Source organism: Streptomyces sp. NPDC031100, from assembly GCF_055570785.1.
The window spans coordinates 57,034-112,185 of the sequence record NZ_JBVIGN010000006.1 but is presented as its reverse complement, the minus strand read 5'-3'; the positions used below and the strand labels follow the sequence as shown (position 1 = coordinate 112,185).

The 55,152-nt window shown below is 70.4% G+C and carries 54 protein-coding genes and 6 pseudogenes (2 of these 60 cut by a window edge); 34 read left to right on the top strand and 26 right to left on the bottom strand.

The annotated features are described in order from the left end of the window. From ACZ5DS_RS18695 to ACZ5DS_RS18675, 5 genes and pseudogenes are all read left to right on the top strand, one after another. A protein-coding gene (locus tag ACZ5DS_RS18695) for a peptidoglycan recognition protein family protein (protein ID WP_468240333.1) crosses the window boundary here: on the top strand, positions 1-1,002 show its 3' portion. 1,299 nt of this gene lie to the left of the window's left edge; only the last 1,002 of its 2,301 coding nucleotides appear in the window; its start codon lies beyond the left edge, outside the window; the stop codon is at positions 1,000-1,002. 107 nt (positions 1,003-1,109) lie between these two features. Beyond that, positions 1,110-1,472 carry an ArsR/SmtB family transcription factor gene (locus ACZ5DS_RS18690; RefSeq protein WP_468239559.1) on the top strand — a complete coding sequence of 121 codons (363 nt, stop codon included), beginning with the start codon at positions 1,110-1,112 and terminating at the stop codon, positions 1,470-1,472. A 302-nt stretch (positions 1,473-1,774) separates the two neighbouring features. Further along, a complete protein-coding gene (locus ACZ5DS_RS18685; RefSeq protein WP_468239556.1) occupies positions 1,775-3,490 on the top strand; it encodes an LCP family protein in 1,716 nt (571 codons plus the stop codon). A gap of 765 nt (positions 3,491-4,255) precedes the next feature. Continuing rightward, entirely contained in the window at positions 4,256-4,384 is a 129-nt protein-coding gene (locus ACZ5DS_RS18680; RefSeq protein ID WP_468239554.1) for a hypothetical protein, read from the top strand. 200 nt (positions 4,385-4,584) lie between these two features. Beyond that, positions 4,585-4,752: pseudogene (locus ACZ5DS_RS18675) on the top strand (integrase core domain-containing protein); the annotation flags it as partial. Positions 4,753-4,859: 107 nt separating this feature from the next. On the opposite strand, the gene ACZ5DS_RS18670 reads toward ACZ5DS_RS18675, so the two are convergent. Beyond that, positions 4,860-5,159, bottom strand: a complete 300-nt coding sequence (locus ACZ5DS_RS18670) for a hypothetical protein (protein ID WP_468239551.1) — start codon at positions 5,157-5,159, stop codon at positions 4,860-4,862. Positions 5,160-5,380: 221 nt separating this feature from the next. Here ACZ5DS_RS18670 and ACZ5DS_RS18665 point away from each other — a divergent pair, with 221 nt between their 5' ends. The 7 genes and pseudogenes from ACZ5DS_RS18665 (at position 5,381) to ACZ5DS_RS18635 (ending at position 11,252) form a co-directional block, all read left to right on the top strand. Further along, positions 5,381-5,824, top strand: coding sequence for a nuclear transport factor 2 family protein (locus ACZ5DS_RS18665; protein WP_468239549.1), 444 nt, complete (start codon positions 5,381-5,383; stop codon positions 5,822-5,824). A 15-nt stretch (positions 5,825-5,839) separates the two neighbouring features. Continuing rightward, positions 5,840-6,271 (top strand): annotated as a pseudogene (locus tag ACZ5DS_RS18660) (transposase); the annotation flags it as partial. Positions 6,272-7,479: 1,208 nt separating this feature from the next. Further along, complete coding sequence (locus tag ACZ5DS_RS18655; protein WP_468239546.1) at positions 7,480-8,073, top strand: RICIN domain-containing protein; 594 nt, start codon at positions 7,480-7,482, stop codon at positions 8,071-8,073. 113 nt (positions 8,074-8,186) lie between these two features. Continuing rightward, the gene (locus ACZ5DS_RS18650; RefSeq protein ID WP_468239543.1) at positions 8,187-8,531 is read left to right on the top strand and encodes a hypothetical protein; all 345 of its coding nucleotides are present in this window, start codon (positions 8,187-8,189) and stop codon (positions 8,529-8,531) included. A 113-nt stretch (positions 8,532-8,644) separates the two neighbouring features. Further along, a pseudogene (locus ACZ5DS_RS18645) lies at positions 8,645-8,881 on the top strand (NF041680 family putative transposase); the annotation flags it as partial. A 586-nt stretch (positions 8,882-9,467) separates the two neighbouring features. Continuing rightward, entirely contained in the window at positions 9,468-9,845 is a 378-nt protein-coding gene (locus tag ACZ5DS_RS18640; RefSeq protein ID WP_468239541.1) for a VOC family protein, read from the top strand. A gap of 122 nt (positions 9,846-9,967) precedes the next feature. Next, a pseudogene (locus ACZ5DS_RS18635) lies at positions 9,968-11,252 on the top strand (IS701 family transposase). A 328-nt stretch (positions 11,253-11,580) separates the two neighbouring features. Here ACZ5DS_RS18635 and ACZ5DS_RS18630 read toward each other — a convergent pair. Further along, positions 11,581-12,375, bottom strand: coding sequence for a hypothetical protein (locus ACZ5DS_RS18630; protein ID WP_468239538.1), 795 nt, complete (start codon positions 12,373-12,375; stop codon positions 11,581-11,583). 130 nt (positions 12,376-12,505) lie between these two features. Here ACZ5DS_RS18630 and ACZ5DS_RS18625 point away from each other — a divergent pair, with 130 nt between their 5' ends. Next, on the top strand, positions 12,506-13,075 hold the full coding sequence (locus tag ACZ5DS_RS18625; RefSeq protein ID WP_468239536.1) for a hypothetical protein: 570 nt from the start codon (positions 12,506-12,508) through the stop codon (positions 13,073-13,075). A 192-nt stretch (positions 13,076-13,267) separates the two neighbouring features. Here ACZ5DS_RS18625 and ACZ5DS_RS18620 read toward each other — a convergent pair whose 3' ends face one another. Next, the gene (locus tag ACZ5DS_RS18620; protein ID WP_468239533.1) at positions 13,268-14,173 is read right to left on the bottom strand and encodes a S41 family peptidase; all 906 of its coding nucleotides are present in this window, start codon (positions 14,171-14,173) and stop codon (positions 13,268-13,270) included. Between the two features lie 57 nt (positions 14,174-14,230). Here ACZ5DS_RS18620 and ACZ5DS_RS18615 point away from each other — a divergent pair, with 57 nt between their 5' ends. Both ACZ5DS_RS18615 and ACZ5DS_RS18610 read left to right on the top strand, forming a co-directional pair. Beyond that, positions 14,231-14,773 carry an ArsR/SmtB family transcription factor gene (locus tag ACZ5DS_RS18615; protein ID WP_468239531.1) on the top strand — a complete coding sequence of 181 codons (543 nt, stop codon included), beginning with the start codon at positions 14,231-14,233 and terminating at the stop codon, positions 14,771-14,773. Positions 14,774-14,872: 99 nt separating this feature from the next. Further along, a complete protein-coding gene (locus ACZ5DS_RS18610) occupies positions 14,873-15,256 on the top strand; it encodes a VOC family protein (protein WP_468240330.1) in 384 nt (127 codons plus the stop codon). Positions 15,257-15,373: 117 nt separating this feature from the next. Here the strand turns inward: ACZ5DS_RS18610 and ACZ5DS_RS18605 are convergent. The 5 genes and pseudogenes from ACZ5DS_RS18605 to ACZ5DS_RS18585 form a co-directional block, all read right to left on the bottom strand. Beyond that, positions 15,374-16,467: pseudogene (locus ACZ5DS_RS18605) on the bottom strand (IS110 family RNA-guided transposase). 163 nt (positions 16,468-16,630) lie between these two features. Next, positions 16,631-16,981 (bottom strand): annotated as a pseudogene (locus ACZ5DS_RS18600) (transposase); the annotation flags it as partial. Positions 16,982-17,308: 327 nt separating this feature from the next. Further along, on the bottom strand, positions 17,309-17,473 hold the full coding sequence (locus tag ACZ5DS_RS18595; RefSeq protein ID WP_468239529.1) for a hypothetical protein: 165 nt from the start codon (positions 17,471-17,473) through the stop codon (positions 17,309-17,311). Between the two features lie 709 nt (positions 17,474-18,182). Continuing rightward, complete coding sequence (locus tag ACZ5DS_RS18590; protein WP_468239526.1) at positions 18,183-18,947, bottom strand: CAP domain-containing protein; 765 nt, start codon at positions 18,945-18,947, stop codon at positions 18,183-18,185. Between the two features lie 415 nt (positions 18,948-19,362). Further along, a complete protein-coding gene (locus ACZ5DS_RS18585; protein ID WP_468239523.1) occupies positions 19,363-20,436 on the bottom strand; it encodes an NAD(+)/NADH kinase in 1,074 nt (357 codons plus the stop codon). Positions 20,437-20,686: 250 nt separating this feature from the next. On the opposite strand from ACZ5DS_RS18585, the gene ACZ5DS_RS18580 reads away from it, so the two are divergent. Then, positions 20,687-21,388 carry a DUF4232 domain-containing protein gene (locus tag ACZ5DS_RS18580; RefSeq protein ID WP_468239521.1) on the top strand — a complete coding sequence of 234 codons (702 nt, stop codon included), beginning with the start codon at positions 20,687-20,689 and terminating at the stop codon, positions 21,386-21,388. Between the two features lie 60 nt (positions 21,389-21,448). Here ACZ5DS_RS18580 and ACZ5DS_RS18575 read toward each other — a convergent pair whose 3' ends face one another. Beyond that, on the bottom strand, positions 21,449-22,324 hold the full coding sequence (locus ACZ5DS_RS18575) for a serine hydrolase (RefSeq protein ID WP_468239518.1): 876 nt from the start codon (positions 22,322-22,324) through the stop codon (positions 21,449-21,451). Between the two features lie 235 nt (positions 22,325-22,559). Between ACZ5DS_RS18575 and ACZ5DS_RS18570 the strand changes: the two genes are divergently transcribed. Continuing rightward, complete coding sequence (locus ACZ5DS_RS18570) at positions 22,560-24,011, top strand: purine-cytosine permease family protein (RefSeq protein ID WP_468239516.1); 1,452 nt, start codon at positions 22,560-22,562, stop codon at positions 24,009-24,011. 295 nt (positions 24,012-24,306) lie between these two features. Here ACZ5DS_RS18570 and ACZ5DS_RS18565 read toward each other — a convergent pair whose 3' ends face one another. Further along, on the bottom strand, positions 24,307-25,611 hold the full coding sequence (locus ACZ5DS_RS18565; protein ID WP_468239514.1) for an MFS transporter: 1,305 nt from the start codon (positions 25,609-25,611) through the stop codon (positions 24,307-24,309). A 54-nt stretch (positions 25,612-25,665) separates the two neighbouring features. After that, positions 25,666-26,151 (bottom strand): hypothetical protein, encoded by a 486-nt coding sequence (locus tag ACZ5DS_RS18560; RefSeq protein WP_468239511.1) that lies wholly within the window; start codon positions 26,149-26,151, stop codon positions 25,666-25,668. Positions 26,152-26,311: 160 nt separating this feature from the next. Here ACZ5DS_RS18560 and ACZ5DS_RS18555 point away from each other — a divergent pair, with 160 nt between their 5' ends. From ACZ5DS_RS18555 to ACZ5DS_RS18545, 3 genes are all read left to right on the top strand, one after another. Continuing rightward, positions 26,312-26,653 (top strand): ArsR/SmtB family transcription factor, encoded by a 342-nt coding sequence (locus ACZ5DS_RS18555; protein WP_468239509.1) that lies wholly within the window; start codon positions 26,312-26,314, stop codon positions 26,651-26,653. A 198-nt stretch (positions 26,654-26,851) separates the two neighbouring features. Then, a complete protein-coding gene (locus ACZ5DS_RS18550; protein ID WP_468239506.1) occupies positions 26,852-28,492 on the top strand; it encodes a sigma-70 family RNA polymerase sigma factor in 1,641 nt (546 codons plus the stop codon). A gap of 575 nt (positions 28,493-29,067) precedes the next feature. After that, positions 29,068-29,370 carry a DUF1905 domain-containing protein gene (locus ACZ5DS_RS18545; RefSeq protein WP_468239504.1) on the top strand — a complete coding sequence of 101 codons (303 nt, stop codon included), beginning with the start codon at positions 29,068-29,070 and terminating at the stop codon, positions 29,368-29,370. Here ACZ5DS_RS18545 and ACZ5DS_RS18540 read toward each other — a convergent pair whose 3' ends face one another. Continuing rightward, the gene (locus ACZ5DS_RS18540) at positions 29,371-29,766 is read right to left on the bottom strand and encodes a response regulator (protein WP_468239502.1); all 396 of its coding nucleotides are present in this window, start codon (positions 29,764-29,766) and stop codon (positions 29,371-29,373) included. A gap of 252 nt (positions 29,767-30,018) precedes the next feature. Between ACZ5DS_RS18540 and ACZ5DS_RS18535 the strand changes: the two genes are divergently transcribed. From ACZ5DS_RS18535 to ACZ5DS_RS18520, 4 genes are all read left to right on the top strand, one after another. Further along, complete coding sequence (locus ACZ5DS_RS18535; RefSeq protein WP_468239500.1) at positions 30,019-30,426, top strand: ATP-binding protein; 408 nt, start codon at positions 30,019-30,021, stop codon at positions 30,424-30,426. A 97-nt stretch (positions 30,427-30,523) separates the two neighbouring features. Next, entirely contained in the window at positions 30,524-32,044 is a 1,521-nt protein-coding gene (locus tag ACZ5DS_RS18530) for a sensor histidine kinase (RefSeq protein WP_468239497.1), read from the top strand. Between the two features lie 150 nt (positions 32,045-32,194). After that, positions 32,195-32,647: a MarR family winged helix-turn-helix transcriptional regulator gene (locus tag ACZ5DS_RS18525; protein WP_468239495.1), complete on the top strand. Its 453-nt coding sequence runs from the start codon at positions 32,195-32,197 to the stop codon at positions 32,645-32,647. A gap of 9 nt (positions 32,648-32,656) precedes the next feature. Continuing rightward, a complete protein-coding gene (locus ACZ5DS_RS18520; protein WP_468239492.1) occupies positions 32,657-33,070 on the top strand; it encodes an SRPBCC family protein in 414 nt (137 codons plus the stop codon). 31 nt (positions 33,071-33,101) lie between these two features. On the opposite strand, the gene ACZ5DS_RS18515 is transcribed toward ACZ5DS_RS18520, so the two are convergent. Beyond that, on the bottom strand, positions 33,102-33,257 hold the full coding sequence (locus tag ACZ5DS_RS18515; protein WP_468239490.1) for a DUF6131 family protein: 156 nt from the start codon (positions 33,255-33,257) through the stop codon (positions 33,102-33,104). A 123-nt stretch (positions 33,258-33,380) separates the two neighbouring features. After that, the gene (locus ACZ5DS_RS18510) at positions 33,381-34,547 is read right to left on the bottom strand and encodes a PucR family transcriptional regulator (protein WP_468239487.1); all 1,167 of its coding nucleotides are present in this window, start codon (positions 34,545-34,547) and stop codon (positions 33,381-33,383) included. 155 nt (positions 34,548-34,702) lie between these two features. Between ACZ5DS_RS18510 and ACZ5DS_RS18505 the strand changes: the two genes are divergently transcribed. Continuing rightward, positions 34,703-36,190 (top strand): long-chain-fatty-acid--CoA ligase, encoded by a 1,488-nt coding sequence (locus ACZ5DS_RS18505; protein ID WP_468239485.1) that lies wholly within the window; start codon positions 34,703-34,705, stop codon positions 36,188-36,190. Between the two features lie 86 nt (positions 36,191-36,276). Beyond that, positions 36,277-37,386 carry a LacI family DNA-binding transcriptional regulator gene (locus tag ACZ5DS_RS18500; RefSeq protein ID WP_468239481.1) on the top strand — a complete coding sequence of 370 codons (1,110 nt, stop codon included), beginning with the start codon at positions 36,277-36,279 and terminating at the stop codon, positions 37,384-37,386. Positions 37,387-37,413: 27 nt separating this feature from the next. Here ACZ5DS_RS18500 and ACZ5DS_RS18495 read toward each other — a convergent pair whose 3' ends face one another. The 4 genes from ACZ5DS_RS18495 to ACZ5DS_RS18480 all read right to left on the bottom strand — a co-directional run bounded on the left by ACZ5DS_RS18495 (position 37,414) and on the right by ACZ5DS_RS18480 (position 41,837). Next, positions 37,414-38,124, bottom strand: a complete 711-nt coding sequence (locus ACZ5DS_RS18495; RefSeq protein ID WP_468239479.1) for a sulfite exporter TauE/SafE family protein — start codon at positions 38,122-38,124, stop codon at positions 37,414-37,416. Beyond that, entirely contained in the window at positions 38,121-39,566 is a 1,446-nt protein-coding gene (locus ACZ5DS_RS18490; RefSeq protein WP_468239476.1) for an amidohydrolase family protein, read from the bottom strand. Before ACZ5DS_RS18490 ends, ACZ5DS_RS18495 begins: the two co-directional genes overlap by 4 nt. Positions 39,567-39,613: 47 nt before the next feature. Further along, on the bottom strand, positions 39,614-40,966 hold the full coding sequence (locus ACZ5DS_RS18485) for a uracil-xanthine permease family protein (protein WP_468239473.1): 1,353 nt from the start codon (positions 40,964-40,966) through the stop codon (positions 39,614-39,616). A gap of 118 nt (positions 40,967-41,084) precedes the next feature. Continuing rightward, entirely contained in the window at positions 41,085-41,837 is a 753-nt protein-coding gene (locus ACZ5DS_RS18480) for an aquaporin (protein WP_468239471.1), read from the bottom strand. Between the two features lie 78 nt (positions 41,838-41,915). Here ACZ5DS_RS18480 and ACZ5DS_RS18475 point away from each other — a divergent pair, with 78 nt between their 5' ends. Further along, a complete protein-coding gene (locus ACZ5DS_RS18475; protein ID WP_468239469.1) occupies positions 41,916-42,086 on the top strand; it encodes a hypothetical protein in 171 nt (56 codons plus the stop codon). 19 nt (positions 42,087-42,105) lie between these two features. Here ACZ5DS_RS18475 and ACZ5DS_RS18470 read toward each other — a convergent pair whose 3' ends face one another. Next, positions 42,106-42,660, bottom strand: coding sequence for a TetR/AcrR family transcriptional regulator (locus ACZ5DS_RS18470; RefSeq protein WP_468239466.1), 555 nt, complete (start codon positions 42,658-42,660; stop codon positions 42,106-42,108). A gap of 292 nt (positions 42,661-42,952) precedes the next feature. On the opposite strand from ACZ5DS_RS18470, the gene ACZ5DS_RS18465 reads away from it, so the two are divergent. Further along, a complete protein-coding gene (locus tag ACZ5DS_RS18465) occupies positions 42,953-43,825 on the top strand; it encodes an SGNH/GDSL hydrolase family protein (RefSeq protein ID WP_468239462.1) in 873 nt (290 codons plus the stop codon). Positions 43,826-43,913: 88 nt separating this feature from the next. On the opposite strand, the gene ACZ5DS_RS18460 is transcribed toward ACZ5DS_RS18465, so the two are convergent. Continuing rightward, on the bottom strand, positions 43,914-44,705 hold the full coding sequence (locus ACZ5DS_RS18460; protein ID WP_468240328.1) for an SDR family NAD(P)-dependent oxidoreductase: 792 nt from the start codon (positions 44,703-44,705) through the stop codon (positions 43,914-43,916). A gap of 121 nt (positions 44,706-44,826) precedes the next feature. Here ACZ5DS_RS18460 and ACZ5DS_RS18455 point away from each other — a divergent pair, with 121 nt between their 5' ends. The 3 genes from ACZ5DS_RS18455 (at position 44,827) to ACZ5DS_RS18445 (ending at position 47,040) form a co-directional block, all read left to right on the top strand. Then, positions 44,827-45,420, top strand: a complete 594-nt coding sequence (locus ACZ5DS_RS18455) for a TetR/AcrR family transcriptional regulator (RefSeq protein WP_468239460.1) — start codon at positions 44,827-44,829, stop codon at positions 45,418-45,420. Between the two features lie 424 nt (positions 45,421-45,844). Further along, positions 45,845-46,339 carry a DUF3566 domain-containing protein gene (locus ACZ5DS_RS18450; RefSeq protein ID WP_468240325.1) on the top strand — a complete coding sequence of 165 codons (495 nt, stop codon included), beginning with the start codon at positions 45,845-45,847 and terminating at the stop codon, positions 46,337-46,339. Positions 46,340-46,620: 281 nt separating this feature from the next. Continuing rightward, positions 46,621-47,040: a hypothetical protein gene (locus tag ACZ5DS_RS18445; RefSeq protein WP_468240323.1), complete on the top strand. Its 420-nt coding sequence runs from the start codon at positions 46,621-46,623 to the stop codon at positions 47,038-47,040. Positions 47,041-48,106: 1,066 nt separating this feature from the next. Here ACZ5DS_RS18445 and ACZ5DS_RS18440 read toward each other — a convergent pair. Then, on the bottom strand, positions 48,107-48,472 hold the full coding sequence (locus ACZ5DS_RS18440; protein ID WP_468239458.1) for a hypothetical protein: 366 nt from the start codon (positions 48,470-48,472) through the stop codon (positions 48,107-48,109). A 175-nt stretch (positions 48,473-48,647) separates the two neighbouring features. After that, entirely contained in the window at positions 48,648-49,043 is a 396-nt protein-coding gene (locus ACZ5DS_RS18435) for a GNAT family N-acetyltransferase (protein ID WP_468239456.1), read from the bottom strand. 262 nt (positions 49,044-49,305) lie between these two features. Here ACZ5DS_RS18435 and ACZ5DS_RS18430 point away from each other — a divergent pair, with 262 nt between their 5' ends. Then, the gene (locus ACZ5DS_RS18430; protein ID WP_468239454.1) at positions 49,306-50,319 is read left to right on the top strand and encodes an NAD(P)H-dependent glycerol-3-phosphate dehydrogenase; all 1,014 of its coding nucleotides are present in this window, start codon (positions 49,306-49,308) and stop codon (positions 50,317-50,319) included. A 114-nt stretch (positions 50,320-50,433) separates the two neighbouring features. Here ACZ5DS_RS18430 and ACZ5DS_RS18425 read toward each other — a convergent pair whose 3' ends face one another. Both ACZ5DS_RS18425 and ACZ5DS_RS18420 read right to left on the bottom strand, forming a co-directional pair. Then, positions 50,434-50,736 (bottom strand): hypothetical protein, encoded by a 303-nt coding sequence (locus ACZ5DS_RS18425; RefSeq protein WP_468239451.1) that lies wholly within the window; start codon positions 50,734-50,736, stop codon positions 50,434-50,436. 244 nt (positions 50,737-50,980) lie between these two features. Next, positions 50,981-51,544 (bottom strand): RICIN domain-containing protein, encoded by a 564-nt coding sequence (locus tag ACZ5DS_RS18420; protein ID WP_468239449.1) that lies wholly within the window; start codon positions 51,542-51,544, stop codon positions 50,981-50,983. Between the two features lie 368 nt (positions 51,545-51,912). Here ACZ5DS_RS18420 and ACZ5DS_RS18415 point away from each other — a divergent pair, with 368 nt between their 5' ends. Continuing rightward, the gene (locus tag ACZ5DS_RS18415) at positions 51,913-52,260 is read left to right on the top strand and encodes a DUF1330 domain-containing protein (RefSeq protein WP_468239448.1); all 348 of its coding nucleotides are present in this window, start codon (positions 51,913-51,915) and stop codon (positions 52,258-52,260) included. Between the two features lie 97 nt (positions 52,261-52,357). On the opposite strand, the gene ACZ5DS_RS18410 is transcribed toward ACZ5DS_RS18415, so the two are convergent. Next, entirely contained in the window at positions 52,358-53,086 is a 729-nt protein-coding gene (locus tag ACZ5DS_RS18410; RefSeq protein ID WP_468239447.1) for an FAD binding domain-containing protein, read from the bottom strand. Positions 53,087-53,281: 195 nt separating this feature from the next. On the opposite strand from ACZ5DS_RS18410, the gene ACZ5DS_RS18405 reads away from it, so the two are divergent. Then, positions 53,282-54,985 carry a serine/threonine-protein kinase gene (locus tag ACZ5DS_RS18405; protein ID WP_468239446.1) on the top strand — a complete coding sequence of 568 codons (1,704 nt, stop codon included), beginning with the start codon at positions 53,282-53,284 and terminating at the stop codon, positions 54,983-54,985. 20 nt (positions 54,986-55,005) lie between these two features. On the opposite strand, the gene ACZ5DS_RS18400 is transcribed toward ACZ5DS_RS18405, so the two are convergent. Then, positions 55,006-55,152 carry the final stretch of a type 2 lanthipeptide synthetase LanM family protein gene (locus tag ACZ5DS_RS18400; RefSeq protein ID WP_468239445.1) on the bottom strand. Its footprint extends 2,676 nt past the window's final position, so the window shows 147 of its 2,823 coding nt (coding positions 2,677-2,823); its start codon lies beyond the right edge, outside the window — the gene reads right to left on this strand; the stop codon is at positions 55,006-55,008.

Below are 55,152 nucleotides of genomic sequence, written 5' to 3'. Positions count from 1 at the left end.
ATCTCCGGCCACCGCGACGGCTACAACACCCAGTGCCCGGGCGGTTCCCTCTACGCCCAGCTGCCCACCATCCGCGCCTGGGCGTCCGGCCCGGTGCAGGGCCTGAAGGTCACCTCGGTCGACAAGGCGGGTCTCTCCGGCTCGACGTACTACACCAAGGGCGCCGTCACGCTGCACTGGACGGCCACCACGCTGGCCTCGCTCATCTCCAAGTTCGAGCTGCTGGTCGACGGCAAGACGGCCGCCACCGTGTCCGGTGACGCGACCTCCGCCGGCGCCACCCTGGCCCTGGGCAGCCACACCGTCGCCGTCCGGGCCGTCCACCAGTCCGGCAAGGCCACCACGAGCGCCGCGCTGAACGTCGTCGCCGAGACGACCGCACCGACCTTCACCACCGCACCGAACCTCGCCCTGCGCACCGGCACGGTCACCACGAGCGCGGTCCCGGTCACCCTCGGCTGGAAGGCCACCGACAACACCGCACTGCGCCGAGTGGACCTGCTGTCCCCGACGAAGGCCACCTTCGGCCCGACCACGACCGGTTCCAGCCGTACGGCGGCGTCCGGCACCGCCGCCACCTGGTCCCTGCGCGCCTACGACTACGCCGGCAACTACCGCACCGCCTCACCCTCCTACACCCCGGTGATCCTGCAGGAGACCTCCGCCACCAAGTCCGGCAGCTGGACGAGCCGCTCCTCCACCAGCTACCTCGGCGGCACGTCGTACTCGAGCGGCTCCCAGGGCGCCTCCCTCACCTGGACCTTCACCGGCCGCTCCGCCTCCTGGGTGGTCTCCCGCGCCGGCACCTCCGGGCAGGCGTACGTCTACGTGGACGGCACCAAGACCGCCACCGTCGACCTGAAGTCGTCCACGACCCTGTACCGCCAGGCCGTCTGGACCAAGACCTGGTCCGGCAGCGCCCAGCACACGGTCAAGATCGTCGTGGTCGGCACCAGCGGCCGTCCCACCGTCACCACGGACGGCCTGATCTACCTCAAGTGACCCGAGTCCCCGGGGCGCCCCGACCGTACCGGGGCGCCCCGGGCGGACCCTACACTGGGCACGCGCATGTGCGCGGACTGTGAAGCGGGCGGGGACGGGAGAGGTCAGTGGCGGACGGCGGCGGTGGCTTCGAGGACCCGTCGGCCGAGGTGCTGGCCGCGGCGGCCGCCGGGTTCGGGCTGCTGGCGTCGCCGGCCCGGCTGCATCTGATGTGGGCCCTGGCGCAGGGCGAGAGCGACGTCACGCACCTCGCCGACCGGGTGGGCGGCGCGCTGCCCGCGGTCAGCCAGCACCTCGCGAAGCTGAAGCTCGCCGGGCTCGTGCGCTCCCGTCGCGAGGGCCGCCGGCAGGTCTACTACATCGACGACCCCGACATCGTGACCGTCGTACGGGTGATGGTCGGGCAGCTGACCGAGCGCTCCGAGCACGGTGCGGCCGTCGTACGGCAGTTGCGCGGCACCGGCCGCTGATCCTCGCCCGGGGCTGCCCTGATCCTCTCCCGGGCCCGGCCGTTCCGCCGGACCCGCTCGCTTCCCCTGCCCTTCGGGCGTGCGCACACCGGCTCGGCGACCGCCGAGCCGGTTCCATGAGATCCCTCACCTGTGAATTCCCTCAGGATCTGTGCTGTTCGGGCCGTGGGTTTGTTAGATTGCGCAACTACGCAACCCTGGTGGAGCCCGTACCCACGGTTCTCCCCGCTGACCGCCGCGCACGCCCGGCCGCACACCCGACGGCCCGGTCTGCCGAGCCCGACCGTTCATGGGAGTGGGAGATGAGCGACCCGTGGGACGGGCCGGGTAGCCAGACCACGCGCAGCCGTACGTCCCGGGTGCCCGGGCAGCGGACGGCCGAGCCCGACGGAGCGGGCCCGCCGGGCGGCCGCGCCGCCGCCCGGGCCGCCTCCCGCTCGCGCGGCGGCACACGGTCGAGGCGGCGCGCCCGGCCGGCGGGCCGCGGCAAGCGGATCCTGAAGATCGCCGCAGTGTGCCTGTCCCTCCTGGTGCTGGGCACGGCCGGCGTCGGCTACTGGTTCTACGAGCATCTGAACGGCAACATCCAGAGCTTCTCGCTCGACGGCAAGGGCGGCACGGAGAAGGCCGACGCGTTCGGCCGCACCCCGATCAACCTCCTGGTGATGGGCTCGGACGGCCGCACCAGCAAGGCGGACTGCAAGCTCGGCGGCGGCTGCTCCAAGACCGGTGTGCAGACCGGCAGCAACGCGGACGTGCAGATGGTCGTGCACATATCCGCCGACCGCTCGAACGCCACGGTGATGAGCATCCCCCGTGACACCATGGTCCAGGTTCCGGCCTGCAAGGACAGCGCGTCCGGCCAGTCCACGTCCGGCTACTACGGGCAGATCAACAGCGCGCTCCAGTACGGCCCGGCCTGCCAGGTGGCCACCGTCCACCAGCTCACCGGCATCCCCATCGACCACTTCGTCAAGCTCGACTTCTCCGGCGTGGTCAAGATGTCCGACGCGGTCGGCGGCGTCTCCGTGTGCGTCAACGACGACGTCTACGACACCTACTCGCACCTGAAGCTGTCCAAGGGATCCCATACCCTCAAGGGCGTCGCGGCCCTGGAGTTCGTGCGCTCCCGGCACGGCTTCGGCGACGGCAGCGACCTGGGCCGGACCGTCTCCCAGCACATCTTCCTGAGCGCGATGATCCGCAAGTTCAAGAGCGCGGGCACACTCACCGATCCCACCGCGGTGTACGACCTCGCGGACGCCGCCACCAAGGCGCTGACCGTGGACGACGGCCTGGGCACGGTGAAGAAGCTGGTCTCCCTCGCGGCCGACCTGAACAAGGTGCCCACCAAGCGGATGACCTTCACCACCATGCAGACCGGCACCGACCCGGCCGACAGCAACCGCGTGGTGGTGGGCGCGGGAGCCAAAGCCCTCTTCGCCACCATCGCCGACGACCAGGCGCTGACCACCGGCTCGGGCAAGAAGTCCAGGGCGGCCTCCGCGACCGCGAAGGCCACGGCCACCGCCTCGGCCGTACCCGCGTCCAAGATCGCCGTGACGGTCGAGAACGGCACCGAGATCACCGGCCGTGCCTCCGCCATCGCCACCGCACTCACCGACAAGGGCTTCAGCTCCGGCACCACCACGGCCAACGCCCCGAGCCCCGCGCCGACCACCACCCTCACCTACGGCACCGGCCAGAAGGCCGAGGCCCGGACGGCCGCCAAGGCGCTGGGCCTGCCCGCCTCGCATCTCAAACAGGGCACCGGCACGGGCCTGACCCTGGTGGTCGGCAGCGACTGGCCGAGTGGCACCGCCTACCCGGGCGGTACCTCCGCACCCGCACCCGCCAACACCAAGGCCGCGGTCTCAGGCGCCCACGCCCAGACCGCCGACCAGGCCAAGACCTGCGCCAAGGTCAGCCCCTACAAGACGGTGAGCCTCAACGGAGTCCCCATGACACCGGCCCAGGCGTACGCGGCGGCCCGGACCAAGCCCGACTCGGACGCCTGAGCGGGGAGGGCGCTCTCCCGGCCTTTCCGCCGTCCTCGCTGCCCTGTCCCGGACAGCTGCCAACAGCGACAACAAGCACCGTTGCAGTACCAGCGCGACGTCTCGACTGAGACCGTGGGCTGCTCCGGAGCGACGGCCCGGCGCCGGCTGCGCGAACGGACCGACCGCCTGCCGCCGTCGCACCGGACGGAGATCTCGCGGACGAACTCATCGGCGTCGCCACACAGCAGGCGGCGAAGGGCACCTGGGCGGCAGCCGCATCCGCTTCCGCGTCCGCCGCCCGGCTGTCCGCTGAAGGAAGCGTTCGAGAGCGGTGGTTGATGCGGACCGCCGCATACCGGCTGCACGCCGGCGATGTCAGACAAGCAGCCGAACTCAAGCCGACGATAAGTGAGATGGCATCGGACGCCGAACAGCAGTACGTGCTGGGACATCTCGCCCTCACCATGGGCCGCCTGGAGGAAGCACGCCTACGGCTCGCCGCCTGTTGGGAAAGCTGCGACGGGGCCACGGGAACCGAAACCCTGCGGAGTGCCGCCGAGCAGATGGCCTGGCTGTGCCTCATCCAGGGCGACGCGCCAGGCATCGTCACATGGGCGCGTCGCGGGCTCGACCTCCCGCCGGGGAAGCGGTCGTCCTTCCTGCGTGACTCCCTCGCCATCGGACTGGCGATCTCCCGCAACTACGACGCACGCATCCGCTCCCTCGCCCACCTCCGGCCCACAGGATCCCGCGACACCTCATGTCGTCACCGAAGGGGACACCATGACCTTCTACGTGGAGGGGGCCGACTCCGTCCAAGCGACATGGTCGGTGGGCTACGGGGAAGCTCTCGGCGTCAACCTCCTCTACCTCGAGGGCTACAGCTACGTCCCGGGACGCTGCAACTCCTAGGGCTCCCGGCCCAGACGACCGCCCCGGTCGGCGAGCACAACTCCACGGCTCCGGCTTGCCTTTTAAGGACCGGCTTCGGAATTGCAGCGCTGCGGCAACTCGGGCTGGCGCTTGGGCCGATGAGGGGTGGCTTCGTCGGTGCAAGGCGAGAACGGATGATGCGGAGTTCGGGCAACAGGTGTTGATCGTGTAATAGCGGGGTGAGGCCAGGGGGACGAGTGCTGCGCCGCGACACGTCCAAGGAGGCCGAGCTACTCGTGCTGCGGCACGAAAGCGCGGTGCGGCGCCGGCAGTTGAAGGGCCCGGTCCGTTACGAGCCCACGGACCGGTTCTGGTTCGCGGCTTCCGCGCTGATACCCCGGCGGTTTTGACTCACGGTCTTCCCGGTCACCCCCGGCACGTGACCATCGGGACGCCGGGGTGTGTGCCGGTGTTACGTTGCTGACTTCGGTGATGCGCCCGTGATTCAGGTGCCTTAACCGCGGCCGCCTTCCCCGACGCCGTGCTGCGTGCCCTCCGAACCGACCTCACCGGCTGAGGCCGACCGGCGCTTCCTGACCCAGGCCGCCACGGCGACGAACGCGACCGGCGCACCGACGGCCGCCTTGACCCCCAGCTTCGCCATCACCCAGCCGAAGAAGAAGTGGTGCCATCCGTCCACCCACCACGTGATGCCCGCCACCAGCCCGGCGACGGACAGACCACAGACCACCGACAATGCTATGCGAACCGCACGTCCGAGCTGCGGCTCGCCGTCTTCCTTGATCCCTTCCATGGACCCGACTATAGAAGCTGCTCGTTCGCACACCGAACGAACGAGCCAACCGAGAGGCCGACTTGCGCCAGGCGGCCGCCGCCTCGTCACGTTCCACCGCGCGGCGCACCGGGGGTGGGGTCGGGCGGGTGGGGTGCGGCTGGTCGAGACAGTCCGCAGTACGGGCCCGCAACAGGCGATAATGATCGTTAGCTGCTTGTGCGTATTACTTGGGGGGTCTTGTGAGTCTGAGTCCGCGCGAGGTGTTTCTCCGGCTTGTTCATGGGGTCGCCGACGGGAACTCAAGCGAATTGCCTGACCTGTATGGCGAGGTCACCGATGTCCGGCATCCGATGGCGACGCCGGAGTCCGAGCCGTTGACGAGTCGGCGTGCACTCCGGGAGCACTTCACGGTGCCGCCGGAAGTTCGGGAGTCCTTGCCGAAGAGGAGTGTCGTCGATGTCGTCGTCCACGAGACCGCCGATCCTGAAGTGATCGTCGCCGAGTTCGCCTACGAGTTCACGTTGCCGGACGACTCCATGGCCAAGGTGCCGTGCGTCTTCGTCATGCGTGTGCGGGACGGTCAGATCATCGAGTCACGCGATTACATCGACCCGATCCGTACGTACACGGCACGCGGGGACCTTGACCGCCTCATCGCTTCGTTGCGCAAGGGCGTTTCCTAACCCGCGCTTTCCGAGGTGGACTGTCCAAGAGTTGACCAGAAACACGACCCACGTGTCCGTGTCCAGGGTGACGGGGTGACGGCCGGCAGGTGGTCTCGCAGGCCGGTGCGGTCCTGTTGGTGGAGACGGTCCGCAAGACCGGTCTTGACCGGGCGATATCCGCGGCACTGGCGCCCCGGCAAGAGCCACGGGCCGTCCACGATCCCGGGAAGATCCTCCTGGACCTTGCGCCGACGGCCGCGTTGGGCGGGGACTGCCTGGCCGACGTCGGCATGCTGCGGGCCGAGCCGGCCGTCTTCGGCCCCGTGGCATCCGACCCGACGACCTCCCGCTTGGCCGACACTCTCGCCGCCTGCGGCGACACGGTGTTGGGACCCGATCCGCACCGCCAGGTCCGAAGTTCGCGAACCTATCTGGCGGTTGGCCGGTGAGAGAGCCCCTGGAACAGCCACATCACCGCCGCCCTCGACCGGCGCGCCCAACTTCCGAACCCCGGCTGACCAGCAGACTCCCCGTCTCAACGAGCAGCACCACCGACCCGGAGCTGTGGAACCCGGCGCCCACCCGACACGTCAGCCGGGCCACCGGCCTGCCCCTCACCTACCGGCCATCGCAAAACGTCCTGCCGACTCCGTCGACAGACCGTCACGCAAGATCGAGGCTGCTAACTGTGGTCGGGTAGCCGGATCACGGACCAGTAGGTTCGGGCGCGCTCGATTATCCGTGGGTTGGACACACCCGTTGTCGCCGTCCGCCCAGCCACGGGCGAACCGACGAAATGGCGCTCGCGGGGTGACGTAATGCGCTGGGTGGGGTCAGCGGGCCGGGCGGCCGCCGCGGGCTCGCTGGCGTCCGCGCTCTGGCGAGTTCCCAGTTTGGGAACGCTGGATCTGCTCGCGGATCTTGGGGCGCCTCCTGGAAGGTGAACACGGTCGCGAGCGCGAGGGCTCGGCGGGCTTCCTCAGTGGTGGTGGAGGGCTGACTGCGTTCCCGAGCGTGGCCATGGACGGCCGGGACGAAGCTCTCCACCCAGCCGGTGAAGCGTGCCCGCTTGGCCGCGTCATCGCGGTCGTCGAACGCCGACCAGCCCGTCCTCCGGCTGCTTCAGCTCGCCCGCCCACGTCTGCGCATGCTCCAGCACGGAACAGCTCCTCCGACGCCGGGAACCGCTCGAACGCCGGGTCCTCGCCCAACTGGTGCAGCTCCCGCAGACGGTTCACGGCCCGACCGGTGTTGACAGCCCCGAGACGGATCGGCGGACGCTTCGGACGGAGCTGGCCAGAGGCCTTCGCGGGCTCCCTCACCACACTCGAAGTCTTCGCCACCAGCCGGTTCCCAATCTGGGAACCGGCCTCGACTACACGGGAAGTCCACACGACGCGGGCCGCGTTGTCGCAGGTCAGCGAATTCCGTCTGTAGCTCGTTCATGACATACACCCAAAACCTTGTCCGGGCCGAGGCGCTGCTCTACGTACCCGACAACGCATACGTCCAGAACCGGTGTACGCGGAGGGTTGTGCGCCCCGATGTAACTCCGCGCGCCGACGTGCGCCGGTAGCAGCCTGGTACAGCACCCGGGATAGTGCCTGCGAAGGGTCCGCCGCATATGCACGGACCCTTCTGCCTGCCCGCTTCCGGTACCAGGGGGACTCGCTATGAAAACCGCCAGGCTCCGCCGTACGCTCAGCGTCTTCGGCGTCACCGCCTCCACCGTCCTGGCCGCCGTCACCTTCGCCCAGCCGGCCCACGCGGAGACCGCCTACGTTCTCATGAACACTGCGACCAGCAAGTGCGCCGACCTGCCCGGCTTCTACGCCACCCCGCCCGGCACTGAAGTCACCCAGTACGGGTGTGACTCCACCTACGGCGACAACCAGCAGTGGTTCATGCGGCCGACTCAGCCGCCCATCAACGGCAGCACCGTCGTGGAGTTCGTGAACGTGAAGAGCGGTCTGTGCATGGACCTGCCCGGCTACGGCTCTGTCGCCGCGACCACCCACGTCTCCACCTACTACTGCAACTCGGTGCCCGCCAACGACAACCAGGAATGGGTTCTCGACTACGCATCCGGCCCCAGCAACACCTACTACCACGTCGTCAACCTGAAGAGCGGTCTCTGTCTCGACGTCGCGGGCTGGGCCAGCGACGGATCCGACCTGGCGAACAACCTGCCGCTGACGGTCTACCCCTGCTACAACGCCGCCTGGGCCAACGGCGGCTACGACGACCACACCTGGCACGTCGTCTAAGCTTGTCCTTCAACCTGCCATGTCTGCTACGCCTTCAGGCGGAGCGTGGTGGGCTGGTCGGCCGTCTGGTTTGGTTCATGAGACGGCGTGCGACAGAGTGCAACGGAGCGAGCATGTGGGACGGCCCCTTTTACCGAGTCAGGCGTGACGGATACGAGATCTGCTTCGTGCCCGATGCGGGAGAGGACCTCGACGAGGTCTGCAATGTGGACATGTGGGTCATCCGCGATGACGGCGATCGCTGGTCCGGAACCGTGTTCACTCTCGATGAGGTGCACCGAATCATGGACCGCCAGCGGCAGGCAGGCGAGCCAGAAGGCGACTACTGGTGGTGCTGGGACGGCCTCATCGTCCGCGACGCGGGTCTGCCGTCGATGGTCAAGGTCATCGACGGGCTCGTCGCCGCGGGCGAGTATGAGACCGTCCTTCGCCACGTCGGACCCGAAGAGGACGCTTGATCTTGTTGACTCTGGCTTACCGAAACGATGACCCGAACGTGATCGCACGTACGGGGATTCCGAAGACGTGAACACGACCTCCGTCTGATCCTGTGCTCCGACTAAAGAGGCACTTGACGGATGTCCGGCGGGAAGCATGCGCGGTGGCGTCACACTTCGAATTCTTCGACTGCCTGCCCGTGCGCGGGGACACGCTGTTCGAGCTGACCGACGCGTTGCCGTGCGCGGACGGGCCGGTGACCATGCCGGCGGACCTCACGCTGGCGGCTGAGCACCGGCGCGGTCACAACGCGCTGAACAGCGGGAACGTCGATGTGCCGCGGCTGCGGCAGGTGCTGGCCGGGCTGCCGCGGCGGCATCTGCCGCTCGAGCGCGCCGTCGGTCTGCCAGGCCGCCAGGACCTCCTTGGCTCCCTCTACATAGACCTCCCCGGGCTGCCGCTCGCCGATGTGGTCCTGGGCGAACAGGGAGAAGTCGGGAGCGCCGCCTTGGGCGAGGATCACGTAGTAGGGGTTGCCGGCCACAAGGTGATTGGCCAGGGCCCGCACGTCGAAGTCGTCACCCGCCCTGCTCCAGGGCCCGGTGCGCCAGCCTCCTCAGAGTGCACCCCATTTAGGACGCATACGGTCCGCATTGAGAGGAGCAACGCCGTCACACTCGACCTCTGGTTTTCGGGGCAGAGTGCTGCCCGGGCGCCACGGGCCATCCCGGCGATCACTCGGCGATAAGAGCACGGATACCAAACTCAGCCCTCACACGACACAGGAGCGCACGGCGCCCACCATCACGCACCCGCCAGAATCGAACAGCAAACAACTGGTCCACTTCGGTGATCCCGTACACAGGATGACTGTTGATCTTCACCTAATACTCCGGCTGTGGATCGTGATCAGGGCTGCAGGAGTGGCCTATTGTCTCTGGTCTACGCTGCCCTTCGTGATCGCCAAACTGCAGTGTGTCGTGTTGGACTGTGCTGATGTCCTTGAGCTCGCCCGGTTCTACCAGTCGCTCCTGGGCGGCCTGGTGAACCAGCCGGACCCACGGTGGTCGCTCGGCGACGGTTGGGCGACCCTCCACGCCGACACCGGGCTCGTGCTTGCCTTCCAGCGTGTGGAAGACCATCGGCCGCCCGGGTGGCCAGACCCTGCTCGGCCACAGCAGTTCCACCTCGACCTGGGGGTCACGGACCTCGATCAGGCCCAGGAAGAGGTTCTCAAGCTGGGTGCCACGCTGCTCGATGTTGGTGACCAGAAGCGCAGTTGGCGGATCTACGCGGACCCGGCAGGTCACCCGTTCTGTCTCGTTCGGGACTGACAGGGGACGCATATGGATGCGGCCACCGGAGATCATCGCAAGTTGTGTGGACTGACGATGAAACGGTGGCCGCGGGCCACACCATAGAACCCGCCCGCTGGAAGGAAACCTTCGACAGCCTGATGAGGCGCTTGGCGGGCCGCTTCGCACGGGTCGAACCGCGGCGACGGACGGCACGGCTGGTGCTCGGACTCCTGTCGGATCTACCACGCAAGAATTGCTGGACGATCGCCGAGTGGGCCGGAGAGGCCACCCCGTACGGCATGCAGCATCTGCTGTGCCGTGCCTCCTGGGACGCGGACGCCGTCCGGGACGATGTTCGCGACTACGTCGTCGAACACCTCCACGACGACGAGACGGTCTTGGTGGTCGACGAGACCGGCGACCTGAAGAAGCGCACCTACACGGTCGGCGTTCAGCGCCAGTACACCGGCACTGCGGGGCAGAATCGAGAATTCCCAGGTCGCGGTCTACCTCGTCTACGCGGGCCGCCGAGGGCACGCGGCGGTGGACCGGGAACTCTACGTGCCCCGCTCGTGGACCGCTGATCCGGACCGCTGCCGGGCCGCCGGACTGGACGAGGACATCGCCTTCGCTACCAAGCCGGAGCTGGCCGCCCGTATGATCAGCCGGTTTTTGGACGCCGGCCACCATGCGGGCTGGGTCGCGGACGATGAGGTCTACGGCGGCAATCCGAGGTTGCGGGCCGCGCTGGAGGAGCGCGGGGCCGGCTACGTGCTCGCCGTTGCCTGCTCGTCCGAAGTCACCACGACCGGCGGGAAGTTCCGGGCGGACGCGCTGGCTGCGAAGGTCCCCCAACGGGCCTGGCAGAGGCTGTCGGCAGGGGCCGGCGCCGGTGGACACCGCTTCTACGACTGAGCCGTCATCGACCTCACCGCCCCCGGGACCGGCCACCGCCAGATATTGATCCGCCGCAGCCACACCACCGGCGAACTCGCCTACTACCACTGCTGGTCACCCGTCCCCGTGCCTCTGCCCACACTGGTGCGGGTCGCCGGATCGAGATGACGGGTCGAGGAGACCTTCCAAGCAGGAAAGGGCCTGACCGGGCTGGACGAACGTCAGGTCCGCCGCTTCACCTCCTGGTCCCGCTGGGTCACCCTCGCCATGCTCGCCCACGCCTTCCTCGCCGTGGTCCGGGCCGACGAGCACGCCCGGCACCCCGCCCCGGACGGACTGATCCCGCTCACCTGCAACGAGACCCAGCGACTGTTCACCACACTCGTCGCCCGGCGCAATCACGCTGTCATTCACCGGCTCGGCTGGGCCGGCTGGCGACGTTGCCACCAGGCACGAGCACGAGCCGGTCATTACCGGCGCCAAGCCGCATCCCGGACAGTCAGCAGAAGTCGAGCAGGACGCCCTTGTCCACGCAGTACTTCATGAATTCGATCAGCTGGCGGGTGGCATCGATGCGCCGTTGGAGGACGAGATCTGTGTTCCCGCGCGTGCATCTTGGCGGTCTCTTCAGGGCTGTTGCTGTCATCGGCGACGGCGAGGACGACACCCGATAGGAGGACGGCCGCGCCAAAAATCCACTTCCCCCCACCGTTATGAGCGGCAGAGGACAGCGATCAACTGCCGCTCTGTAGAAGAGGTCTGTGAAGGCGCCGCCCCGCTGAGCAGCTGATCGTCACTGCGGCCGGGACGGGGCCTTGTCGCCGGCCGCTCCTCTCCTGGGTCGAGGAAGGTACGTCCCAGTCGCTCCGTCCGGTTAGCAGGCGATCGGAACCCAGGTGTGCACGGGGTAGGTGAAGGTGGAGGAGTCTCGGAAGCTCGACAGGATGTCGAGTTCCGCGCCGGTGGGCGGGGCGACCAGCCTGAACGTCTGCCAGGCGTCGCCGGTGGAATCGGTGGTGCCGGACGCTCCGGAGGTATAGCCCTTCTTGCCGGGGATCCAGTAGTCGGTCCAGACCGGCACTCCCGCGAGGCCGGGCCCGTCGTGCGAGCGGTGCACGGTCACGTCCACCGCGCGGACGGAGAACGGCCATTTGCCGACGGTGGTGCACTGCTGGAAGACGGTGGTGGGGGCGAGGTCCGGCCACCACCTTTTGTCGACCTCGCTCGTGTTGTCCCGCGTGCAGTGGAGCAGGGGGCGCGTCAGCGTGTTGCTGTAGTAGGTGCCGTCGGTCCAGGCGATCTCGAAACTGATGCTCAGCGTCGAGTCGGCGGGTGGGTAGTCGATCGTGTAGTTGAAGGTGGCGTTTCCCCTGACGGGGTCGTACTGGCCGAAGAGGGTGCCGTACTTGCTGGTGCCGGGGATGGTGTAGACGACGGTGATCTTGGACCCGGCGGGGTCGTGCCCGATGGCTTCCAGGTTCAGACTGAGCCGGTCCACGGGTACGGCGATGGTCGTCCTACTGCTCCCGATGGTGTCTATGCCGCAGTGCTGGTCGATGTAGGGATCACGGGCATCTATGCCGGCGAAGGCGGGTGACGTTCCGGCGGCGGTCAGACCAATGAGTACGGCCAGACTCGCGATCAGTGCTCTCCAGGTTCTCCAGGTCATCGCGGATGCTCCCTCAGATGGTCGGTGCCGACGGTGCCGTCCACTTGCGGCGGCAGAGACGCCGCCACGGGGCACCCGGTTCCGGCTCTGAACTGCTTGTGCTGGAGCCAATCAGGCCCGGCAGCTCGGGATGACCCTCAACACGATCTTGCGTTTCTCGCGTGCCGCTACTGCGGAGGAGATGTTCACCGGGCAGTGGCAAAGCCGTGCGACCAGGCTCGATGACTACAAGCCCTACCTCGATCAGCGTTGGCAGGAAGGCTGCACCAACGCCTGGAAACTGTGGGGGGAGATCAGGGGAAAGGGCTATCTCCGCGGCTACGCCAGTGTCCGTGCCTACGTCAGCAGGACGCTTCGCGGCAAACCCCAACCGGTCGGACCCCGCCCGCCGTCAGCCCGGGCCGTTACGCGCTGGATCCTCACCCACCCCGACGCCCTACCCGAAGGTGACCGGCTCCAACTCAAAGCCGTCCTGGCCAATTGCCCCGAGCTGACGGCACTTGCCGAGCACGTGCGCTCCTTCGGGCAGATGGTCGCTCACCTCCAGGGTGACCAGTTGCCGACCTGGATCGAAGCGGCTACCTCCACCACCGAACTGCCTGGCCTCCGGAGCTTCGCCCAACACCTCGAACGCGACCTCGACGCCGTCACCGCGGCCTCACACTGCCCTGGAACTCCGGCGTCGTGGAGGGTCATGTAACCGGATCAAGATGCTCAAGCGCCAGATGTTCGGCCGCGCAGGATTCGATCTCCTGCGCAAACGACTCCTGTTGGCGTAACCGAGAGTCACGCGACCACATGAAGTGGACCAGAGCCGGTTCTCGTGAACAAAGCCACATCCAGTGTCTCGGGGGAGGCGCTGTGCGCAGTGCTGTCGATGAGCTGGACCGGGTCAGCCTGCCAGTCGGGCGAGGGCCAGCGCGTGAGCGTGGTCGAGGGAGTCAGCAGCAGCGCAAGGGATGTCCGGCTGCACACCGGTGCCCTCCCAGTTCGTGCTGGAGACGGGGTTGATGGCGCGGCCAACGGGCACGGTGGCTTCCAGGTGTGGGTGCACCGTCCAGCCCCTGCACGGGTGTGCGCCGCCGCGGGTGCGCTCGCCGACGACTACGGCACGGCCGAGCTGCTGGAGGTCGTACGCCAGCTCTTCAGCGGCAGAGAAGGTGCTGTCGCTGGACAGCACATACAACGGCTTGCTGCCGCCGAAGCGCGCGCCGGGAACGTGCGGCAGGCTCCAGGACTGCTCACTGCGCTCGCCGTTGCGCCAGTGCATGGTGTTGAGGTGGGTGCGCTCGTCGAGTAGGTAGCTGCAGACGAAGGCGACCGTGTCCGGGTCGCCGCCCCGGTTGGCGCGAAGGTCCACGATCAGCGCCTGGGCGCGGGAGGCCAGGGTGAGCGCGGCGCCCAGCGGTTCGGCGGCCCACTCCAGCGGGAACAGCATCGGTGCCAGCTCCACCACGGCGACCCCTCCGTCGAGCAACTGCACCCGGGGCGCACCGCCCAGCGAGGTGTCGAAGTCCCGGCGCATGGCGTCCCGGGTGGCCGCATCCTGCTTCGGGGAGACCGGGTCGGCGTGGTGCTTCAGCCTCAGGTGTCGGTCGCCGTTGACGGACTGCAGGTCCGCGGTGACCAGACTGGCGAGCTCCTCGGCGTCGTCGACGTCGTAGGCGCCCTCGGTGAGACGTCGTTGCAGCAGACCGGCGAGCTGCTCGGCTATCTCGGGGAAAACGTAGTGCTCGATCAGGAGCCGGGCTGTCTCGTCGATGACAGGGGCCGGCCGAAGCTTCGTTGAAGTCGTCATGGCAGGGAGTAGAGCACTGCCCTTGCTAAAGCGTCAAAGAGTTTAGACACTTTTGGTATGCCTGGTCAGCCTCCTTATCTGCCACCCCCTGAGGATGTTCTGGAGATCGTTGCGCCTGAGCAGTTCGCGGCGCTCGCCCACCCGTTGCGTCAGCGGTTGCTCTTCGCCCTGGGCCACCGGCCTGCCACCACCAGCCAGCTTGCGGCGCACCTCGACGCGAAGAAGGGCAACGTGGCCCACCACCTCAAAGTCCTCCGCGAAGCCGGGCTGGTCCACATCGCCGAGACCCGCCAGGTCCGCGGCGGCACCGAGCAGTACTACCAGCGCACGGCCCGCCACATGGTCGTCGCCGAACCCCAAGCGGCAGGCACCGCCGCGATGCTCGCCGCGGTCGCCCAGGAGCTGGACCTCTCACCCGCCGAGACCCACCTGAGACTGCGCCACCTGCGTCTGAGCCCCGCGAAGGCAAGAGAACTCGGCGAGACCCTCGCCCAACTGGTCGACGAGGCCGAGGAAAATGCCGAGGACCAGCCCCTGCACGGCGTGCTGGTGGCGCTCTATCAGCAGGCCCTGCCGACCAGCACCACCAGTTCCGCCTAGGGCGTGTATCGAAAGAGCTGCCAGGTGCCCGAACTGTACGCGCGAAGAGCGAGCGCAACTCGGTGGCGTCTGGAGCGAAAATCAGGAAGGCTCGCGCGCATGGTCTCGGTATTGCAGAACGTGGCGATTGACTGTGCAGATGCCTACGAGCTGGCCCGGTTCTGGAGCAGGGTGACCGGCCGTCCGCTGCATCCCGAGGACAAACCGGGTGATCCGGAGACCCAGGTGTTGTTGGCGGAGGGCCCAGCGCTCTACTTCAACCAGGTGCCCGAGCCCAAGACGATCAAGAACCGGATCCATCTGTGTTTGCGCCCAGAGACCTCGCGTGAACAGGAGGTGGAACGGCTGCTGGGCCTCGGTGCCACCCTTGTCGCCGATCTCCGGAATCCCGATGGCTCTGGCTGGGCGGTCCTTGCCGATCCCGAAGGCAACGAGTTCTGCGTTCTGCGCAGCGAGTCCGACCGAGCCGCCATGACTTCCTGACGCTTCCGTTTCCGTCCCAACTGGCTTCGGATGAGTGCTGGTCACAGCCACTCGTTGATGGCCGCGACGAGGACGGTCGCTTCGTATCGGACCGCGAGCTTGATGCCCCTATGGATGTCAACGCGCTGACGCCGCAGCGCACTTGGGTGGGCTGACCATCTGGTAGATCTCTCGTGCGACGTAGCGTTTGAGGCAGCGGATGGCTTCGCGGCGGGTCTTGCCCTGGGCAACACGACGCTCCACGTAGTCGCGGGTGCGGGCATCCCAGCGCAAGCGGGCCAGGACGATGGTGTAGAGCGCGGAGTTGGCCTGGCGGTCGCCGCCTCGGTTGAGCCTGCGACGCTGGGACTTACCCGAGGATGCCTCTACCGGGCTGACGCCGCAGAGTGCGGTGAAGGATGACTCGCTGCCCATCCGGTCCGGGTTGTCGCCGGCCGCTATCAGCAAGGCGGCGGCGGTGTCCGGGCCGACGCCGTAGCGGTCAGCAGCCGCGGTGCGCAGACGGTGATTGCCCTGGTGATCCGTGCGGTGAGGTCTTTGATCTCCTCGGTGAGATGCTGGATGCGCCTGGCCAGCAGCCGAAGTGTGTGGCGGGCCGCCGCTGCCGGGGCGGTGTCGTCGGCGGCCTCCAGCTCGGAGCACGTCCGGATGAGTTTGGGATTGCTCAAGCCGGTCAGTGTCTCGCGCAGGGCGGGTTCGGCGACGACCAGGATGGCCTTGAGCTGGTTGATCGCCTGCGAACGAGACTTGGTCGCGGAAACCTTGGCCAATTTGAACATACGGATGGCCTCCACCGGGCTGTCGCTGGTCTTGGCGGTGGCGGTGGCACGTCCGGAGAGCACGGCCTGGGCAGCGGCTGCGGCGTCGATCGCGTCGGTCTTGCCGCGTCGCCGCCGGGTGGCCTTGTCCGGTTGGTTGACCTCGGTAACCGTGATTCCCTCGCGGTGCAGGTAGCGCGTCAGTGCGGCGCCGTAGGAGCCGGTGCACTCCACGCCGGCCCGCTGCAGATGACCGAAGGCACATGCCCAGGCCAGCAGTTGTTGGTAGCCATCCTCGGTGGTCGGAAAGCTGCGGGTATCCAGCAGGGCTCCCGCTGTGGTGATCACTGCGGCCACGTGGATGTCCTTGTGGGTATCCACGCCGAGCACGACATCTTCGATCGGTTCGGGCGCGTGGTGACGGGGACGGGTGGGCTGAGTCATGCTGGGCACGGTTGCCTGTCTCCTGAGCGCTTCGGGAACACGGGTGGCCGACGCCGGTCCAGGTGTGGCGGTCAGGACTGTGACGGTGCCTGTCGCGAAGGCCCCTATCGGGACACGCCCACCGGTCCGGCGGCAGCACGCGCCGCCTCGAGCGGTGGTCGGCAGATCAAACTCAGGGCATCAGCGCCAGTCGTACCTCGGGCCAGACCACCGCCCGAGGCGGCACCCGATCATCCTCACAGTCGTACCTCGTAGCCACAGCCCGGTGCCGCTTGAGGCGATTGATGCCGCACTCGACCGCGTGCCGGGCCTTGTAGTCCTCCGGGTCGAACTTCGGCGGCCTGCCACCGTTCGAGCCGAGCTTCTTGCGGTTGCGGGCTTGGTCGGCCTTGTCCGGGATGGTGCAGCGGATCCGGCGCCGACGCAGGTAGGCGCGGTTCTTCCGGGAGGCGTACGCCTTGTCGGCGCGCACACGATCGGGCCGGATGCGGGGCCTGCCCGGCCCGATGCGGGGCACACGGACCTTCTCCAGGATGTCGAAGGACATCCAGCACTCCGAGACCCTGATCACCTGGCCGCCGTCACCCTCGTGGCCAGGCGCCTCGCCCGGATGGGAGCCATCCCCAGCCGGCCGAGGAATCCGGCGCAGGCCAACGGTTGACCGCACCTACATCGTCAGACATGGTCACCGAACCCCACGAACGTCTGCCCACCCGGCCCCCGTTGCACGCCCGCGTCACCATCGAACGCAGCCAACACCGGCCCGTACCCCTCACCGAACCCGCCCCGCCGCGCACCTGCCGAATCCCCCTTCCCCCTCTACGGTCCCCATGGCCCGACCCACAAGGGGTTACCTCATGCCCACACGGCGCACGCTCATCGGCAGCTCCTGGAAGAACCGCTCCAGCCGCGCCGGGTCGTCGGCGTCGAAGGCGGCGATGCTGAGCGCTTCCACCTCCGCGGCCGCGGTGCGCAGCCGTTCGGGGTCCCGTCCGGTGAGAATCCACCCTGGCACCCTCGGCACGGGCGTGCCTGGCGGTCGCCAGTCCGATGCCCGAGCTCCCGCCGATGACGACGAGGGGGCTGTCCGAGCAGCGCCGGGTCGCGGGGAGTGCTCCCCGTCGACGGCTCAACGCTCATGGATCCTCCTCTGCCGCAACGGGCCGTGCCGCCCAACGGCGTTGGCGCGGCACGTCGGCGGCTCCTGGAGCAGCCGGAAGGTCTTGACCCGGCGGAACAGTTCCGGCAGGGCGAGCTTCGCTTCGGTCCGGGCGAGCGGGGCGCCGAAGCAGGTGCGGATTCCGGTGGAGAATCTCAGGTGCTCGTTTCGACGAGGATGGCCCGGACCGGGCAAGCGCGGCCTGTTCCACCCGGTCACGAGCCCCTCATCGAAGCGAGGGGAGAACCGCAGCGCCTCATCCGCCGTGCAGGGCGAAGACGTCGGGGGCGACAAAGACGTACTGCGCGTATCCCTGGCGCCGGTTGAGATCGACGACAAGCCTCATCTGGAACCCGCTCCCTGCGCGGGCCGCGACAGCCGCGGGCTCCCAGGACCTCCCTGAAGGGAAGACCGCGAGCGGTGTCGCCGAACTCGAGCGCGCTGATGCGGCGCCGGGGCTCATGGCCGACGGATCGACGAGTGGGCACGCGTCGAGGTCAGCTGCAAACAACGCGGACACAGCCCCTGAAGCCGCCCAGCCATGAGCACAACCGCCGTTGCCGTACTAGCGGGCGGTGCCGAAGTCCTGGGTCCAGTAGCTGTTGGGCTGGGCCAGGCCGACGCCTATCTCCTTGAACGAGCAATTGAGGATGTTGGCCCGGTGGCCGGGGCTGGACATCCAGCCCGCCATGACCTGCTCGGGAGTGGTGTAGCCGTAGGCGACGTTCTCGCCGTAGGTGCTCCAGGTGTAGCCCGCGCTCGTGATCCGGTCGCCGGGGGAGGAGCCGTCGGACCCGGTGTGCGACATGTTCTGGTGGGCCGCCATGTCCTGGCTGTGGGCCTGCGCCACCTTGGTCAGGGTCGCGTTCAGGGTCAGGGCCGAGCAACCCACCTTGCTGCGCTCGGCGTTGACGAGCGCCACGATGCGCGCGACGACCCCGGACGCGGTGGCGGTGGGCTTCGGGGTGCTCGGTGAGACGGGAGCGGCGGAGGCGGGGCCGGTCGCCTTGGGGGCGCTGTGCGTCGCGGCGGGCTTCGGCTTCGGCTTGATGGTCTTGTGCGGGCTCGGAGAGGCGGTCGGAGTCTGCGACGCCGCCGGAGTCGGCCGGCCGGACGCGACGCCGTTCCAGTGGTGATCCCAGTGGTGATGGCGGTGGGCGTGGTACTGCCAGTTCTGGGCCGCGTGGTTCCCGGCGCCGCCTGCCTGGTTCTCTGCGTTGTCCGGCCAGCCGGAACAGGCCATGGCGACGGACGGTACGCCCACGGCGCCCAGGACGACAGCGGCCATGACCACTCGCCGGTAGTGCTGCTTCTTGCGATGCTTCGCCATGCGTGACCTCACCGGTAGTCGCCGAGCGCGGCCCGTCGCGGCCGCCCCGGCGCGGACTCCGCTCCTGAACTGCGGAGACTTCCTGCGGGCCGTCATTGTTAGAAGGGCTTCAAAGGGAGCGCAAAGGCCATTCATACTACCTTGCTTCGTAGACGTCGGAGGCCCTTGCCAAGGGCATGCGCGCGTGCTCGTCCCTCTTGTTGCGTCTATGGGAAGAGCTGTCGCCCCGTCAGAAACCCCATGGCTTTCGGAAAACGGGCGAAAGGCCCGACCCGGGGGAATGTCGTCACGCCGGTCGTGGAAGGTGTCCGCACCAAGACGGACAAATCCCATATGTCGCCAGGGCGGGATCTACTATCCGGCACGCCTAGTCCTCGGAGGTGGCGTGACGGATGTCACGGAACCAAACCTTCCGTTATGGAATCCGACGGGACGCGTCGGGAGCGGAGGGCAGGGCGAGGTGGGCGAGGTCGACCGGCGGGGGCGTCCGTACCGGCCACAGCGGAGCGGCGTCCCCGTCGGCGAGCGCGGCCGGCGCGTCGGTGAGGTTCATGCGCTCGCGCAGCCGGCCGTAGAAGTCCATGGGGCCCAGCCGGACCGCCTTGAGCCGGCGGGGAGCGGCGTACACGCCGATCCAGTCCCCGGGGTTGAGTACCCCGCGCACCTGTCCGTCGATGCTGACGGCGGCCTGGCCCGAGCGTTCCAGGACGCGCAGGGCGATGGGCTCGTCCGGAGCGGCCACGACCGAGCGGTTGAACGTCATGTGCGGGGCGACCGGGGTGAAGATGAGGCCTTCCGCGCGGGGCGAGACGACCGGACCGCCGGCGGCGAAGCTGTACGCGGTCGACCCCGTGGGCGTGGCCACCAGCAGCGCGTCGGCGGAGTACGACGCGAGGAGCCGCCCGGCCAGATAGACACCGACCGACACCTGCCGGTCCCTGGCCAGCTTCTCGAGGACGACGTCGTTCAGCGCGGTCACGTTCAGGGCGACGCCCCAGTCGTCTCCGGTTTCGCACTCCACGCGGACCCGGGGCGGGGGCAGCATCGGGCCCCGGCCGTACCGCATCATCGCCTCCAGGTTCTCGGGCACCTCCAGTCGGCAGGAGGCCCGCAGGGTGAGCAGCATCCGGCTCTCGACGGTGATCCGCTCCTCCCGTACGGCGTCCAGCGCCGCGCGCACCGCCGTGGCGGGCACCTCCGTCAGGAAGCCCAGCCGCCCCAGGTCGACGCCGAGGATCAGGGCGTCGTTCTCGGCAGCCAGCCGGGCACCGCGCAGGAAGGTGCCGTCGCCGCCCAGGGTGACGATCAGGTCCGGATCGCCCGCGGTGTCGAGCTCCTCCCGGGCACTGTGCCGCTCGCCCTCCTGCCACACGTCGATGTCGGTGCACGCGACGGCGTGCTCGGCGCACCACGCCCGCACGGTGCTCGCGGCGGCCACAGCCTCCGCCCGCCCGCCGTGCACGACCAGGCCGATACGGTTCACCGTCATGTCCGCCTCCCAGCGGCCGGCACAGGTAGCCCTCCCCACCACGATCCCAGCCGCCACCTCGCACGGCACGCCGCCGGCGGTTCGCCGCCGGGCCCCCGATCAGGGATTCCGTGCCGATCCGGCCCGCTTCCTGTCACTGCCATGTCACAGCCGTCCCCCAGGGGAACCCCCGGTCAGGTGGCCCTGTCTAGGTTCGTGAGCACCGGCTCGGAGCCGGTCGACCTGTGCACTTCGGACATCGGGGGATCCCATGCAGTACCGAGAGACCATCCGCGTCACCGCGACGGCGCTGGCCGCGCTCGCAGCCGCCGCGTCGCTGTCGGCGTGCCAGTCGGGCGGCGGCGAGCCGACGGCGAAGACGCCGTCGTCGTCCCCGACCACCGCGGCCGCCTCCCCCACGGCCTCCGCCCCGACGACCGCTGGGTCCTCCGGCGGCGGCACGTCCACCCCTGCCGGCGCCCCTGCGTCCCCTGCGTCCCACACGTCGGCCGGTACGTCGGCCGGCACCGCGCCGAGGTGTGCGGCCACCGCCCTGAAAGCGACGGCGTACCAGGCCGCCGACCGTCCCGACGGCACCGGCACCGGCGCGGCGATCATCGAGTTCACCAACACCTCCGGAAAGGCGTGCACCCTCAAGGGCCACCCGTCGGTGGCCGGGGCGGGCAACGGCTCGCCCGAGCACAACAAGCCGCTGACGGTGACGCCCGTGGGGTCCGCCTCGAGCGTGCGGGTCGCGCCGGGCGGCAAGGCATGGGTGAAGCTGACCTTCGTCCAGGTGCAGGGCGAGGCCGACGGCTACTGCGTGTCGGGCGCGGAGCCCGTCGCGTTCCCGACGCTGGTCGTCGGCCTGACCGGGTCCGGGGCGCACCAGGTCGCCCTGTCGGACGGTGTGTTCGCCGAGTGCGACAACAAGGTCACCGCGACCGCGGTCACGGCGATCAAGCCCGCCTGACCGGCGGTCCTGCGCCGCCCCCCGCCGAGCGCCGGGGGCGGCGCCCCGGACGCCTGCTCGTCAGCGGGCCGTCGCGGAGGAGACGGCGGCTCGGGCCGCCCGTTCCACCAGGGCGACGCCGTCCTTCATCGACGTGCTGCCGTCCGAGAGCACCGCGACGAGGTAGTGGTGCCCGCCCGTCGTGATCCGGCCGACGCTGTTGACGTCCCACAGCCCGGTCGTGTTGCGCTGCAGCCAGCCGTTCTTCAGGGCCCACCCGGAGCCGGCGGCCGCCGAGACGCCCCAGGACTGCTCGTCTGCGACACGGCTCATCAACGTGCGGATGTAGGCGCGGGACGTGTCACTGAGCCCCGGCGCGGAGGCCGTCTTCGCGGCAGGACCCGTGTCGAACACGGCCCGCAGCAGCCGTATCTGGTCACGCGCCGTGGTCCGGGTCAGCCCCCACTTCGCACCGGGACCGCCCTTGGTGGTGATCAGCCCCAGCCGCTTGTTCGCCGCCTCGAGGCCGGGAGCCAGGCCGATGCGCCGCCAGAGAGCGTTGGCCGCCGCGTTGTCGCTGTGCTCGATCATCGCCTCCGCCTTGGCGCGATCCTGCGCGGCCAGGGCGTGCCCGGAGTCCTGCGCCCGGAGCAGCACCGCGGCGAGGATGTCGACCTTGATGATGCTCGCCGTGTCGTAGGGGGCGTCGTCGCCGTACACCGCGGGCGTCCGGCCCGCGCCGTCCAGGTCGAGGACCGCGGCCGTCACCCGCGCCTTGCCCTGGGCCTGCACCGTCGTGCGGAAGTCGGCCGGTCCGGAGCCGGAGCGCGGCGACGCGGTGGCCGCGGCCGCCTGTGCCGGGTGCAGCGCACCGGCCGCGAGCAGCGTCGACACCGCGGTGGCAAGCACGCCGCAGACCGCCGCGCGGTGCGACAGGGGTCGGGTTCGGTACGCCATGGTGAGGAGCCTCGGCAGTTCGGGGGTGGGGACACAGCCCTGCGAACGTAAACAAAACGCCCGCTCTGCGAAGTGACCGCGGCCACGGCCGGGCCCTTTTGGGCATGAATTGTGAGCAGAACAACAGGAGGTGGGCGTGACCATCGCTCACGCTGTGTGATGGCCCGCCTGGCTTGCGCTCCTCACCCGCGGGGCAGAAGGTGACCAGAGAGTCGGACCGGGCTCAGGAGGCGTTATGAGCACAGCGGAGGAGCCGAGGGTGTCCGGCCTGGAGGTCCGGTCCATCGACTACGTGCCCCTGAACGAGCGGCACGGCAGGCTCTGGCATCTCGGTCCGCTCTGGTTCATGTCCAACGCGCAGATCGCCACCCTGGCGGTGGGGCTGATCAGCATCACCGAGGGCGGAAACCTCATCTGGTCGTTGCTGGCCATCGTCGCCGGCACCGTCACCGGCACCTTCTTCATGGCCTTCCACTCGGCCCAGGGCCCCCAGCTCGGCCTGCCGCAGATGATCCAGTCGCGGCCCCAGTTCGGGTACGTCGGCGCCCTCCTGGTGTGGCTCTTCGCGTATGTGCAGTACGCGGGATTCAACGTCTTCAACAGCATCCTCGCCGCCGACGCCCTGCACACCACGCTGCACGGCGGCGTCAAGCTGTGGGTGGTCGTGGTCACCGCGGTCGCGCTCGTCATCGCGCTGGTGGGCTACGACATCATCCACAAGGCCGAGCGCTTCCTGACGTACACCTTCCTCGTCATCTTCGGGATCTTCACCGTCGGCGTCCTGGTCAACCTGCACTACCCGGCAGGCTCCTTCGACCTCGGCGCCTTCAAGTGGACCCCGTTCCTGGCCCAGTTCGGCGTGGTCGCCGGCTACCAGATCAGCTGGGCCATCTACGTCTCGGACTACTCGCGCTACCTCCCGCCGGACGTGACGGTCCGCAAGACCTTCTACTGGACGTACTTCGGCTCCGCGCTCGGCGGCATCTGGCTGATGGTGCTCGGCACGCTGCTGGCCGCCTGGGCCGGCAAGGACTTCGAGACGATCGCGTCGATCAACGCCGCCGGCGACAAGATCTTCGACGGGTTCGGCGCGATCGTGCTGCTCTTCGCCGCCCTGGGGCTGGTGTCCGTGACCGCGCTGAACATGTACGGCGGTTCACTGACCCTCATCAGCGCCATCGACTCGTTCAAACGAGTACGGCCGACCCTCGGCGTACGGCTGCTCACCCTCGGTCTGACCGCGGCGCTCTCCCTGGTAGGTGCCCTGGCCGCGACCTCGAACTTCCTCACGAACTTCAACAACTTCCTGCTACTCGTGCTCTACCTGTTCATCCCGTGGACCGCGGTGAACCTCATGGACTACTACGTCGTGCGGCGCGGACACTACGCGGTCGCGGAGATCTTCAATCCGAACGGCATCTACGGCCGTTGGGGCTGGCACGGCATCATCGCCTACCTGGTCGGCTTCGCCGTCATGATCCCGTTCTTCTCGGTCGGCACCCTGTTCGTCGGCCCTGCCGCCGAGGCGCTGGGCGGAGCCGACATCTCCCTGTTCGTCGGCCTGCCCGTCTCCGCGCTGCTGTACTGGTGGCTGACCCGCTCGATCGACGTGGCGGCCGAGACCCGCGTGGCGGAGGCCGAGGCGGAAGCACTGGAACAGGCGGCACACGAGCACCGCGAACCCTGACCGTCCGCTCACCGAGGGGGCGGCGTTCGGACGGCGTCGGCGAGCAGCGCCTGCGACCGTTCCCACAGGCGCCGGGCGGCGCCGTACAAGCACGTCGCCGACCGGGAGACCCTGCCGGCCGAACCGGCCGCCAAGGGATACGAGCAGCAGCCGGCCCGCTTCGCCGACGCCGTGACGAGGAGCGAGGACCCGGCGGGGCAGCCGGCGTCACGGGCCATCGCACGGCAGCCTGCTGTGGAGTGAGCCGGTAGCAGGGTGGGGCCGGACCGGGCAGAGCGGCAGTGACGGGGGCGCATCAGGCCGGTTCGCCCCGCCAGGAGCCGTCGCGCTGGGCCCAGCGCACGGCGGGGGACACGGCGAGTCCGGCCACGGCGAAGACCACGCCGAGCACCGCCCAGCCGAGCGCGCCGTGGGCGATCGCGGTGACCGTGACCAGCGCAGGGCCCGCCATCATCCCGGCCGACATGCCGGCGCCGAACACTCCCTGGTAGACACCGTGCGCGCGGGCGTCGGCGAGTTCGTAGCCGAGGGTCCAGCCGCCGGCGGCCGACAGCACCTCCGCGAAGACCTGCACCACCGCGCCGGCGCTCAGCAACAGCACCGCCCACACGGGGGAGAGGCCCGCGGACAGGGCGTAGGTGGCGCAGGCCGCCGCCAGCAGCAGCCCCGACCAGCCCATCGCCCTTACAGCGCTGGGCACTTGGGAGGCGCGGCGGGCGACACGCACCTGAAGGAGGGCCACCAGCGCACAGTTGAGGATCATCAGCAGGGCAGCCGTCCAGCGCGGTGCCTCGGTCCGCTCCACGATCCACAGGGGCAGCCCGACCTCGGACAGCGTGTACTGCACGACCAGCACCGCGTTGAGCACGGTCACCGTGAGGAAGGGCAGGTCGCGCACCGCCCGCCAGCGGTCCGCGGCCGGGGCGTCGGCGTCCAGGACCGCGCGCTCACGCACATGCGACGCCAGCGGCAGCCGTGGCACCAGCAGCGCGGGACCCGCGAAGGACAGTGCGTTCAGCACGATCACCGTCAGGTACGCGCCCCGCGTGTCGAGTTGCAGGGCGACCGCGCCCAACGCGCCGCCGACGCCCATCGCGACGTTCGTCACCATCCGCAGATACGCCCGAGCCTCCACCCGCGTCGCCGCCGGCAGCACGTCGGCATACAGGGCGCCCTGCACTCCTCGGCTCGCCATCTGCAACGTCGTCGCGCAGACCACCGCGACGAGGAATCCGATGTAGGAGTGGACCAGGGTGTACGCGGCCGTGGCGATGCCCGTGCCGCCCCACAGCAGAGCCGCGACGCGCCGGGCGCCCCACCGGTCCGCGGCCCGCCCGGCGGGCACCCCGGCGACGACGCCCACCAGGCCCGCGGCCGTCAGCCCGACGCCGACCGCGGTCGCGTCCAGGCCGACGATGCGCGTGAAGTACAGGACGCCGAGCGGGAAGTACAGGCCGTTGCCCAGGGAGTTGACGGCGGTCAGCACGGTGGCGAGCCGCAGTACCGGGTCGGCCGGCAGCAGCCCGCCGGCACGGGTGGCGCGGTCGGCTTCGGGTCTGCCGTGCTGGTCAGGGGCGGGTGAGACGGGTGTCGTGGTCATGTCCGACAGCCAACCCCGTCTCCACCGGCGTCCGACAATGATTTAGCCTGCCACTCAATGATGGAGTTCTCCTTCGCCGTCGGCGACCTCGCCACCACCTCCTTCGCCTACTCCCCGCTGCAGGAGGCGGTGTTCTCGCTGCGCTGCCTGCACGACCCGGCCCGGTACCCGCACCACCGGCCGTGGCTGCGCCGTATCCGCCCGCACCTGGAGACGCTCGACCGCGAACTGCTCACCGCCCTGATCGCCCCCTGGCTGTGGGTGCCCGACTTCCTCACCCCGCGCCCGGGCCGTGCCCGCCCCGTCTTCGCCGAGGAACTCGACGAGGTCCGCCGCACCCCGCCGGACATCGTCGTCGCCGACTTCCACGCCACCTACCGCACCGAGGAGGCCCTTCCGCCGGTCGTCGCGCGGGGCCTGGCCGACCCGGCGGCCTTCCTCGCCCGGCTCGCCGACGCCGTGGACGCCTACTGGCGCACCTGCCTCAACGACAGCTGGTGGCCGCGCGTGCACAGCATCCTGGAGGCCGATCTCGCCCATCAGGCACGGGTGTTGGCGGAACAGGGGGCGGCGGCGCTCTTCGGCGGGCTCGACGCGCGGCTCGTGTGGACCGGCGACCAGCTGCGGCTGACCCGCCCGCCCGACACGGCCCCCCTGGCCACCGGCCGACATCCGCATCGCCGGGCGCGGCCTGGTGCTGATGCCGACGCTCTTCGCCCGCGGCGCCCAGACGGTGATCGACCCCTCGCGCCCACCGGTGCTCATCTATCCGGCCCGTGGCCGCGCGACCCTCTCCGAGGCACCGCCACCGGTCACCGACCGCGCCCTGGTACGACTCCTCGGCCGCCCCCGAGCCCGCCTGCTCAGCCTCCTCGCCGAACCCGCCTCCACGACCGAACTCGCCCACCGCCTGGACGTCACCCCCGGCGCGGTCAGCCAGCACCTGGCCGTCCTCTACGACGCGGGCCTGCTCAGCCGCACCCGCAGCGGCCGCACCGTCCGGTACGCGCGCACGGCTCTGGGGGACGAACTGTGCCGTTAGGGCCAGTTCGCCCAGGTGACCGAACTTCCGGGCGCACGCCCCGCCGTGCCCCTCCTGTGACGTTCCCCATGGCGAGGGTGAGCCCGTCGCCGCCACCCTGTCGTCGAACTAATCTCCGAAGAACTGTTATCGGGGGCTCACCGGGCGGTCTCCCAGGTATCGGACAGCACCGTTCGGCACGAGGACAGGAAGCGATTGATGAGTACACAGCACACGGTGGACACGGCGGCGTTGGTGACGGCTGCCCGTGCGGGTGACCCGCAGGCCCAGGACGCCCTGGTCAGCGCGTACCTCCCGCTGGTCTACAACATCGTGGGGCGTGCTTTGAACGGCTCGGTCGATGTCGACGACGTGGTGCAGGAGACCATGCTCCGCGCCCTGGACGCGCTGGGCGGTCTGCGGACGCCTGAGAGCTTCCGCTCCTGGCTCGTGGCGATCGCGATGAACCAGGTCCGCGCGCACTGGCAGGACCGGCAGGTCGCGCCGGGCGCCGTCGAGGAGGCCGAGGATCTCGCGGATCCGGGCGCGGACTTCGTGGACCTGACGCTGGTGCAGCTCCAGTTGTCCGGCCAGCGCCAGGAGACCGCGCGTGCCACCCGCTGGCTGGAGCCGGAGGACCGAGGACTGCTGTCGCTGTGGTGGCTGGAGTGCGCCGGTGAGCTGACCCGCGGCGAGGTCGCGGCGGCCCTCGAGCTGTCGCCGCAGCACACGGCGGTCCGGGTGCAGCGGATGAAGGCGCAACTGGAGGCGGCCCGCGTGGTGGTCCGGGCGCTCGACGCCCAGCCGCCGTGCGAGGACCTGCGCGGCGTGCTGGCCTCCTGGGACGGCCGGCCCTCGGCGCTGTGGCGCAAGCGCATAGCCCGGCACGCCCGCGGCTGCGCACGCTGCTCCGGCCTGTGGAGCGGGCTGATGCCGGCGGAGGGGCTGCTGGCCGGGCTGGCGCTGGTCTCGGTGTCGACCGCGCTGCTGGCGAGGCTGGGTCACGGCGCGGGCGGGATGGCCCTGGCCGGCTCGGCGTCCCGGCCCGACGCCTCCGCAGCCCACGCCGAAGCCGGCCCGGCGGACGGCCACCGCGCGTCGCGCGGCCGCACGCCCTCCCGGGGCGAGGCCCGCAGGCGCCGGCGGATCCGGCGCCGGGCGGTCGGCGGCGCCGTCGTCGCGGCCTGCGTCGCGGGTGGCGGCATCTGGTACCTGGGCACGGACGCCGGGACAGGGAACGCAGGGACGACCGCCGCGCAGACCGCCGGCGATCCCGTCGTCGACCTCGCCGCACCCCGCGCCGTCGAGACCTCGCCGTCGGCCTCGGCCACGGCGACACCCTCCGCATCGCCGTCCAAGAAGGCGAACAGCCCCAAGAAGACCCCCAAACCCGCGAAGAAGAGCGCGCCGGCCCCCAGCCGGACGGCTAGGGCCCCGCAGACCGCGCCCACTACACCGCAGGCGCAGTCGGCCCCCTCGGGCACGGTGGCGCAGGTGGTCGCGCTGGTGAACAAGGAGCGGTCGGCCGCCGGCTGCGGGCCGCTCACGGAGAACGCGCAGCTGGAGAAGGCCGCGCAGAACCACTCCGACGACATGGCCGCCCGGAACTTCTTCGACCACACCAACCCGGACGGCGCGGACCCCGGTCAGCGCATCACCGCCGCCGGCTACCGCTGGTCCACGTACGGGGAGAACATCGCCATGGGCCAGCAGACGCCTCAGGCCGTGATGGACTCCTGGATGAACAGCCCCGGCCACCGCGCCAACATCCTCAACTGCTCGTTCAAGGAGATCGGCGTGGGCGTGCACCGAGGGTCGGGCGGCCCGTGGTGGACACAGGACTTCGGCGCCAAGCTCTGACGCGGGTCGTACCAGGGGGCGCGGCGCGCGAACGAGGTGACCCCGAGGTCGGCTCGCTCAAGTCGTCAACTGCCGTGCCGACACGCGCCGTTCCCCCTCCCCGCAACGGTTGTACCCGGCCTTGCCCCGCGCCCTGCGCTCGGCGCATGGACCCTGTTCGACCGCCTGCCCCACGGGCAGGCGCAATGGGCTGCGACGGCCGCGACCGGCCCGGCGCTGCTCGCCCGGTTCCGCTGGCTGGACCTGTACAGCAGACAGTGCGACGCGGCGGACCGATGGGATGCGCACGCCAACAACCCACCCCCACCGTTCTGCACCCGGCCCTGGGGAAACTGGCAGCGAGGGCCCCGCAGAGCGTGTCCCGGCTGCGGGTCAGTCGGATGCGCATGTGCCCTCGCGACAGCCGCGGACGACGGCGCGGACACCCTCGACCGGCCGAACCGAGCCCGCGGCTCGGCTGACCGGCCGCAGGTGCCTTGAGCCCGCCAACTGAGTCGCGGTCAGGGCACGTTGAGGTCCGGACACCGCATGTACGCTGGGCCGACCTGCGCTCATCGAGGAACGGGACCGACCGCATGGAACTTTCCTTCACCAGCCGTGTGATCGAGTGGCGCGGGCCCTCGCCCTACTGCTTCGTCGCCGTGCCGGACGAGGAGTCCGCTGACATCCGCGAGGTCGCGGCGATGGCCACGTACGGCTGGGGCGTGATCCCGGTCGAGGCCCGGATCGGTGAGACCGCCTTCACGACGTCGCTCTTCCCGAAGGACGGCGCCTATCTCCTGCCGCTGAAGAACGCCGTGCGCAAGCCGGAGGGCCTTGCGGAGGGTGACGACGTGATCGTGGAGATGTCCGTACGCCTCCAGGCTCCGTCGCCGTGATCACCTTCCTGGAGGCCCGTTGACCGGGTCGTCCCGCCAGTCGTCGTCCGCCCCGGCGAGCAAGGTGCGGATGGCATCGCCCGACAGGCGCTCCTTGGACAGGAAGCCCACCGCGGGGCTCGCCTCGATCAGGTCGGCGTACTCCTCCTCGGCGTGGCTGGAAATCAAGATCACCGAAAGGGGTGCCGGACCGGTCTCGCGCTGCAGCCGGCCGGCCAGCTCCAGGCCGCTCTCGGCACCGAGGTCGATGTCCACCAGCGCCACGTCCGGTGTGATCTCCTCGGCCAGCCGGAGCGCGTGGGCGCTGTCCCGTGCCACACCCACGACGGCGACGTCCTGGTGCGAGAGCAGGCAGCGCGCGGCGTTCAGGAAGTAGGGGTTGTCGTCGACAACCATGCACCGCAGCATGCCTACAGGATCCCAGGGCGGCATCTGGTCGGCATTCCTGCTAGCTGTATTCGCAGCCCGTTCGGCCCTGCAGTCACCGCTCGGTCCGTGTGCTGCTGCCAACTGCAGTCCGGCCACTCCGGCTGACCGGTAGAGACATTGGGCGCTGGCCGCGAAGACGCACCCGGGTGGCGGACGCGAAGATGGGGGAATCCAGGACGGACGGCGCTCCAAGCCCCGGTACTGGAGGAGGTGATGGACGTGAGGTACGACCACCGCGCATCGACGTCCGCACATCCGTGGCCCCTGGCGCACCGTCCGGAAGCCGCCGGGCAGGCCCGCACCATGGCTCAGGCGTTGCTCACGCGGTGGGGGGTCGCCGGCGAGGTTGCGGACTCGGTCCTGCTGACCGTCTCCGAGCTCGTCGCCAATGCCGTGCGGCACGCTCAGCCGCCGCTGAGCCTGGGACTGGGCCACGACCCCGCCACCGGGCATGTGCATGTCGAGGTGGCGGACGGAGGTCCCGCGGGCCCCGACTGGGCAGCAGGCCTCGCCGACGACGAACACGGTCGCGGACTGATGATCATCGACCAGGTCACCGCGGCCCACGGTGACCGGCAGGAAGCGGGCCACGCCGTCCACTGGGCCGACATCGCCTACGCGGTGTGACCCGACCGCGACAGCTCACCGATCACTTGCCCTTCACCCTGTTATGTCACACTTTGATTAGCTACGTCCGTTCATGCCCGGTCAGGGAAGCGATGCGATGGCACGGCGTTGGGTCCGCTTGCCGGCTCTGCGCCGGCCGAACCAGCTGCTCGCCGGCGTGACCATGGTGGCTGCGGTGACCGGCGTCATCGCGCTCCTCAAGCCGCACATCGCCTCAGGGCACCTTCTGGCGCTGTATCTGCTCGTCGTTCTGCCCGTCGCCGTCGTGTGGGGGACGAGGCTGGCGCTGGCCATATCGGTGCTGTGCATCGTGGTCTACACCTACCTGTTCGTTCCGCCGCTACACGCGCTGCAGGTCGACACCGCCGAGAACATCGTCGCCCTGGCCGTCTTCCTCCTGACGGCCGTGGTCGTAGGACAGCTGGCCGCCCGGCTGCGGCAGGCGGTACGGGCGGCGGAGCGGCTGCTGGAGGAGCAGGCCGCACTGCGCAGGGTTGCCACACTGGTCGCCCAGGGTCCGCCCGCAGCGGTCTTCCAGGCCGTCACCCGCGAGGTCGGTCTGCTGAGCGGTGCCGATGTGGCCCGTATGGAGCGCTACGAGGCGGACGGGACCGTCACCGGCGTCGCCGCCTGGAGCAGGAGCGGACGACCGGACCCCTTGCTCGTCGGTACCCGTTTCGACCTGGACGGGCTGAGCGTCGCCCGCGATGTACGGCACAGTGGACGCCCGGTCAGGATCGAGAGCTTCGCGGGCGCCACCGGGGCGATCGCACGGGAGGCGCGTGCGGTGGGCATCCGCTCGTCGGTCGGCTGCCCGGTCACTGTGGGCGGGCGCCTGTGGGGGGTGATCGCCGCCTCGACGCACAGCGACCGACCCTTCCCGGGGAACACCGAGGCGCAGATCGCCAGCTTCACCGAGCTGGTCGCCACCGCCATGGAGAACGCCGAGGCCCGTGCCGAGCTGACCGCCTCACGCGCCCGCATCGTCAACGCCGCTGACGAGACGCGCCGGCAGATCGAGCGCGACCTCCACGACGGCGTCCAGCAACGGCTCGTATCGCTGGTGCTGCTTGTGGGGTCCGCGCAGGCGATGGTGCCGGGCGGGCTGGCCGAGCTCCGTGCGAGGCTCCACGAGGTGGCCACCGGGTTGACGGATGCCTCGAACGAACTGCGCGAGATGGCGCGGGGCATCCACCCTTCGATCCTCGCCAGGGGTGGTCTCGTCTCCGCGCTCAAGGCGCTTGCCCGCCGCTGCCCCGTCCCGGTCGATCTCGTGGTCCATGCCGAAGGCGGGCTGCCCAAGCAGGTCGAGGTGAGCGGTTACTACGTCGTCTCCGAGGCGCTGACCAACGTGGTCAAGCATGCGCGCGCCTCGGCCGTCACGGTCACCGTCGAGCACGGCGACGAGACGCTGAGCCTGACCGTCCACGACGACGGCGTCGGCGGTGCCGACTACGCCCGCGGTACCGGCCTGGTCGGTCTCAAGGATCGGGTGGAGGCCCTCGGCGGCCGGATCTTCGTGGACAGTCCGCGCACAGTGGGAACCACCGTGCGTGCCGAACTGCCGCTCTCCGACAGGGACCGGCCCTACGCGGAGCTCGCACGCGGGCGGCAGTGAACCGGGCGACGGCCGCAGAAGCTTGTCCAGCGCCGTCCAGGTGCCCGCGTCGGCGAAGCGGCAGGGCACCGTCACGCAGGCCGGCCACAGATGGCGACTTGCGCGAATCATTGCCTTGACAACAATTGCCTAGGCACTCATGCTATTGGTGTGACTACGACACACGGACTGCACGACCACCTCGGCTACTGGCTGCGACGACTCTCCGACGAGGTCCACGCCCGATTCGAAGCCGAGATCGGCCGGCACGGCGTCACCGTCTCCCAGTGGGGGGTGATGGTGAGCGTCTTCCACGGTCACACCACCACCAAGGCGGTCGCCCAGCACATGGCCATCGACCCCGGAGCCGTCTCCCGGCTCGTCGACCGGCTGGCCGCCAAGGGCCTGATCCGCCGCGAACCCGACCCCGCCTCCCGGCGCACCGTGCTGCTCGTCCTCACCGACGAGGGGCGCGCCCTGGTCCCCGTGCTGGCCGGCCTCGCCGACCAGAACGACGCCTACTTCTTCGGCTCGCTCGAGGCCACGCAGCGCAGCCAGTTGGAGAAGTGGATCCGGGATCTCGTCGGCGAACCCCACCCCGCACCACCGCACGCCACACCCTGAGGAGCGACCATGATCGCCCGTTCCGTCACCAAGACCGTGAGCATCGACCGCCCCGTCGCCGAGGTCTTCGCCTTCCTGGCCGACCCCGCCAACTGGTCGAAGTGGGCCGTCGTCAACATCAAGTCCATCGAGCCCACCGAGGACCCCGACTGGTGGGCCATGACGACCCCGGTGGGCCCGGCCAGGCTCCGCCTGCGCCCCGACGCCGAGTTGGGCATCCTGGACCACGACTACGTGGACGACACCGCGTCCTGGCGTGTCCCCGCCCGCGTCGTCCCGAACGGCGACGGCGCCGAGTTCATGATGACCTTCTACCAACCTCCGACGTTCGACGACCGGTTCTTCGACGAGCAGACGGCCCTGGTCGACACCGAGCTGTCCACGCTCAAGGAGATCCTGGAAAGCGCAGACATAACCCGGTAGGGAATGGTGCGACCGTCACCAAGAGCGACGATCACCAATAGTGTCGTCGGCCGCGGACCGCGTGCCCCATGGAGCCCATGAGCCACAGGATCACTCCGACCACCAGGAGGATGACCCCGATGGTCCACAGGATCGAAATGCCGGTCAGGAAGCCGACGATGAGCAGTATGACGCCGAGGGCAATCATGTGTGCCTCCCGCTGGTAGCAGCATTCCTGCTGGTCGAGTGCCCCGAAGTGGCGGAAAGAGTCGTGCGTGGCTCCGAAACCTCTGCTGCGCACCCCAGCGGCCGGTCAACGCCTCCCGCCGCCCTACCGCGGAACGAGCCGCAGCGCGTGCAGCGCGGTGCCGAGGTCGGCGAGGGCTGCGGGATCGGTGAGTGAGCGCTCCGTCAGCTTCTCGATCCGCCGGAGCCGGTAACGCACCGTGTTCGGGTGGATGAAGAGCCGGTTCGCCGTCTCGGCGGCGGAGCCGTTGGCCGTGAACCAGTGCCCGAGCGTCTGCAGGAGCCGTGCCCGCTCGGGCGCCGGCAGTTCCAGGACCGGTCCCAGCACGACCTCGACCAGGCGCGCCGCCTCGGCAGGGGCGGCGGCCACCAGCATGGCGAGGGGACTGTCGTCGAAGCGCGCCACGCCCGGCCCGTCGCCCGGGAGTCCGGCCAGCGCCAGCCGGGCGAACCGCAGCGCCTCGGGGGTGTCGCGCAGCGAGTCGAACCGGGGGCTCACCCCCACCCGCGCCGGACGGTGCCGCAGCGCCCGACGGCTCACCTTCTCGGCATCAGGATGGGCCAGCGAAAGCAGCCCGATCTGCTGGTCGGGCAGCAACCGCCAGGCCGACGGCACACCGCTGTGCCGCAGGGCGGCCTCGATGCCGGGCAGTGGCTCGCCGCCCGGATCCGGCACGGAGGCGGCCACCACGGCGTACGGTCCCCGCTCCGGCAGGCCGAGTTGCCGTGCCGTCTCCCACAAGGTGGTCCGGTCCGCGAGCGCACCCGTGAACAGCGCCTCCACCAGCGCCGAGCGGCGCGCCTCGCGCCGCAGGGCCAGCTCGGCGCTGGCCTCGCGGTAGGCCGCCGCGACCGCCTCCGCATAGCGGCCGAACTGCGCCCAGATCTCCGACGAACCCGCCACCAGATGGGCGTCCGTGACCTCCGGATGCCGTTGGGCCTCCTCGACCATCTGCGCCCACAGGTACTCGAAACCGATCCGGTACGCGTGCAGCGTGTCCGCGAGCGGCACGCCCTGCTCGGCCCGGAGCCGGCCGGTCTCCTCCGCCGGCCGCACATCCGGCTCCGCGTCGAGCGCGAAACGCCCGAGCAACTGGTCGGCGTTGGCCGTGCAGGACTCCCGCAGCGACGCGAACGGGATCAGCGACTCGTCGGCGTAGGACTCGACCTCCGCACAGATGCGCCGGGTCATCCGGTCACCCAGTTCCGGCAGCCGTACCCGCAAGGCCGCGCTCACCTCGGACAGACTCATCCATGCAGCGTACGGCCTGCTCTTTGGTCCCCGGAACAATCCTCGGGCCGGTGAGCTGTTCGCCCGGCCATGGACGCCCCACGGCACGGACGCCACGATGCCGTGAGCGTCGGCGGGGACGGCGGGCGCAGTGAGCATGCATGCGAGGAGGCATCATGGCCAATCTGGCGGAATTCCTGGCGGAGACGGCGGCCCGACATCCCGAGAACACCGCGTTGCGGCTGGGGACGGTGACCCTCACCTACGCCGAGCTGGACCGGCTGAGCGCCCAGGCCGCCGCCCTGCTGCGCACCGAGGGCCTGCGGGCCGGCGACAGGGTCGCGCTGATGCTCCCGAACGTGCCCGAGTTCGTCGTCCTCTACTACGGCATCCTGCGCGCCGGCGGGATCGTGGTGCCCGTGAACCCGCTGCTCAAGGAGCGGGAGACCGAGTACCACCTGCGGGACTCCGGCGCCGTGCTGCTCTTCGAGTGGCACCAGGCGCCCGGGCAGGGCGCCCGGGGCGCGGCCGCGGCCGGGGTACGGCACATCGCCGTGGACCCTGCCGCCTTCGCCGCCGAACTGGCCCGGCTGGAGCCGCAGGACGGCATCGCCACCGTCGCCGGTGACGACGTGGCCGTTCTGCTCTACACCTCCGGCACCACCGGCCGCCCCAAGGGAGCCGCGCTGACCCACGCGGGACTGCGCCACAACACCGAGGTCAACGTCGTCCATGTGCAGCGGATGACACCCGAGGACGTCATCGTGGGCTGCCTGCCGCTGTTCCACATCTTCGGACAGACCTGCACGATGAACGTGGCCGTGCGCAGCGGCGCCGCGCTCACCCTCGTACCCCGGTTCGACCCGCAGACCGTGCTCGACGCCATCGCCCGCGACCGCGCGACCGTCTTCGAGGGCGTCCCCACCATGTACGCGGCCCTGCTCCAGCACCCCGCCGAGGCCGACGTGTCCACGCTGCGCATGTGCGTCTCGGGCGGCGCGTCCCTGCCGGTGGAGATCCTGCACGGGTTCGAGCGCCGCTTCGGCTGCATGGTGCTGGAAGGCTTCGGTATGTCCGAGACCAGCCCGGTCGTCTCCTTCAACCACCCCGACCGCCCGCGCAAGGCCGGATCCATCGGCACCCCCATCCGGGACGTCGAGGTACGGCTGGTCGACGACGACGGCCGGGACGTGGTCCCGGGCGAGGTCGGCGAACTCGCGGTGCGCGGACCGAATGTGATGAAGGGCTACTGGAACCGCCCGGAGGAGACAGCGGCCACCATCCCCGACGGCTGGCTGCGCACCGGCGACTTGGCCCGCCAGGACGAGGACGGCTACCTGTACATCGTCGACCGCAAGAAGGACCTCATCATCCGCGGCGGCTACAACGTCTACCCGCGCGAGATCGAGGAGGTCCTGCACGAGCACCCGGCCGTCGCCCTCGCCGCGGTCCTCGGCGTGCCCGACGAACGGCTCGGCGAGGAGGTCGCGGCGGCCGTCGTCCTGCGCCCGGGCACCGAGACGAGCCCCGAGGAACTCCAGGAGTACGTGCGCGAGCGGGTGGCGGCCTACAAGTACCCGCGCCGGGTGTGGCTGGTGGACGCCCTGCCCATGGGCCCCAGCGGGAAGATCCTCAAGCGGGAGATCTCGGCTCCCGCCCACTGACCGTGGGCCACGCGGCGGCTCGCGAGTCGACCGCATGACGGGGGAGGGGGCTGGTTCCCGGGCGCGCCGGTTGCCAAGATGTGCGCATGACCACGTCCCATGGCCCCCGCCGGCCCACCATCGCCGATGTGGCCCAGGCGGCGGGGGTCTCGCGGACAACGGTCTCCCACGCCCTCAACGGCATCGGCAAGGTCGATCCGCGGACCCGCGAGCGCATCAAGGGGGTCGCCGCCGAACTGGGTTACCGGCCCAACCTGCGCGCCCAGCGGCTGCGCCGGGGCCAGGCCAGGGCGATCGCGCTGGCCTCCTCGATGCCCTTCGCGGTGGCCGGCGGCCCCTCGCGGCTCGGCTTCTACATGGAGGTGGCCGCCGCCGCGGCCGAGCGGGCCCTCGTCCACGAGTACGCCCTGGTGCTGATCCCGCCCGTGCAGTCCGGATCCCCGCTGTACTCCGTCGACATCGACGGCGCGATCGTCGTGGAACCCGAGGCGGACGACCCGGCCGTGGCCCAGCTGCGGGAGCGCGGGCTGCCCTATGTCGCACTGGGCCGGCCCACCGCACCCGATGACGACGCCCCGTACGTCGACCTGCACGGGGGCCGTGTCGCCGAACTGCTCCTGGAGCACCTGCGCGCCCAGGGGGCCCGGCGCCCGGCGCTGATCGTCGGCGAAGGCGCCCGCCACTCCTCGCTCGACGCCCGCGCGGCCTACGAACGGACGGCGATCGCACACGGCTGGACGCCGCTCGTCGCCACCGCGCCGGAGGCCGGCGGTGAGCAGGCGGGGTACGACCGGTGCGCCACGCTGCTCGCGGAGCACCCGGGCATCGACGCGCTCTGCGTGCTCGTCGACGCCTTCGCCGTCGGCGCGGTACGGGCGCTGCGGGAGGCGGGCCGACGCATCCCCGACGACGTCATGGTCGTCACCCGCTACGACGGACTGCGCGCCCGGACCTGCGAACCACCCCTCACCGCGGTCGATCTGCGCCTGGACCGGGCCGCCGCGGACGCGGTGGAGCTGCTGCTCGCACGGCTCGGAGGCCGGCCGGCGCCGGTGGACACGGGAGCGACCGCGCCGGCCGAGCCCGGGCGCGGGGCGCCCGCCCCCGAGCCCCGACTCGTCCTGCGCGCCTCGTCCCTGCGGCGTCCGCCGACGACAACGGAGACCGTCGACGGGCAGCGGACCACCGCCCGCTGAGGCGGCCAAGCCCTCCCCGACACCGCGTCAGGCACCCGCCATCAGCACCACCCCCGACACCAGCGCGAAGACCAGCACGAAAGCGCGCATCTTCCGCGCGTCGACCCGCCGGTGCACCAGGCGGCTCAGCCACGCCCCCGCCGCCAGAGCAGGCAGCAGCAGCACCGCCCGGCCCGCCTGCGCAGCCTCTGCGCGCCCGGCGGCGAACAGCAGGGCGAGCGAGGCGATTTCGCCGACGAGGAAGCAGGCGGCGACCGTTGCGCGCAGCTCGCCCGGCGGCCGGTGCTGGTAGACGAGGGCGAGCGGCGGGCCGCCCACGCCTGTCGCCGTCTCCGTCAGCCCCGTGAGGACTCCCGCACCCAGATAGGCACCGCGGCCCGGCGTGAAGGAGGGCACGACGAGACTCACCAGCGCCGCCAGCACCGTCGACGCACCGACGACGACCCCGAGGTCCCCGCTCGGGATCACCCAGAGCAGGGCCAGCCCCGCCGGTGTCGCCGCCAGCCGTGCCGCAGTGATCCACCCGGCCCCGCGCACATCGAGGCTGTGCCGCTCCCGCCAGGCGACGTACACATTGAGCGGGACCATCGCGGTCAGGACGAACACGGGCAGCAGCCCCGGGTCGAGCAGCCCGGCGACAGGCGCGACGATCAGTGCGAACCCGAGGCCGCTGGTGCCCTGCACGAACGCGGCCGCGGCCACGGTCAGCGCCAGCACCGTCAGCGCAGCACCGCTCATCGCCCACCGCCCCCGGCCGGCGCCGTGCCCGGCTCGCCAAGCTGCCCCGCCGCCCGGCTCCGCGCCACGACCGAGGTCGGATGGGTGCGGGTCACCTGGGCACGCCGGACCACATGCGAGGCCAGATCCGCGGCCTGCCGGACCAGTCCCGGCCCGTCCCAGTCCAGCGGCCGGCCCCGCCACAACCGCAGCCGCCCGGCGACGAACACGGCGGTGATCTGGTCCCGGTTGCCCCGCCTGACCAGCTCCCAGGGCCGGTCCCAGGACGGCTGCATCTCCGGCCCGGTGATGTCCACCAGCAGGAAGTCGGCCGCGGCACCGGCCGCCACCCGTCCGGTGAGCCGCCCCAGACCGGCCGCGTCCGCGCCGCCCGCGGTGGCCCGGTCCAGCCAGGTCCAGCCGGCGCCGCACGAGGAGTCGCCGCTGGCCAGGCCGTAGCCGAGCCGCTGCGCGAACTCCGCGGCGTCCGCGAGCCGGAAGCCGTCGCCCCGGGTCCCGTCGGTACCCAGCCCGAACGGGATGCCGCGCTCGGCGAAGGTCGTCGCCGGGGCCACCGCGTTGCCCTTCCAGGCACTGGCGACCGGGTTGTAGCTGACCGCCGCACCGCTGTCGGCGAGCAGCGTGACCTCGGACGGGGTGAGCAGCGTGGCGTGCGCGGCGAGCAACTGCGGGCCCAGCGCGCCTGCTTGGTGCAGATACTCCAGGGGCCGTAGCCCATGGCGCACCAGGGAGCGTTCGACGGCGACGAGGTGTTCGTTCACATGGATCTGTACGACCGTGCCCGCCTCGGCGGCGAGGCGCGCGGTGGCCGCCAGAGTGCGTGCGGTCGCGGCCTCCGGCACGGAGACGGCGAGCGACGGGTGGACGAGGTCGCCGCCGCCGTAGCGCGCCAGGTGTTTCTCGGCGGCGGTGAGCACGGCCTGCGGGTCGGCCTCTTCGCAGGTGCCGTCGGAGGTGTCGTTGCAGACGAGCCCCAGCACGCAGCGGATCCCGGCATCACGCGCCGCCGAGGCCACCACGTCCACGTCGACCGCGGCCCGGGTACCCGCCTCGGCGACCGTCGTGAACCCGCCCCGCAGCGACTCCAGCGCGGCCAGTTTCGCGGCCACGTAGGCCGATTCCTCGTCGAGCGCCCCTTCCAGCGGCACCCACACCCGGCGGAAGATCTCCGAGGGCTCCCCGAAGGCGAGGGCGCAGCCGAAACTCTGCGTCAGATGGTGGTGGGTGTCGACGAATCCGGGCATCAGCACGTGACCGGGCAGCCGGACGGGCGTCAGCGACGGGTGCGTACGGGCCATCCGCCCGGCGGGGCCGACATCGAGGAACGCACCGTCCCGCACCACCACCGCGTGCTGGTCCATGAGCCCGTCGGGCGTCAGTGTCTCGTCGGGGACCAGCAGCAGCGCCTCGTCGCGAAGTTGGTCGGGGGACAGGTCGGTCATGGTGTTCCATGCTTCGGCCGGGTGAACGGGGCGGCGGGGGAGGCGGGTCATGTGTGGGCCGCCGAAGAGGGCTCGTCGGCCGGCAGCGCCCCGACGCCCGGGGTGTGGCGCCCCACGTGGTGGAACAGGACGTTGAGGACGGCCGCGACCAGGGCGCCCACGGCCACCCCGCTCTCCAGCAGTATCCGCACGCCGGACGGGAACCCGGCGTACACGCCGGGAGCGAGGATCGGCAGCAGACCCAGCGCGAGCGCGACCGCGCAGGTCACCATGGCCGTGTGATCCTGAAGCCGGGCCCGGCCCAGCATCTGCACGCCCAGTACCGTGATCACCGCGAAGACGACCATCGCGGCGCCCCCGACCACGGCCGACGGCATCACACTGATCGCCCGCGCGACGGGGGTGAGGAAGCCGAGCACGACGAGTACGACACTGGCGGCTGCGGTGACGTACCGGCTGCGCACTCCGGTGACCCGCACGATGCCGATGTTCTCGCCGCTCGTGACCATCAGCGGCAGCCCGAGGAAGCCGCCGAGCAGCGATGTCAGGGCGTCCCCGCGGACCGTGCGCGGCACGTCCGAGCGGATGTCGATGTCCTTGCCCACCGCCTCGGCGTTGATGACGGTCTGCCCCGTCGCCTCCGCCATGGACGCCAGGCTGTACACCATCAGCGGCAGCGCGGCGAGGACGTCGAAGACCGGCGCCCCGAAGGGCAACGGCCTTGGCACGCCCACCAGTTGGCCCGACATGAGCCCGCCCGGGTGGACCTGGCCGAAGGCGAAGGCCAGGGCCGTGCCCGCGACCAGGCCCAGCAGGACGGCGAGTTGCCGCAGGACTCCGCGCAGCAGCCGGGTGAAGACCACGATCAGCCCGATCGTCGCGAACGCCAGCCCGAGCCGGGCCGGATCGCCGAACCCCGGCGTGCCGGGCCGACCGGTGACCAGCAGCGCTCCGACCCGCACCAGATTCACCCCGACGATCACGATCATCGTGCCGATGACCAGCGGCGGGAAGAACCTCAGCAGCCGTGCGAACAGCGGCAGCACCAGGAAGGTGAAGGCGGCGGTGAGGATCACCGCGCCGGTGGCCGTGCGCAGTCCGTGCTGCTGCGCGATGGCCATGAACAGGATCAGCGGCGCACCGCCGGGCAGCATCACGAACGGCAGCCGCGGCCCGAACTTCCAGGGGCCGAGGGACTGCACCAGCGAACCGATCCCCGACAGCAGCAGCGCCGCCGAGAGCAGGTCGACGGTGAGCCGTGGGCTCAGCCGGAGGGTGGCACTCATCAGGAAGATCGCGGAGATCGGCGTCGCCGCCATGACGAGGACGTGCTGGACGCCGAAGAGGAGGATCCGTCCGAGGGGGCGGGACTCGTCGACGGGATGTACGGGACTGGACACGCGCGGGCTCCGTTCGGCTCGCTCGGCTCAGGCCTCGACGATCCGGCCGGGACGGCGGCCAAATCGATTTGGCCACATCGATTCGGCCGTCAGTATGGCGGTGCGGAACGAGGGTTGGTCAAGAGTCCGGACGGAGTCGGCCGGACACCGCTTCGGTGCGACCGGCCGGGACGGCGACGTCAGCTCGCCTCGGAGCAGGGCGCCCGAACAGCACCGCCGCGGCACCCAGCCCGATTCCGGCACCGAGCAACTGGGCCGCGACGAACGGGGCGAGGGAGGCGGGGGCGATCCCGGCGGCGGTGTCGGTGACGGCGCGGCCGATGGTCATCGCCGGGTTGGCGAAGGAGGTGGAGGAGGTGAACCAGTAGGCCGATCCGATGTACGCGGCCACGGCGACCGGTGTCAGACGGGCCCGGCCGGTGCGCTCCAGACCGAGGACGAGGAGGATCAGCCCTGCCGTGGCGACGACCTCGCCCAGCCACAGGTGTCCGGCGGACCGCTCCTGGACGGACAGCCTCACGAGCGGCCTCGCGAACATGGCGTCGGCCAGAACGGCACCGCCGAGCGCACCGGCCACCTGCGCCGGTACGTATGCGGCGACCTCCCGCAGGGCCGGTCCGGTGCCGTGCCGGCGGCCGACGAACCAGGCGGACAGTGTGACCGCGGGGTTGAGGTGCCCGCCGGACACCGGTCCCAGCAGCGTGATCAGCACGCCGAGGCCGAAGACCGCGGCGAGTGAGCAGGCCAGCAGCTGCACACCCGCGTCGTGCGACAGCTGGGCGGCCTGGGCCGCGGAGCCGACGGCCACGGCCACGAGCAGCCCGGTGCCGACCGCCTCGGCGGCGACACGGCGGGCGAGGGTGGCGGTCATGCGGCAGGCGCCTGGTTCGTCATGGGAGGCAGTCTCGGTCCCTCCCAAGGCCGGAGGACACTGGAGGAACACCCCATCTTGTCCGGGATTTCTCGTCGGTTGAACGGTTCGGCGGACGGGAGCAGGACGCTGGGACCACCCCTCCGCATCGCCCTCGTCCTGTTCGCGTTGACGCTCACCGCCGGCGCCGTCTCCCTGGCTCCCCGCCTGCGGCGGCCACCCGCAGAGGAGGCCGAGAAGGACGGGTGAGCCGGAGGCGCGGCCGCGGTCACGGACGGGGGGTCAGGACTTCCTGGAGGAGGGCGCCGTAGCGTGTGATGAGTTCCTTGCGGTCGGTGCGGAGCAGGACGTCGTCCCTCGCCACCCACAGGGCGTAGAGCAGTCCGCCGGCCATCGATGCCGCCAGCCGTGCCCGCAGATCGGCGTCGGGGCCGGACAGACGGCCGCGCAGGGGCTCGATGAACAGGTGCTCGTGGGTCTCGCGCAGGCGGTCGAGGATCTGCGGTTCGTTGCTGCCGTGCACCAGCGCCAGGAAGATGCCCCGGGCGGCTCCGTCGAGGTCGAGGAGGAGTTCGGCGAGCCGTTCGCCCAGCTGGTCCAGCGGGACGTCGAGCAGCGGTGCGTCATCGATGGTCAGGTGCATCGTCTCCAGGAACAGCAGCTCTTTGCTCTTGAAGTGACGGATCACCAGCGCCGGGTCGGTCCCGGCGTCGCTTGCGATCCGGCGGACGGTGGTGCGGGCGAACCCCTGGTCCCGGAACAGCCGGGCCGCGGCGGTGTGGATGGCATCGCGGGTGGTGGAACCGGATCCGGTCTGCAGCATGCGGCACAGCTTAGGTGGCGCTCCGCCCGCCTCCGGCGACAGTCAGCGATTCAAGAAGTTGGGTCAACAATGTTGACTCGATGGTCCGGCGCCCGCACATTACCTAGCAGTAGAACCGAGCGGTAATCCCGCGACCGGTCCTTCACGGCCGTCGACGTGCGCCTTCGCGCCCACGCCCCGCCGGCCGGCACTTCCCCTTGCTCGAGCCGCCGCATTCTCGCGCACCAGCATGCCCGCGGGCATCGCCCTGCCCGCCTGCTCCGTGTACCCCACCCCGAGAAGAGAGAACACCATGCCTCCGCATGCCCTGAGCCGTGTCATGACCGCGACAGCCGCCGCTGTCGGTACCCTGGCCCTCAGCGTCACCGGTTCCACCGCCCACGCCGCCGAATCCCTCAACTACGCCGCTCTCGGCGACAGTTACAGCGCCGCCTCGGGCGTTCTCCCCGTCGACCCCGGCAACCTGCTCTGCCTGCGCTCCACCGCCAACTACCCCCACGTGATCGCCTCCCGCACGCAGGCCCGCCTGACGGACGTCACCTGCGGAGCCGCCCGGACGAAGGACTTCACCTCGGCCCAGTACCCCGGCGTCGCGCCTCAGGTGGACGCGGTCACCGAGGACACCGACCTGGTGACACTGACGATCGGCGGCAACGACAACGGCACCTTCATCAACGCCATCCTCGCCTGCGGCACCGCGGGCGTCTTGAGCGGCGGAAGGGGCAGCCCCTGCAAGGACATGTACGGCACCTCGTTCGACGAGGCGATCGACGCGAAGACGTACCCCGCGCTCAAGGCCGCTCTGCGCAGCGTGCGCGCCAAGGCGCCGGACGCCCGCGTGGCGGTTCTCGGCTATCCGTGGATCACGCCTGCCGAGGCGGACCCGTCGTGCTTCGTCAGACTGCCGATCGCGTCGGGCGACGTGCCGTACCTGCGCGCCCTGCAGGCGCACCTCAACGCCGTCGTCGAGCGCGCCGCCGACGAGACCGGGGCCACCTACGTGGACTTCGCCGAGGCATCCGAGGGCCACGACGCCTGTCAGGCCGCCGGCACCCGCTGGATCGAGCCGCTCCTCTTCGGGCAGAACATCGTCCCGGTCCACCCCAACGCCCTCGGCGAACGACGCATGGCCGAGCGCACGATGACGGAACTCGGCCTCGACTGACCACACACCCCTGTGAGGGGGTCCGGGGAGGCCGGTCACCTCGGCCAGGCCATCACGGCACGCGCGTGATGGCCTGCTGCCGTACGGCTCACCGGCTCGACTGCTGCGCCGTCACGATCGAGTTCACGGTCTCCTCGGCTCCCGCCAGCCGTTGCACCCGCTCGGCGAAGCCGGGGAACTGCGAAGCGATCTTGGTGAGGAACTTCAGCTCCACAGGCGCCACATTGACCTCGGCGACGTCGCGCTCGATCGCCCGGGTCACGCCCTTGACGACCCGCTCCGGCGCAACGGTGCGCACGCCGCCGGGCGTTGGTGAACCGGTCTTCGCGAACATGCCCAGGTCGCGTACGAAGCCCGGCTGGACGATCGACACGCCGACGCCCGTGCCGTGCAGATCCTGACGGAAGGCCAGCGAGAAGCCGCGCAGCCCGAACTTCGTCGCCGTGTACAGGGACGACGACTTGGTGGCCGCCATCCCCGACAGCGATCCGACGAAGCAGATGTGCCCGCGTCCGGCAGCCACCATGTCGGGAGCGAGCAGCCGCGCGAGCATCGCGGGCGCGCGCAGGTTCACCGCGAGCGCGTGATCGATCTGGTCCGGGCTGTAGTCGAGCACCTCGCCGCTGGAGGGCAGGGCGGCATTCGCGATGAGGATGTCGGTACCGGCAGCCTCCTGGGCGAGGCGCTGCACGTCGTCGGCGTCGCCGAGATCGGCCAGGATCGTCCGCGCGCCGTAGCGCTCGGCGAGGGGTTCCAGCGCCTCGCGCCGACGGCCCGTGAGCACGAGCTTCGCACCGCGCGCGGACATCTCGGCAGCGAGCGCGCCGCCGATCCCGCCCGTGACTCCGGTCAGCAGAACAGTTGCCCCAGCAATGTGCACGGCCATCCTCCAGTCTGTTCGTTCGAACGAACAATAGGGAGGGTGAGGGGTCCTGTCCACCTGGGGGGCGCACACCGCACTGCGTCCGATGTGGTCAAGCCCTGATGGAAGAATGGACGGCATGCCGAACGCCGCCCTCCCCGCCTCCACCTCGACACGCCAGCGCATCATCACGGCCGTCCTCCAGATCATCGGCGAGGACGGGGTCGCGGCGGTCACCAACCGGCGGATCGCCAGGGAAGCCGGAGTGTCGCTCGGCTCGGTCACGTACCACTTCGAGACCCAGCACGACCTGTTGCGCGAAAGCCTGCTGTACTTCGTGCGCGAGGAGGCGCGGTACTTCACCGAGCTGGCCGACCAGTGCCAGACCGAGGACATCGACATCGAGGACGCGGCGTCCCTGGCCGGCCAGGTCGCGTGCGGCACGGCCCTCGACAGCGCCCATCTCGCCCCCTTCGAGCTGTACCTGCACGCCGGGCGGGACGAGCGGCTGCGCGAGGCGGCGGCGGAGGCGTTCAGGGCCTACGACCGGCTCGCCGCCCAGATCCTCACGGCCCTCGGCGTGCCGGACGCCGAACGCCTGGCGGCCACCACGGTCGCCCTGGTGATGGGTCTTCAACTGCGCCGCCTGGCCACCGGCAGCCCCGCGGAGGACCTGGTCGACGCCCTCCTGCTGCTCGCGCGAGGGACGGACGGCGAGCGGGGATCGCGCTGAGGGCGCCGAGAGGCTTGCACGGACATGGAGTGCCCGCGCAAGGCGGGCACCCGGACCGTCTCAGCTGTCAGCCGTCGACAACCGCAGGCCCGATGGCTGCGCTCCGCCGAACGCCCACCTGTATGCCCTGCGCGGCGATGTTCGCCACGTAGCAGTCGGCCGTCTCTGTGCCCGCTCCCACGAGGTCATGGCCTGCGGCCGACAGTACGCCCATTCGGCGCCGACACCCCGGATCGGCCCGCGCCTCTCCGCGGGCCGGTACGGCCTGGGGGAAGGCGGCCCCCTGACGCCGCCGTGGGCACCCAGCGCACGGAGTCGCTCGGCACCAGGTGCCCGGCGTCGACTGATATCGCCCGGTGAGCCTCCCGCCGCCGGCCCGCGCACGATACGGCTGCGCATCTGCGAGGGAGATCCCTGGTCGGTGATGGTGACGAGCTTCCTGCTCCTGGCCGGGCTCGGCGTGGTCGCGGTCGTCACCACGATCGTCGTCTGCATGTTGCTGGAAGCCATGGCCCCGGACGCCTTGCCGTCGCTGTCCACCGTCCTGGCCATCGCGATCGGCGTCGTCACTCTGGAAGTCGTCCTGGGCACGGGCCTGGCGACGCTGGGCACCTTCCTCTACAACCTGTCGGCGCAGTACAACGGCGGTGTCGAAGTGGCCGTGACCGACGACCTCACCGATCCGACCCCGGCCGCCGCCCAGGCCCTGCTGCAGCTGGCGCGGGCCCGTGTCCGCGCCCGGCGCTACCTACGCGCGCACACCCCGTCCTGGGTCTCCAAAGTCGTACGACGCCTTCCCGCGGACCGCGGTCCTTCGAGCGGCGGCACCCGGTCGGCGCGGGTTCAGCCCGCCACCGACGCGCCGGGGCGGACAGCCGACGGCCTCGACACGCCGCAGGAAGTCTCCGACACGGCCTGATCGCCGTTCGTCCGCTCCCCCCGTCCGCGCCCGGGGAGGGGGCGTGTTCAGCATGACCGATGGCGATTCCTGGATCGGCCAGGTCTGCTCCTCACCTCGCTTGACCGGCCATTCCATGGGCAGTCGTAACCCCAAGCCGCTCCGCTGTTACAAGACAGCGACAAAGAGGCGATGAACGCCTGCCTCCGCTGTGTCGTCGTTTCTAGTGACTACGCCAATCGACACGTACATCTCCTTTGGCGCGAAAAGCTGTTCTCACCCCAGAAAGGGACAGATCTGTGATGGTCTCGAAGCGGCGCTCCCTGCGCATAGCCGTCGTTGGTGCCCTCGGCATGGCCTCCCTCGCCATCGCGGGCACCGCGATGGCGGCCACCCCGGCCGCGCACACCGCCTCTCCGGTCGTCGTCGCACACAAGGCCCCGGCCGCCAAGGCCGGCATCACTGCCACGCCGTCGGCGTCCTCGGTCCGCGCCTGGCAGTCGTTCCGGGTCACGGGCAAGACCACCGGTCTCAAGGCGGGCAGCAAAGTGACTTTGCAGCAGAAGCAGCGCGGCAAATGGGTCGCCCTGCCCGCGTCCGCCCCCGTCTCGCGGAACGGCTCCTACTCGCTGGGCGTCAAGCTCGGCCTGAAGGGCAAGAACGACCTGCGTGTCGTCAGCGGCAACACAGCCTCACCGGTCTTCAACGTGACGGTCCGCTGAGCCGCTCCTCCACGGTGCTCCGACAACCGCTGCCGCCGCCGGGTCGGTCTCGCCCGCCCCGGCGCCGGCAGCGGAGCGGCCCACGCCATCGGCATCGCACGACGCCTCGCGCAGGTCGTCGACGGCAACGGCGGCCCGGACACGCTCCGCTCCTCGCAGCCGGCGCTGCGCCGCCACGGCGCGAACGCCTTCCGCGGCAGCCTGATGGGTGCGCCCTCGCTCCAGCCCACAGACCTGACCGCAGTATCGCGCCGACTGCCCCCGCAGTGTTCTGCCATGCCCCCGACCGCGTGTCCCTGCTGGCTCGTACCGGCGAGGTCTTCGCCCCGGTCGTCAGCGCCAAGGTCACCCCACGGATCGCCGGTCCCTACGCACTGGCCGACCGCCCAAGCTCATCGCGACCACGCCACGCGCCGCACCATCGGCAAGCTGCTCCTCCTGCCCTGACAGGACGCCCCGGACTCGCCACCGAGGCCCTGCCGTACTCGACCACGGCTGTGGCCGGCGCGCCGCCCTGCGCCTCGGCGGTGCGGCGCAGGTCGCCGATCGCCTGGTGGAGCGCAGCGCGCAGGTGGTAGTCCTGTCCCGTCGGCTGCAGAATCGACACGCGGCTCTGCATCGCCGCGAGCAGCGTCGCGGAGCGCGTGTCGACGTCCGCGTCTGCCGGCAGGTGCCCGCACCAGATCGCGCCACTGCTGCCACGCCTCCCACGAGTCCCGGCACCCGAGGCAGGGCTGGTCCTCCAGCACCTGGTCGGCCTCGAAGCGGGCGACCGCGAGCAGCAACTCCTCCTTCTCGGCGGGGAATTGACGGAGCCCGGCCGAGTGGGTGTCAGCACCATCCGGAAGCGGGCCTGGCCGGCGAGCATCACGGGCGCGTGCGTCGTCCGCGGCCACCCGGCCGGCACCTCCCAGGACGTGGAGGTAGGCCGACGAACAGAACGCCGCCGTCGCCTTCGCCGACGGCATCAGCGAACCACCGCACCCGCGACACAACCGCGGCCCCGCATCGTCTCCCGTGACCACGATCAGCCGCAGCCGGGGAACACCGTCCCTGCCCATCCTGGTCAGGCGAGGTCAGTCAGGTCCTCCGCGAACACGTGCGACAGAGGCTGCGGTCCCACGTACTGCTGGCAGTTGCACTGGCCGGCCTCGTAGCGCAGCGGCCTCTTGTTCTCATCCCAGGCCGTTGGCACTTCGACGCGTTCGTGGCACTGGCCCTGCTTGTCGTGCTTAGCCAGATGGTGCGTGCATCCGCACACTGGCTCCGGCGGCTTGTGCGCCGCTTCGACGGCCAACCGTTCCTCCTTCGCCGCCTCCAGCAACTGCAACTTGCGCTCATGCCGATTACGCAGTGCGGTACGGACATTTTCGGCTGCCCACGCGAAGCCACCCGTCCAGAAGATGATGAGAACCCACCAGAACCAGTCCACCAGCTGCCCCTTCCCCCTGTCCTGCTGTAGGCCAGCATAGATGGCTCATCCGAGCCGCTTGGTCCTGTCATGCAGGCCTCAGACACAGCTTCTGAGGTTGGGTCAGTGGTCTGACGATGACTCGTTGATCCCGCTTCTGGCCTGCGCATCCTGGACCCAAGGTTGGCCCGCAGTGTTACAGGGCAATGAGACCGGCTGTCGTCTCCTTGAAACCGCAGGCATCGAAATAGAACGGACGCAGGTGCTCCTCAAAGTCAACGTGGAGCCATTCGCACTTCGCGCCACGAGCTTCGTGAGCCGCAGCTGCGACCAGCGCGCCACCAACCCCTGATCCTTGGCGATGCCGGGCGACCACCGTGTCCAGGATGAACGCGTGTGCTCCGCCGTCCCAGACCACGTTGACGAAGCCGACCATCGAGCCGCCTTCCCAGGCGCAGACCCAGCCAAGACTGTGGCGGTCAAGTCGTTCTCGCCAGTCGGTCTCGGCGACCGGGTGACCGAAGCCGTCAGCATGCAGCGCGTTGAGGGCGGCGTTGTCGAAGTCGCCCCGCCACTCGTACTCGATCGTCACTCCTCGATCGTAAGGACCTGGCCAAGTCCAGCAATCGAATTACGGAGCGATGGGCGAAACGGCGGAGGCTGGGCAGCCCCGTGGTGGCGGTCGCCGACTCGATCCATGTCGGAAGTTGGGCGCCCTGCAGGTGAGTCAGCATGTGGGCGAAAGAAGGCGGCGCGCCCGCACTTCACCGAAGGCGCCCAGCGCAGACCATACGATGGCCCAGCCGAGCCGCCACCCCGGCGACGAAATCCACAACAAACGAGAGGACCCCGCGGTGAGCCAGAACTGCTCTGCCCGCGCGGCGGTGTTCTCGGCCGGCTCGTGGGGTACGGCCGTCGCCAAGATCCTGGGCGACGCCGGCGCCGACGTGGTGATGCACGCTCGCCGGGACGAGATCGCCGACGCGATCAACAGCAGCCACCGGAACCCGGCCTACTGGCCGGACACCGAGCTGCCCGCTTCCCTGACGGCCACGACTGATCCGATGGCGGCGCTCCACGGGGCGGACTACCTCGTACTCTCCATTCCTGCGCAGTCCCTGCGGGCCAACCTCACAGCGTGGGCTCCGTACATCGGTCCCGGCACTGTGATCGTGTCGCTGTTGAAGGGCATCGAGAAGGCCACCGGGCTGCGGGCCAGTCAGGTGATTGCCGAGGTGACCGGCGCCAGTGCCCAGCGGATTGCCGTGCTGTCGGGGCCGAACCTGGCGCGCGAGATCATGGCAGGCCAGCCTGCCGCCGCCACCGTCGCCTGCCCGGACGAAGACGTCGCCCGTCGCTTCCAGGCCGCGTGCCACACGCCCTATTTCCGGCCGTACACCAGCTCCGACGTGATCGGCTGCGAGCTGGGCGGCGCAGTGAAGAACGTCATCGCCCTTGCGGTCGGCATCGCCACGGGCATGGGCCTGGGCCACAACGCGCAGGCCCTGCTCATCACCCGAGGCCTGGCGGAGACGACCCGGCTGGCCACCGCCATGGGCGCCCACCCCTCCACCCTCGCCGGCCTGGCAGGTCTGGGTGACCTGGTGGCCACCTGCTCGTCGCCGTTCTCCCGCAACCGCACCTTCGGCACTCACCTCGGCCGCGGTCTGGACGTCCACGAGGCCGTGGCCGCCACCCGGCAGACCACCGAGGGCGTCAAGTCGGCCGAGGCGATCCTCGGACTCGCCCACGCCCACAACATCGAGATGCCGATCACCGGCATCATCGCCGCGCTGCTGCGCGAGAAGGTCACTCTCGCCGAGGCCGCCGCCGCGCTGATGCAGCGGCCCCCCAAGCCCGAGCGCTGACCTCGGCGCCCCGAGAGAGGCGCACCCCAACACCCTCCCGCTCCCGGAGGCTTCCGCCCTCCACGCTTCGTCTGTGCCGCGGCGGCGCTCACCCGCGGCAGCGTCAGAACCAGTTCAGCTGAGGGCTTTCCTCAACCGGTCGCAGACCCGCTCTACCTCCGCCGCCTCCGCGAAACACCCCGCCTCACCCATGGCCACCTGCAGTGCGGGACCGAAAGCGTCGAACCGGGCCATGTCCTCTTTCCGTACGGGCTGCACGACGAAGTGGATGTGGCCGGGAACCCCGCCGGCATGCGACCACAGGCACACGTACACCTGCTCCGGGGCCATCACCTCGGTGACGGCCGCGCTCACCCGCTGCAACAGGGGCCCCAGCTCGCTGGACTCCTGCGCCGTCAACTCGGCGACATGCACCACATGCCGAGTCGGCTTGACCACAACGGTGCCAAGGCCCAGCGGCCCGACGCAGTGCTCGACAACCCAGGAGCCAGTCCGCAGTACGCTCCCGCCCGGCAGCGGAGCCTTGCCGGCCATGAGGTCACACGCCAGACACCCGTCAGTCGTACCGGCATCCTCAGCCACCGATGCTCCCCCGATCCCAGACAACCCCGCAGCTCTGCACCATGTTCCGCGACCGGCACCCTGACGTCGCTACCGGTCCTCACTGGATGTACTTGAGGGTCCATTGCTGGTTCGGCAGGCCCTGGTTGTCCCAGATCTCCACGCGGGCCTGCTCCTGTCCGCCCCCGGGGCCGTGCTCGGGTTCCAGGACGCGGCCGAAGAGGTTGGAGATGGGCCCGGCGCCCACGTGGTCCGCCGGGTGGACGTACCAGAGCTGGTCGGGGTTGGAGAAGGTGTTGTCGCAGGGCGACAGCCACGTCGACCAGCCGTTCGGGCCCTGGGCCCAGCCTGCGAAGCAATCGCCGTTCCTGCGGCTCACCAGGTGGTAGCGCCCGCGGCCGTCGGCGACCAGGTCCCAGAGCAGGAACGGCGCGTCGTAGCAGTCCCACAGCCGGACGCGGTCGTCACCGTACGGGAAGCCCATGCAGCGGCCGACGCCCTGGTTTCTGACCTGGAAGGGACCTACCGCGCGCGGGGCGGCGGCCGCCGGGGTCGGATCGTCCGGGACGGTCGGTTCGGCGGCTCCGGCGCCGGGTGCGACAGCCGTTGCGAAGGTCGCGGCAAGAGCGACAGCGAGCACAGCGATGCACTTGCGTAGTTTCACGTGTTCCCCCTGTTCGACGGTCCCCCCGAGGCCGTGAGCGCTCGCCATGTTCGCGCGCGGCGAGCCGTCCGGCGGGGAAGCGGCCGGCAAACCCCCCGAAGGAGTGGGGCGGGAGGCGCTGTCCGAGCGCACGCGCGCCACTGCGGCTGATAGCGCTCCCGAACTCCCTGCCCATTGGTGTCACCGGGCTTGAGGTCCTTGCCAAGAGGTCGTCTTCGTCCTCGGCCGCGGGCCAGCAGTTCTCGGAGTCGTTCCACACGTAGGCGATCGCCGTCGTCGCGTGGTCCCTTACCTCCCAGGTCATCGACCCCCGTCTGCTGCGGCGGCAGGATCGTGGGTGTCAGGAACCGATCGACCGGGAGGATCACATGTCCGCCTTCGCGATTGCACATCTGCAAGAAGCCGCCCCGCACAGGGAGATAGCCGAGTACATCGCCCGTGTCACGGCGACCTTCGAAGCGTACGGCGGCCGGTTCCTCGTGCACGGTGCACAGCACGAGGTGAAGGAGGGTGCGTGGCCCGGGCACGTCGTGGTGATCGGCTTCCCGTCGATGGCCCAGGCTCAGGCCTGGTGGAACTCGGACAGCTACCAGGAGATCGCCCCGCTGCGCTCGCGCCACATCGACGGCGACATCATCCTGGTGCCGGGTGTAGGCGAGGACTACGACGCGACCGTCACCGCGAAGACGATGCTGGATGCTCTCGCTGCCTGCTGAGCCCACCCACGTCGGCCCAGCCTGCTCCGGCGGTCCGCCAGGAGCAAGGGCCCCCGGGAGCCGCGGGGGCCGGGAGCCGGGGGAGCCGCCGGATCCCTCAGCGGCCTGCGGAGCCACGTATCAGTTCAGTCACCTGTCGGCCGACGATCTCCCATGCGCCGGCCGGGAGTTCACCCAACCCCGTCCTCCGCAGTTCGCGCAGCGTGTCCTCGGTGTCGGCGCCGGTGTCGTACAGAGTCGTGCCGCCGATCACGTCGTAGCCGTCGCGCACCGCGACCTGGAGGCGGTTCCGGCCGCCGTCGTCGGTGTGCAGGGCCGCGGCGACGGCGAGCGGGGGCCTGCCGCCCGGTTCGGCCGGGAGTTTGCGGTAGGTGCTGGCGAGGGGCTCGCGCCAATGGATGCTCAGCAGGAGGGGGCGCTTGGCGACCAGCTCGGCCAGGTCGGTCTCCTGGACGCCCTCGGGTCCCAGGATCGACGCACGCGCCTCCAGGACGAGGGCCGCCGGCAGGAGGCAGCGCAGTGTGCTGCCGACGAGGTTGCCGCCGACCGTCGCCGTCCGCCGTACGGCGCCGGTCCCGATCGTGGCGGCGGCCAGGCGCAGCACGTCCGGTACCCGGTCGTCGATCCGGTTCAGGACCACCGCGGCGCCCAGCGTCTCGCGACCGAGGACATTGGCCTCCGGGAGGCTGCGCAGCGACATGGCCTGTGCGGGGAAGCCGTCCCGTTGCCACTCGGCCCACAGCAGGGTCGCCCCGCCGATCGGCACGGCTCCCTCGGTCAGGCACTCCTGTGCCTCGGACACGGACGTGGGCAGTCGCAACAGCATCAGGGCCGACCTGCCTTCTCTGGAGTTGGGCGAGGGGAGGCCGTGAACCGGCCACCCGTCCACGGGCATGGCGCATTCTCGTCGCGCAGACAGGGGCGCATCCAGGGCTCACACGAGCATGCCGCGTGCTCCCGCAAGCCCCCGCGAACGGGGGCCGTTCAACGGCATGCGGCTGGGGCAACTAAGCTCCCGCGCATGAGTGGAGCGGGTGCCGACAACGGCGATAGACGGGTTGTCGACGGGCGGTTCGAGCTGGAAGCACGGCTCGGCGGTGGTGGGATGGGCATGGTCTGGCGTGCGCGGGACCTGGTGCTGCAGCGGAGTGTGGCGGTCAAGGAGGTCCGGCCGCCGGATCCCGATCTCGCCGAGTACGACCCGGAGGCCGCCCGGTTGCTGCGGGAGCGGGTCCTGCGGGAAGCGCAGGCGCTGGCCCGCGTCACTCATCCCAATGTGGTGACCATCCACCATGTGGTCGACGGAGGCCAGGGCAGCTACCCCTGGATCGTGATGGAACTGGTCACCGGCGGCTCCCTGGCCGATCGGCTCGCGCGCGGGCCGATGGACCCGGGCGAAGCGGCACGCATCGGACGCGAGGTGCTGGCCGCACTGCGCGCAGCCCATGAGGCCGGGATCCAGCACCGCGACGTGAAACCGGCCAACGTCCTGCTGCGTCCCGACGGCCGGCCGGTGCTGACGGACTTCGGCATCGCGGCGATCCGTGAGGCGACCTCGCTCACGGCGACGGGATCGGTCATCGGCACACCCGACTACATGGCGCCGGAGCGCGTCTCCGGCCACGACGGCGGTCCCGCCTCCGACCTGTGGTCGCTGGCGATGATGCTCTACGCGGCGGTGGAGGGCCACCATCCGCTGCGCCGGGGCACGACCCTGGCGACACTTGCCGCCGTCCTCAACGACGAGGTCCCGCCGCCGGTCAAGGCAGGACCGCTGCAGGAGGTCCTGACTCGGGTCCTCGTCCGGGACCCGGCGGCACGGCCGGACGCCCAGGAGCTGGAGCGGATGCTGGACGCCGCCGTCCGTCAGGCCGAGACGCCCACCTCGTACCAGCTGCCGCATCCCTCCGTGCCGCAGTCTCCCGGCGGCCCTGCGTCGGTACCCACGGGCTTCGGCCCCGCACCCTCGATGCCCACAGGGCCGTACGGCACACCACCCGCCCCGACGACGTTCCCGGGGCCGCAGGACGCACGTCCCGGGTCCCTCACCGTCCCCGTGCAGCCGGGCCGTGGCCGGCGCCGGGCGCTGATCGGCCTGCCGGTCGCAGGAGTGGCGCTCGCCGGAGTTCTCGTGTGGGCGCTGCTGCCGGACGGGGGCTCGGACACGGCGGGGCCCCCCGGGCCCAGCCGTTCCACCGCCAGGACGCCGTCGGCCGGCGGCTCGGCCGCCACGGACGTCACGCCCCCCGCGAAGACACCCACCGGCAGGACGAACCTGCTGACTCCGGGCGGCATCCGTACCGCGATCAGGTCGTTCAAGCAGGCGACCGGCCGCACACGCTTCGCCTCGCTCACCGTGTATCCGGAATACGTCTCCGCCGACCTGATGGTGAAGGGCGATGACAAGAAGTACGACTCGTACATCTATCGCCCCGGCCAGGGTGTTCAGAAGGGCATCGTCAGCAACTCGCTGGGGAGCGGGAAGACGGCGGTCAGCCTGGACGACTTCCACTGGGACAAGGTCCCGTCCCTGCTGGCCGAAGCCGAGCGGAAGCTGAACGTCGATGATGCGAACACCCGCTACCTGCTGCTGAATCTGCCGGACTCCACCTTCGACAGCCCCGCCGGGATGTCCGTCTACCTCAGCAACTCCTACAGCCAAAGCGGCTACCTCCAGGCCAGCCCGCAGGGAAAGGTCCTCCAGGTCATGCCCTACGACGGCTGACGAGCCGACCGCTTCCGGGGTCAGTCGAGTACGAGAGGATCGGGCAGGGAGGCCGAGCGGTGCATGCGCAGGAGGGTGTGGACGACTCCTGCGAGGCCCGACATGAGGCTGGGGGAGAACGCCTCACGGGCCAGGCCGCCGACCGGACCGCGCTGCTCGAGGCTGCT

Excerpts from the sequence above, each read along its gene's own strand:
- ACZ5DS_RS18685 (WP_468239556.1), top strand. The coding sequence starts at position 1,775 with ATGAGCGACCCGTGGGACGGGCCGGGTAGCCAGACCACGCGCAGCCGT.
- ACZ5DS_RS18680 (WP_468239554.1), top strand. The coding sequence starts at position 4,256 with ATGACCTTCTACGTGGAGGGGGCCGACTCCGTCCAAGCGACATGGTCG.
- ACZ5DS_RS18670 (WP_468239551.1), bottom strand. The coding sequence starts at position 5,159 with ATGGAAGGGATCAAGGAAGACGGCGAGCCGCAGCTCGGACGTGCGGTT.
- ACZ5DS_RS18655 (WP_468239546.1), top strand. The coding sequence starts at position 7,480 with ATGAAAACCGCCAGGCTCCGCCGTACGCTCAGCGTCTTCGGCGTCACC.
- ACZ5DS_RS18650 (WP_468239543.1), top strand. The coding sequence starts at position 8,187 with ATGTGGGACGGCCCCTTTTACCGAGTCAGGCGTGACGGATACGAGATC.
- ACZ5DS_RS18630 (WP_468239538.1), bottom strand. The coding sequence starts at position 12,375 with ATGACCTGGAGAACCTGGAGAGCACTGATCGCGAGTCTGGCCGTACTC.
- ACZ5DS_RS18625 (WP_468239536.1), top strand. The coding sequence starts at position 12,506 with ATGACCCTCAACACGATCTTGCGTTTCTCGCGTGCCGCTACTGCGGAG.
- ACZ5DS_RS18620 (WP_468239533.1), bottom strand. The coding sequence starts at position 14,173 with ATGACGACTTCAACGAAGCTTCGGCCGGCCCCTGTCATCGACGAGACA.
- ACZ5DS_RS18615 (WP_468239531.1), top strand. The coding sequence starts at position 14,231 with ATGCCTGGTCAGCCTCCTTATCTGCCACCCCCTGAGGATGTTCTGGAG.
- ACZ5DS_RS18610 (WP_468240330.1), top strand. The coding sequence starts at position 14,873 with ATGGTCTCGGTATTGCAGAACGTGGCGATTGACTGTGCAGATGCCTAC.
- ACZ5DS_RS18590 (WP_468239526.1), bottom strand. The coding sequence starts at position 18,947 with ATGGCGAAGCATCGCAAGAAGCAGCACTACCGGCGAGTGGTCATGGCC.
- ACZ5DS_RS18585 (WP_468239523.1), bottom strand. The coding sequence starts at position 20,436 with ATGACGGTGAACCGTATCGGCCTGGTCGTGCACGGCGGGCGGGCGGAG.
- ACZ5DS_RS18580 (WP_468239521.1), top strand. The coding sequence starts at position 20,687 with ATGCAGTACCGAGAGACCATCCGCGTCACCGCGACGGCGCTGGCCGCG.
- ACZ5DS_RS18575 (WP_468239518.1), bottom strand. The coding sequence starts at position 22,324 with ATGGCGTACCGAACCCGACCCCTGTCGCACCGCGCGGCGGTCTGCGGC.
- ACZ5DS_RS18570 (WP_468239516.1), top strand. The coding sequence starts at position 22,560 with ATGAGCACAGCGGAGGAGCCGAGGGTGTCCGGCCTGGAGGTCCGGTCC.
- ACZ5DS_RS18565 (WP_468239514.1), bottom strand. The coding sequence starts at position 25,611 with ATGACCACGACACCCGTCTCACCCGCCCCTGACCAGCACGGCAGACCC.
- ACZ5DS_RS18560 (WP_468239511.1), bottom strand. The coding sequence starts at position 26,151 with ATGGGCGAGATCGGCCTCCAGGATGCTGTGCACGCGCGGCCACCAGCT.
- ACZ5DS_RS18555 (WP_468239509.1), top strand. The coding sequence starts at position 26,312 with ATGCCGACGCTCTTCGCCCGCGGCGCCCAGACGGTGATCGACCCCTCG.
- ACZ5DS_RS18550 (WP_468239506.1), top strand. The coding sequence starts at position 26,852 with ATGAGTACACAGCACACGGTGGACACGGCGGCGTTGGTGACGGCTGCC.
- ACZ5DS_RS18545 (WP_468239504.1), top strand. The coding sequence starts at position 29,068 with ATGGAACTTTCCTTCACCAGCCGTGTGATCGAGTGGCGCGGGCCCTCG.
- ACZ5DS_RS18540 (WP_468239502.1), bottom strand. The coding sequence starts at position 29,766 with ATGGTTGTCGACGACAACCCCTACTTCCTGAACGCCGCGCGCTGCCTG.
- ACZ5DS_RS18530 (WP_468239497.1), top strand. The coding sequence starts at position 30,524 with ATGGCACGGCGTTGGGTCCGCTTGCCGGCTCTGCGCCGGCCGAACCAG.
- ACZ5DS_RS18520 (WP_468239492.1), top strand. The coding sequence starts at position 32,657 with ATGATCGCCCGTTCCGTCACCAAGACCGTGAGCATCGACCGCCCCGTC.
- ACZ5DS_RS18515 (WP_468239490.1), bottom strand. The coding sequence starts at position 33,257 with ATGATTGCCCTCGGCGTCATACTGCTCATCGTCGGCTTCCTGACCGGC.
- ACZ5DS_RS18510 (WP_468239487.1), bottom strand. The coding sequence starts at position 34,547 with ATGAGTCTGTCCGAGGTGAGCGCGGCCTTGCGGGTACGGCTGCCGGAA.
- ACZ5DS_RS18505 (WP_468239485.1), top strand. The coding sequence starts at position 34,703 with ATGGCCAATCTGGCGGAATTCCTGGCGGAGACGGCGGCCCGACATCCC.
- ACZ5DS_RS18500 (WP_468239481.1), top strand. The coding sequence starts at position 36,277 with ATGACCACGTCCCATGGCCCCCGCCGGCCCACCATCGCCGATGTGGCC.
- ACZ5DS_RS18495 (WP_468239479.1), bottom strand. The coding sequence starts at position 38,124 with ATGAGCGGTGCTGCGCTGACGGTGCTGGCGCTGACCGTGGCCGCGGCC.
- ACZ5DS_RS18490 (WP_468239476.1), bottom strand. The coding sequence starts at position 39,566 with ATGACCGACCTGTCCCCCGACCAACTTCGCGACGAGGCGCTGCTGCTG.
- ACZ5DS_RS18480 (WP_468239471.1), bottom strand. The coding sequence starts at position 41,837 with ATGACCGCCACCCTCGCCCGCCGTGTCGCCGCCGAGGCGGTCGGCACC.
- ACZ5DS_RS18470 (WP_468239466.1), bottom strand. The coding sequence starts at position 42,660 with ATGCTGCAGACCGGATCCGGTTCCACCACCCGCGATGCCATCCACACC.
- ACZ5DS_RS18465 (WP_468239462.1), top strand. The coding sequence starts at position 42,953 with ATGCCTCCGCATGCCCTGAGCCGTGTCATGACCGCGACAGCCGCCGCT.
- ACZ5DS_RS18455 (WP_468239460.1), top strand. The coding sequence starts at position 44,827 with ATGCCGAACGCCGCCCTCCCCGCCTCCACCTCGACACGCCAGCGCATC.
- ACZ5DS_RS18450 (WP_468240325.1), top strand. The coding sequence starts at position 45,845 with ATGGTGACGAGCTTCCTGCTCCTGGCCGGGCTCGGCGTGGTCGCGGTC.
- ACZ5DS_RS18445 (WP_468240323.1), top strand. The coding sequence starts at position 46,621 with ATGGTCTCGAAGCGGCGCTCCCTGCGCATAGCCGTCGTTGGTGCCCTC.
- ACZ5DS_RS18415 (WP_468239448.1), top strand. The coding sequence starts at position 51,913 with ATGTCCGCCTTCGCGATTGCACATCTGCAAGAAGCCGCCCCGCACAGG.
- ACZ5DS_RS18410 (WP_468239447.1), bottom strand. The coding sequence starts at position 53,086 with ATGCTGTTGCGACTGCCCACGTCCGTGTCCGAGGCACAGGAGTGCCTG.
- ACZ5DS_RS18405 (WP_468239446.1), top strand. The coding sequence starts at position 53,282 with ATGAGTGGAGCGGGTGCCGACAACGGCGATAGACGGGTTGTCGACGGG.